Annotated in this window: 54 protein-coding genes, 1 tRNA gene and 2 pseudogenes (1 of these 57 running past the window's edge); 37 read left to right on the forward strand and 20 right to left on the reverse strand. The window is 68.6% G+C overall.

Features of this window, described 5'->3' with window-relative positions; all coding sequences use genetic code 11:
- A partial coding sequence (locus J7E45_RS13540; protein WP_215069948.1) for a cell wall-binding repeat-containing protein occupies window positions 1-352 on the forward strand: 352 nt, incomplete at its 5' end.
- Window positions 353-417: 65 nt separating this feature from the next.
- Here the strand turns inward: J7E45_RS13540 and pgm are convergent.
- Complete coding sequence (gene pgm, locus J7E45_RS13545; protein WP_167634650.1) at window positions 418-2061, reverse strand: phosphoglucomutase (alpha-D-glucose-1,6-bisphosphate-dependent); 1644 nt, start codon at window positions 2059-2061, stop codon at window positions 418-420.
- A 78-nt stretch (window positions 2062-2139) separates the two neighbouring features.
- Between pgm and pheA the strand changes: the two genes are divergently transcribed.
- Window positions 2140-3090, forward strand: coding sequence for a prephenate dehydratase (pheA, locus tag J7E45_RS13550; protein WP_091030187.1), 951 nt, complete (start codon window positions 2140-2142; stop codon window positions 3088-3090).
- Between the two features lie 45 nt (window positions 3091-3135).
- Here pheA and J7E45_RS13555 read toward each other — a convergent pair whose 3' ends face one another.
- Together J7E45_RS13555 and J7E45_RS13560 are read right to left on the reverse strand one after the other, a co-directional pair.
- Window positions 3136-3345, reverse strand: a complete 210-nt coding sequence (locus J7E45_RS13555; RefSeq protein ID WP_091030260.1) for a methyltransferase — start codon at window positions 3343-3345, stop codon at window positions 3136-3138.
- A 119-nt stretch (window positions 3346-3464) separates the two neighbouring features.
- Window positions 3465-4505 carry an LLM class flavin-dependent oxidoreductase gene (locus tag J7E45_RS13560; protein WP_215069950.1) on the reverse strand — a complete coding sequence of 347 codons (1041 nt, stop codon included), beginning with the start codon at window positions 4503-4505 and terminating at the stop codon, window positions 3465-3467.
- Between the two features lie 53 nt (window positions 4506-4558).
- Here J7E45_RS13560 and J7E45_RS13565 point away from each other — a divergent pair, with 53 nt between their 5' ends.
- Complete coding sequence (locus J7E45_RS13565) at window positions 4559-6292, forward strand: sodium:proton antiporter (protein WP_215069952.1); 1734 nt, start codon at window positions 4559-4561, stop codon at window positions 6290-6292.
- Window positions 6293-6357: 65 nt separating this feature from the next.
- Here J7E45_RS13565 and J7E45_RS13570 read toward each other — a convergent pair whose 3' ends face one another.
- The 5 genes from J7E45_RS13570 to J7E45_RS13590 all read right to left on the reverse strand — a co-directional run bounded on the left by J7E45_RS13570 (window position 6358) and on the right by J7E45_RS13590 (window position 10174).
- Complete coding sequence (locus J7E45_RS13570) at window positions 6358-7785, reverse strand: dicarboxylate/amino acid:cation symporter (protein ID WP_215069954.1); 1428 nt, start codon at window positions 7783-7785, stop codon at window positions 6358-6360.
- A 112-nt stretch (window positions 7786-7897) separates the two neighbouring features.
- Window positions 7898-8134: a helix-turn-helix transcriptional regulator gene (locus J7E45_RS13575; protein WP_029262449.1), complete on the reverse strand. Its 237-nt coding sequence runs from the start codon at window positions 8132-8134 to the stop codon at window positions 7898-7900.
- The gene (locus J7E45_RS13580) at window positions 8131-8904 is read right to left on the reverse strand and encodes a hypothetical protein (RefSeq protein ID WP_215069956.1); all 774 of its coding nucleotides are present in this window, start codon (window positions 8902-8904) and stop codon (window positions 8131-8133) included. The genes J7E45_RS13575 and J7E45_RS13580 overlap by 4 nt, the downstream gene beginning before the upstream one ends.
- Window positions 8904-9551, reverse strand: a complete 648-nt coding sequence (locus J7E45_RS13585) for a hypothetical protein (protein WP_215069958.1) — start codon at window positions 9549-9551, stop codon at window positions 8904-8906. The genes J7E45_RS13580 and J7E45_RS13585 overlap by 1 nt, the downstream gene beginning before the upstream one ends.
- On the reverse strand, window positions 9551-10174 hold the full coding sequence (locus J7E45_RS13590) for a hypothetical protein (RefSeq protein WP_215069961.1): 624 nt from the start codon (window positions 10172-10174) through the stop codon (window positions 9551-9553). Before J7E45_RS13590 ends, J7E45_RS13585 begins: the two co-directional genes overlap by 1 nt.
- A gap of 190 nt (window positions 10175-10364) precedes the next feature.
- On the opposite strand from J7E45_RS13590, the gene J7E45_RS13595 reads away from it, so the two are divergent.
- The 4 genes from J7E45_RS13595 (at window position 10365) to J7E45_RS13610 (ending at window position 14974) form a co-directional block, all read left to right on the forward strand.
- Window positions 10365-12896 (forward strand): ATP-dependent Clp protease ATP-binding subunit, encoded by a 2532-nt coding sequence (locus tag J7E45_RS13595; RefSeq protein ID WP_029262445.1) that lies wholly within the window; start codon window positions 10365-10367, stop codon window positions 12894-12896.
- A 112-nt stretch (window positions 12897-13008) separates the two neighbouring features.
- Window positions 13009-13509: an amino-acid N-acetyltransferase gene (locus J7E45_RS13600; RefSeq protein ID WP_091030167.1), complete on the forward strand. Its 501-nt coding sequence runs from the start codon at window positions 13009-13011 to the stop codon at window positions 13507-13509.
- 66 nt (window positions 13510-13575) lie between these two features.
- Window positions 13576-14220: a hypothetical protein gene (locus J7E45_RS13605; RefSeq protein ID WP_167634656.1), complete on the forward strand. Its 645-nt coding sequence runs from the start codon at window positions 13576-13578 to the stop codon at window positions 14218-14220.
- Between the two features lie 343 nt (window positions 14221-14563).
- Complete coding sequence (locus J7E45_RS13610; protein ID WP_215069963.1) at window positions 14564-14974, forward strand: dehydrogenase; 411 nt, start codon at window positions 14564-14566, stop codon at window positions 14972-14974.
- Window positions 14975-15014: 40 nt separating this feature from the next.
- Here the strand turns inward: J7E45_RS13610 and radA are convergent, their stop codons facing one another.
- A complete protein-coding gene (radA, locus tag J7E45_RS13615) occupies window positions 15015-16382 on the reverse strand; it encodes a DNA repair protein RadA (protein ID WP_215069965.1) in 1368 nt (455 codons plus the stop codon).
- Between the two features lie 100 nt (window positions 16383-16482).
- On the opposite strand from radA, the gene J7E45_RS13620 reads away from it, so the two are divergent.
- The 12 genes from J7E45_RS13620 (at window position 16483) to moaA (ending at window position 33803) form a co-directional block, all read left to right on the forward strand.
- Entirely contained in the window at window positions 16483-17235 is a 753-nt protein-coding gene (locus J7E45_RS13620; RefSeq protein ID WP_251054257.1) for an ArsR family transcriptional regulator, read from the forward strand.
- Window positions 17187-18602 (forward strand): cytochrome ubiquinol oxidase subunit I, encoded by a 1416-nt coding sequence (locus J7E45_RS13625; RefSeq protein WP_091030153.1) that lies wholly within the window; start codon window positions 17187-17189, stop codon window positions 18600-18602. The genes J7E45_RS13620 and J7E45_RS13625 overlap by 49 nt, the downstream gene beginning before the upstream one ends.
- Window positions 18603-18616: 14 nt before the next feature.
- The gene (gene cydB / locus J7E45_RS13630; RefSeq protein WP_215069967.1) at window positions 18617-19645 is read left to right on the forward strand and encodes a cytochrome d ubiquinol oxidase subunit II; all 1029 of its coding nucleotides are present in this window, start codon (window positions 18617-18619) and stop codon (window positions 19643-19645) included.
- Complete coding sequence (gene cydD, locus J7E45_RS13635) at window positions 19642-21327, forward strand: thiol reductant ABC exporter subunit CydD (RefSeq protein ID WP_215069969.1); 1686 nt, start codon at window positions 19642-19644, stop codon at window positions 21325-21327. Before cydB ends, cydD begins: the two co-directional genes overlap by 4 nt.
- On the forward strand, window positions 21324-22991 hold the full coding sequence (gene cydC, locus J7E45_RS13640; RefSeq protein ID WP_215069972.1) for a thiol reductant ABC exporter subunit CydC: 1668 nt from the start codon (window positions 21324-21326) through the stop codon (window positions 22989-22991). The genes cydD and cydC overlap by 4 nt, the downstream gene beginning before the upstream one ends.
- A 146-nt stretch (window positions 22992-23137) precedes the next feature.
- Entirely contained in the window at window positions 23138-24448 is a 1311-nt protein-coding gene (locus tag J7E45_RS13645; protein ID WP_215069974.1) for an MFS transporter, read from the forward strand.
- A 24-nt stretch (window positions 24449-24472) separates the two neighbouring features.
- Window positions 24473-28219, forward strand: coding sequence for a nitrate reductase subunit alpha (locus J7E45_RS13650; RefSeq protein ID WP_215069976.1), 3747 nt, complete (start codon window positions 24473-24475; stop codon window positions 28217-28219).
- Window positions 28219-29901, forward strand: coding sequence for a nitrate reductase subunit beta (narH, locus tag J7E45_RS13655; protein WP_215069978.1), 1683 nt, complete (start codon window positions 28219-28221; stop codon window positions 29899-29901). Before J7E45_RS13650 ends, narH begins: the two co-directional genes overlap by 1 nt.
- Window positions 29898-30602, forward strand: coding sequence for a nitrate reductase molybdenum cofactor assembly chaperone (narJ, locus tag J7E45_RS13660; protein ID WP_091030136.1), 705 nt, complete (start codon window positions 29898-29900; stop codon window positions 30600-30602). The genes narH and narJ overlap by 4 nt, the downstream gene beginning before the upstream one ends.
- Window positions 30599-31357 carry a respiratory nitrate reductase subunit gamma gene (gene narI / locus J7E45_RS13665; protein WP_215069980.1) on the forward strand — a complete coding sequence of 253 codons (759 nt, stop codon included), beginning with the start codon at window positions 30599-30601 and terminating at the stop codon, window positions 31355-31357. Before narJ ends, narI begins: the two co-directional genes overlap by 4 nt.
- Window positions 31358-31378: 21 nt before the next feature.
- A complete protein-coding gene (locus J7E45_RS13670; protein WP_308162132.1) occupies window positions 31379-32686 on the forward strand; it encodes a nitrate/nitrite transporter in 1308 nt (435 codons plus the stop codon).
- Window positions 32687-32735: 49 nt separating this feature from the next.
- Window positions 32736-33803: a GTP 3',8-cyclase MoaA gene (gene moaA / locus J7E45_RS13675; RefSeq protein WP_215069981.1), complete on the forward strand. Its 1068-nt coding sequence runs from the start codon at window positions 32736-32738 to the stop codon at window positions 33801-33803.
- A gap of 43 nt (window positions 33804-33846) precedes the next feature.
- Here moaA and J7E45_RS13680 read toward each other — a convergent pair whose 3' ends face one another.
- Genes J7E45_RS13680 through J7E45_RS13695 form a run of 4 tightly spaced genes read right to left on the reverse strand, consistent with a single transcriptional unit; the run spans window position 33847 to window position 36605 of the window.
- Window positions 33847-34581, reverse strand: coding sequence for a sulfate/molybdate ABC transporter ATP-binding protein (locus J7E45_RS13680; protein WP_215069982.1), 735 nt, complete (start codon window positions 34579-34581; stop codon window positions 33847-33849).
- Window positions 34578-35387 carry an ABC transporter permease gene (locus J7E45_RS13685; RefSeq protein WP_374225471.1) on the reverse strand — a complete coding sequence of 270 codons (810 nt, stop codon included), beginning with the start codon at window positions 35385-35387 and terminating at the stop codon, window positions 34578-34580. Before J7E45_RS13685 ends, J7E45_RS13680 begins: the two co-directional genes overlap by 4 nt.
- Before the next feature lie 49 nt (window positions 35388-35436).
- The gene (gene modA / locus J7E45_RS13690) at window positions 35437-36216 is read right to left on the reverse strand and encodes a molybdate ABC transporter substrate-binding protein (protein ID WP_215070651.1); all 780 of its coding nucleotides are present in this window, start codon (window positions 36214-36216) and stop codon (window positions 35437-35439) included.
- The gene (locus J7E45_RS13695; RefSeq protein WP_215069984.1) at window positions 36216-36605 is read right to left on the reverse strand and encodes a molybdopterin-binding protein; all 390 of its coding nucleotides are present in this window, start codon (window positions 36603-36605) and stop codon (window positions 36216-36218) included. The genes modA and J7E45_RS13695 overlap by 1 nt, the downstream gene beginning before the upstream one ends.
- 155 nt (window positions 36606-36760) lie before the next feature.
- Here J7E45_RS13695 and J7E45_RS13700 point away from each other — a divergent pair, with 155 nt between their 5' ends.
- From J7E45_RS13700 to J7E45_RS13725, 6 genes and pseudogenes are all read left to right on the forward strand, one after another.
- Window positions 36761-37870, forward strand: coding sequence for a HesA/MoeB/ThiF family protein (locus tag J7E45_RS13700; RefSeq protein WP_215069985.1), 1110 nt, complete (start codon window positions 36761-36763; stop codon window positions 37868-37870).
- Entirely contained in the window at window positions 37867-39093 is a 1227-nt protein-coding gene (glp, locus tag J7E45_RS13705) for a gephyrin-like molybdotransferase Glp (RefSeq protein ID WP_215069987.1), read from the forward strand. Before J7E45_RS13700 ends, glp begins: the two co-directional genes overlap by 4 nt.
- A pseudogene (moaC, locus tag J7E45_RS13710) lies at window positions 39090-39561 on the forward strand (cyclic pyranopterin monophosphate synthase MoaC). The gene glp and the pseudogene moaC overlap by 4 nt, the downstream one beginning before the upstream one ends.
- Window positions 39562-39599: 38 nt before the next feature.
- A pseudogene (locus J7E45_RS13715) lies at window positions 39600-40166 on the forward strand (molybdenum cofactor guanylyltransferase); the annotation flags it as partial.
- A complete protein-coding gene (locus J7E45_RS13720; protein ID WP_215069990.1) occupies window positions 40163-40444 on the forward strand; it encodes a DUF6457 domain-containing protein in 282 nt (93 codons plus the stop codon). The pseudogene J7E45_RS13715 and the gene J7E45_RS13720, both read left to right, overlap by 4 nt.
- On the forward strand, window positions 40444-40677 hold the full coding sequence (locus tag J7E45_RS13725; protein ID WP_091030099.1) for a MoaD/ThiS family protein: 234 nt from the start codon (window positions 40444-40446) through the stop codon (window positions 40675-40677). Before J7E45_RS13720 ends, J7E45_RS13725 begins: the two co-directional genes overlap by 1 nt.
- Before the next feature lie 3 nt (window positions 40678-40680).
- Here J7E45_RS13725 and J7E45_RS13730 read toward each other — a convergent pair whose 3' ends face one another.
- The 3 genes from J7E45_RS13730 to J7E45_RS13740 are packed head-to-tail and all read right to left on the reverse strand — an operon-like array spanning window position 40681 to window position 42403.
- Window positions 40681-41115 (reverse strand): molybdenum cofactor biosynthesis protein MoaE, encoded by a 435-nt coding sequence (locus J7E45_RS13730; protein WP_215069992.1) that lies wholly within the window; start codon window positions 41113-41115, stop codon window positions 40681-40683.
- On the reverse strand, window positions 41112-41588 hold the full coding sequence (locus J7E45_RS13735; RefSeq protein WP_215069994.1) for a MogA/MoaB family molybdenum cofactor biosynthesis protein: 477 nt from the start codon (window positions 41586-41588) through the stop codon (window positions 41112-41114). The genes J7E45_RS13730 and J7E45_RS13735 overlap by 4 nt, the downstream gene beginning before the upstream one ends.
- A gap of 38 nt (window positions 41589-41626) precedes the next feature.
- Window positions 41627-42403, reverse strand: a complete 777-nt coding sequence (locus tag J7E45_RS13740) for a hypothetical protein (protein ID WP_308162160.1) — start codon at window positions 42401-42403, stop codon at window positions 41627-41629.
- A gap of 142 nt (window positions 42404-42545) precedes the next feature.
- Between J7E45_RS13740 and J7E45_RS13745 the strand changes: the two genes are divergently transcribed.
- Both J7E45_RS13745 and J7E45_RS13750 read left to right on the forward strand, forming a co-directional pair.
- On the forward strand, window positions 42546-43592 hold the full coding sequence (locus tag J7E45_RS13745; protein WP_215069998.1) for a hypothetical protein: 1047 nt from the start codon (window positions 42546-42548) through the stop codon (window positions 43590-43592).
- A gap of 51 nt (window positions 43593-43643) precedes the next feature.
- Window positions 43644-43734: transfer RNA gene (locus tag J7E45_RS13750), tRNA-Ser, on the forward strand.
- Window positions 43735-43853: 119 nt separating this feature from the next.
- Here the strand turns inward: J7E45_RS13750 and J7E45_RS13755 are convergent.
- From J7E45_RS13755 to J7E45_RS13770, 4 genes are all read right to left on the reverse strand, one after another.
- Window positions 43854-44090 (reverse strand): hypothetical protein, encoded by a 237-nt coding sequence (locus tag J7E45_RS13755; protein ID WP_215070000.1) that lies wholly within the window; start codon window positions 44088-44090, stop codon window positions 43854-43856.
- Window positions 44091-44164: 74 nt separating this feature from the next.
- On the reverse strand, window positions 44165-45004 hold the full coding sequence (locus tag J7E45_RS13760; RefSeq protein ID WP_215070002.1) for a sulfite exporter TauE/SafE family protein: 840 nt from the start codon (window positions 45002-45004) through the stop codon (window positions 44165-44167).
- Window positions 45001-45738, reverse strand: coding sequence for a GntR family transcriptional regulator (locus J7E45_RS13765; protein ID WP_215070005.1), 738 nt, complete (start codon window positions 45736-45738; stop codon window positions 45001-45003). The genes J7E45_RS13760 and J7E45_RS13765 overlap by 4 nt, the downstream gene beginning before the upstream one ends.
- Window positions 45739-45846: 108 nt before the next feature.
- Window positions 45847-46887 carry a LacI family DNA-binding transcriptional regulator gene (locus tag J7E45_RS13770; protein ID WP_308162134.1) on the reverse strand — a complete coding sequence of 347 codons (1041 nt, stop codon included), beginning with the start codon at window positions 46885-46887 and terminating at the stop codon, window positions 45847-45849.
- Window positions 46888-47062: 175 nt separating this feature from the next.
- Here J7E45_RS13770 and J7E45_RS13775 point away from each other — a divergent pair, with 175 nt between their 5' ends.
- The 10 genes from J7E45_RS13775 to J7E45_RS13820 all read left to right on the forward strand — a co-directional run.
- Window positions 47063-48010: a nucleoside hydrolase gene (locus J7E45_RS13775; protein WP_215070007.1), complete on the forward strand. Its 948-nt coding sequence runs from the start codon at window positions 47063-47065 to the stop codon at window positions 48008-48010.
- Window positions 48011-48051: 41 nt separating this feature from the next.
- Complete coding sequence (locus J7E45_RS13780) at window positions 48052-48687, forward strand: ECF transporter S component (protein WP_215070009.1); 636 nt, start codon at window positions 48052-48054, stop codon at window positions 48685-48687.
- Between the two features lie 4 nt (window positions 48688-48691).
- Window positions 48692-49441, forward strand: a complete 750-nt coding sequence (locus J7E45_RS13785) for an energy-coupling factor transporter transmembrane component T (RefSeq protein WP_215070011.1) — start codon at window positions 48692-48694, stop codon at window positions 49439-49441.
- On the forward strand, window positions 49429-50295 hold the full coding sequence (locus J7E45_RS13790) for an energy-coupling factor ABC transporter ATP-binding protein (protein WP_215070013.1): 867 nt from the start codon (window positions 49429-49431) through the stop codon (window positions 50293-50295). The genes J7E45_RS13785 and J7E45_RS13790 overlap by 13 nt, the downstream gene beginning before the upstream one ends.
- Window positions 50292-51116: an ABC transporter ATP-binding protein gene (locus tag J7E45_RS13795; protein ID WP_215070015.1), complete on the forward strand. Its 825-nt coding sequence runs from the start codon at window positions 50292-50294 to the stop codon at window positions 51114-51116. The genes J7E45_RS13790 and J7E45_RS13795 overlap by 4 nt, the downstream gene beginning before the upstream one ends.
- Window positions 51109-52065, forward strand: a complete 957-nt coding sequence (locus J7E45_RS13800) for a ribokinase (protein WP_215070017.1) — start codon at window positions 51109-51111, stop codon at window positions 52063-52065. Before J7E45_RS13795 ends, J7E45_RS13800 begins: the two co-directional genes overlap by 8 nt.
- A 413-nt stretch (window positions 52066-52478) precedes the next feature.
- On the forward strand, window positions 52479-53195 hold the full coding sequence (locus J7E45_RS13805; protein ID WP_215070019.1) for an RraA family protein: 717 nt from the start codon (window positions 52479-52481) through the stop codon (window positions 53193-53195).
- 25 nt (window positions 53196-53220) lie between these two features.
- Window positions 53221-54303, forward strand: coding sequence for a glycoside hydrolase family 88 protein (locus J7E45_RS13810; protein ID WP_215070021.1), 1083 nt, complete (start codon window positions 53221-53223; stop codon window positions 54301-54303).
- On the forward strand, window positions 54300-55268 hold the full coding sequence (locus J7E45_RS13815; protein WP_215070024.1) for an ABC transporter permease subunit: 969 nt from the start codon (window positions 54300-54302) through the stop codon (window positions 55266-55268). The genes J7E45_RS13810 and J7E45_RS13815 overlap by 4 nt, the downstream gene beginning before the upstream one ends.
- On the forward strand, window positions 55268-55835 hold the 5' portion of the coding sequence (locus tag J7E45_RS13820) for a carbohydrate ABC transporter permease (RefSeq protein ID WP_215070025.1). Its footprint extends 332 nt past the window's final position; 568 of the gene's 900 nt are visible here — the first part of the coding sequence; its start codon is at window positions 55268-55270; its stop codon lies beyond the right edge, outside the window. Before J7E45_RS13815 ends, J7E45_RS13820 begins: the two co-directional genes overlap by 1 nt.

A 55835-nucleotide genomic window follows, 5' to 3' on the forward strand; every position in this document is an offset into this window, starting at 1 on the left:
GACCGAGGCGGTCAAGAAGCAGGCCGGTGCCTACACGACGGGCGGTGTTTCCCGTCAGTCGGGGCCGGGCCGGTATGAGACGGCGGTAGCGGTCTCGGTGGCATCGTTCCCGACAGCTGGCGTGCCGGTGGTGTATCTCGCGAACGGGCGGGACTTCCCGGATGCGCTGGCCGGTGCGGCCGCAGCGGGACACTTCGGTGGTCCGGTGCTGCTGACGGAGCCGGGCGCGTTGCCGCCGGTGGTCGCGGCGGAGCTGGCGCGTCTAAAGCCGCAGAAGATCGTGATCCTCGGTGGCACCGGTGTGGTGACCGAGGCGGTCAAGAAGCAAGCCGAGACCTACGTCAAGCGCTGACGACAGAGGGTCGAGGGAGCGACCCGTTCGCTCCCTCGACCCTCTGCGGCGCAGAAGCGCTCGGGTCAGCCCTCGAGCGCAGCCGAAACCACGGCACGCGCCTCGGCCTGCACCTCGGCGAGATGCTCCGGGCCGCGCAGGCTCTCGGCGTACAGCTTGTAGACGTCTTCGGTGCCCGACGGCCGGGCGGCGAACCAGGCGTGCTCGGTCTGCACCTTGAGGCCGCCAATGGCCGCGCCATTGCCCGGTGCGTGCGAGAGCTTCGCCGAGATGTCTTCGCCGGCCAGAGTCGTCGCCGTCACGGCCTCGGGAGCGAGCTTCGCGAGCGTCGCCTTCTGCTCGGGCGTCGCCGGTGCGTCGACGCGCTGGTAGGCGGATGCGCCGAAGGCGGCCTCCAGCTCGCGGTAGCGCTCCGACGGCGTCTTGCCGGTGACGGCGATGATCTCGGCGGCCAGCAGGCACAGCAGGATGCCGTCCTTGTCGGTCGACCAGACCGAGCCGTCTCGGCGGAGGAAGGATGCTCCGGCAGACTCCTCGCCGCCGAACGCGACCGAGCCGTCGAGCAGGCCGGGCACGAACCACTTGAACCCGACGGGGACCTCCAGCAGGCGCCGGCCGAGCGACTCGGCGACGCGGTCGATGATCATCGACGACACGAGCGTCTTGCCGATCGCGGCATCCCGCGGCCAGTCCTGCCGGTGCGAGAAGAGGTAGTCGATCGCGACGGCCAGGTAGTGGTTCGGGTTCATCAACCCGGCATCCGGGGTGACGATGCCGTGCCGGTCGGCATCGGCGTCATTCCCGGTGAGGACGTCGTAGGAGCCCTTCTTCGCGACCAGCGAGGCCATCGCCGAGGGCGACGACGGGTCCATCCGGATCTTCTCGTCCCAGTCCAGGGTCATGAAGCGCCAGGTCGGGTCGACCTCGGGATTCACGACGGTGAGGTCGAGATCGTGCATCTCGGCGATCAGCGACCAGTACTCGACGGATGCTCCGCCCAGGGGGTCGGCGCCGATGCTGACCCCGGCGTTGCGGATCGCATCGATGTCGATGATCGAGGGCAGGTCACGCACGTAGGCGTCGCGGAAGTCGTAGCCGTTGAGCGCATCCCAGTCGACGTCGGCGAACCGCACCGACTTGACGCCCTCGAGCCCCGCGGCGATCAGCGCGTTCGCCCGGTCGGCGATCCAGCCGGTGGCGTCCGTGTCGGCGGGTCCGCCGTGCGGCGGATTGTACTTGAAGCCGCCGTCACGCGGAGGGTTGTGCGACGGGGTCACGACGATGCCGTCGGCGCGGCCCGGGTCGTCCGCCGCGCGTCCGCGGTTGTAGGTGAGGATCGCGTGGCTGAGCGCCGGCGTCGGCACCCACGAGTCGCGGGAGTCGACGCGCACATCCACACCGTTGGCGAGCAGCACCTCGATCGCACTGCGCTCGGCGGGCAGCGAGAGTGCATGCGTGTCGCGACCGAGGAACAGCGGACCGGCGATGCCCTGGGCCGCCCGGTAGTCCACGATCGCCTGAGTCGTGGCGAGGATGTGGTTCTCGTTGAAGCTGTTCGACAGCGACGAACCGCGGTGGCCGCTGGTGCCGAACACGACCCTCTCGGCGGCGACTTCTGGGTTCGGCGTGCGGTCGTAGTATGCGGCGATCAGCTCGTCGACATCGATCAGGTCACTTTCCTCCGCGGGGAGGCCGGCACGGCTGGTCATCTCTTCAGTCTGCCCCCTGATCGCCCGGTTCGCATCCGCGAAGTCATCCGCATATCGCTCTCCCGGCAGAGGGATAAGGTGAAACCCGTGACTGAACGCCGTACCTACAGCTATCTGGGCCCTGCCGGAACCTTCACGGAGGCGGCGCTGGAGCAGGTGGCCGAGGCTCGCGGTCAGCAGTGGCGCTCCGTGCACAACGTGGGTGAAGCTCTGGCCGACGTGCTCGAGGGCCGCAGCGACGCCGCGATGATCGCGATCGAGAACTCGATCGAGGGCGGCGTCTCCACCACGCAAGACGCCCTCGCCACGCTCCCCGGCCTGCGCATCGTCGGCGAATACCTGGTGCGGGTCAACTTCGTGCTGGTCGCGCCGCGGGGAACGACGCTCGACCAGGTCGAGGTGATCGCGGCGCATCCGGTCGCCTATGCCCAGTGCCACGGCTGGCTCGGCGCACACCTCCCCTCGCACTCGCACGTGCCCGCATCGAGCAACGTCGCATCCGCGATCGGCGTCCTCGACGGCACGCTGCCCGCGCAGGCGGCCATCGCGGCGCCCGGCATCGTCAACCACTACGACGTCGACGTGCTCGCAGAGGGCATCGGCGACAACGCCCAGGCCGTGACCCGCTTCGTCCTCGTCACCCGCACGACCCGTTCACCCGAGCCGACCGGGGCGGACAAGACCTCACTGATCGTCGAGCTCCCGCACGACCACCCCGGCTCGCTCCTCGAGATGCTCGAGCAGTTCTCGACCCGCGGCATCAACCTGTCGCTCATCGAGTCGCGGCCGATCGGCGACGAACTCGGCCGCTACCGGTTCGTCATCGACGCCGACGGGCACATCGAGCACGAGCGCATGGCCGATGCGCTGCTCGGCATCCGGCGGTTCAGCCCTCGCGTGGTGTTCCTCGGTTCGTACCCGCGCGCCGACCGGCAGATCGTGCACTACCCCGAGCGCTACTCCGACGACATCTTCATCGAGGCGCGCGACTGGCTGCGCGGAATCCTCTCCGGCGAGCCCGACGTCTGACGCCACCCGCCCGACCGCCCAGCACGGTCAGGCGGATGCCGTGGTTCAGTGCTCCTGGAAACGCGGCCAGTCGCTGCCCGGAGCCATATGGGAATGCAGGGCACCCTTGGCCGACGCGAGGTTCGGGTACGTCCCGGTCACCTCGTCGGAGCCGACCATCGTCACCGTGTAACCGTCGTCATCGTGGCGGATGCTGCCGACGACGCCGTTGCGGCCATAGGCGACCCAGAGGGCGAGAGTCTTGGTGGTGCTCATCATCGAACTCCTTCTGCTGCTGCCGACAGTGCGATCGCCGAAGGGGCGGCGCCCCTGTCGACGGCACTGTTCGTGACGCTACGCCTGAACCGGCGGGAAAACCAGGGCTTGACAGGTGATCAGCGTGCGGCGGCGATGAGCTCGAGTGTCTGTGCGCGACCGGTCGGTGCGTCGTTCGGCTCGGCGTCGTAGGCGCCGGCGACCGGAGACAGCATGACCTCGTCGACGCCGTATCGTTCGGCGAAGGCGCCGATCTCCGCGGCCACACTCTCGCCCGTACCCACGAACCAGCGCGAGCGGGCGGCCTGCACGACCTCGTCGGTCGCGGCGTCGGTCTCGGCGGCGGCCGCCTGCTCGACGGTCTCGAGCGCGGCGAGCGGCTGATTCAGGCGCAGTCGCGCCATCATGCGCAGCTGCGGGAGGGCGCGTGCCTCCGCCTCCTCCTGCGTGGGAGCGGCGACCGCGTTGACCGTGAGGAACGTGCGCGGCTCCGGGTGCTCCTCGCTCGGACGGTAGCCGGTGCGGTACAGGTCGAGCGCGCGCTCGAGGCCCTGACCCGAGAAGTGGTTCGCGAAGACGTAGGGCAGGCCGTGCGAGGCGGCCAGCTGCGCCGAATAGTCGCTCGAACCGAGCAGCCACACCTCGGGGGTGCCGGTCGCGGCGGGTGTCGCGCGCACGGTGTACTCGCCGCCCGAGGTGAAACGCAGCGCGGCACCGTCGGCCGAGAGGAGGGCGGCGATGTCCTGCACGTGGCGGGGGAACTGCTCGACGTCGCTCGTGGTGCCCGAGCCGCGCAGCAGCTGGGTGATGACGGGGTCACTGCCGGGGGCGCGGCCGAGACCCAGGTCGATGCGTCCGGGCGCGATCGCCTCGAGCGCCGCGAACTGCTCGGCGACGATGAGCGGGGCATGGTTGGGCAGCATCACGCCGCCCGAGCCCAGGCGCATGCGGGAGGTGCGGGTGGCGGCCGCCGCGATCAGCACCGGGGGCGTGGTGGATGCCACCGACGGCATGTTGTGGTGCTCGGCGAACCAGTACCGGCGGTAGCCGAGCCGATCGGCGATCTCGGCGAGGGACAGGGAGGCGGCGATGGCCTCGGCACTGGTCTGGCCGGTGCGCACCGGGACGAGGTCGAGGACGGAGAGGGCTGTATCGGACATCCTTCAGCACAACGCGCGTCTGCACGGCTCCATTCCCCCGCTACCGTGGGGGCATGGAAGCGGGTATCTTCTACGTCCTCGTCGGCTCGGTCGCGGTGGCGGCGTTCGCGCGCTCACGAGGGTGGCCGGCGCCGCTACTGGTGACGGTCGTGGCGCTCGCCGTCTCCTTCCTCCCCTTCGTCCCCGACATCGACATCGACGGACACCTGCTCCTCAGCCTGGTGCTGCCGCCGCTGTTGTACTCGGCGGCGCTCGACGTGTCCTTCGTCGGGTTCAAGCGCAGCCTCCCGCAGATCCGGCGACTCGGTATCTGGCTCGTGCTGATCACCGCCCTCGCCGTAGGATTCGTGGCCTGGTGGATCTTCCCCGCGCTCACCCTCCCCGGCGCGCTGCTGCTCGGTGCGATCGTCGCCCCGCCCGATGCGGTGTCCGCCGCGGCGATCGGTCGCCGACTCGGTCTGCCCCGCCGGATCATGACCGTCCTCTCCGGTGAGAGTCTCATCAACGACGCCACCTCGCTCACGCTGTACCGGGTGTTCGCGTCGCTGACCATCGCCGGCGCGACGGTGACGATCGGAGCAGGCATCGGACAGTTCCTGCTCGCGGTCGTGATCGGGGTCGGCATCGGCCTCGTGTTCGGCATCGTCCTGCACCAGCTGCGGATGCGCATCAGCGATGCGGTCGTGATCGGCACGTTCGGGCTCCTCGCTCCGTTCGGCGCCTACGCGATCGCCGAGCATCTGCTGGGCTCCGGTGTTCTCGCCGTCGTCGCGATGGGTCTCTACGTCGGCTACAACTCCCCGCGCACCGACTACACCACGCGTCAGCAGGAGAAGCCGCTCTGGCTCTCGGCCGACCTGCTGCTGGAGAGCTTCGTGTTCGCCTACATCGGACTGCAGTTCCCGCGGGTGCTCCGCGATCTCGGCAGCGAGTCGGTCGGGCACATCCTCCTGCTCTCGGGGGCCGTGCTGCTGGTCGTCCTGATCGTGCGGCCGCTCTACATCTATCCGACGAGCGCCTGGGCGAACTTCCAGGACCGCAGGAAGCTCGAACGGTGGGATCGCGGCGTGCAGAGCGGCGAGTTCGCGAAGCGGCACCGCAAGTCCCGACGCTGGGGGGACTACACCGCCGACGAGCTGCGCAGCCAGATCGTGCGCGACCGGATGGCGGGGCTCAAGCTCACCTGGAAGGACAGCGCCGTCATCTCCTGGGCGGGCATGCGCGGCGTGGTCACCCTCGCGATCGCGGTGGCCGCCGCCGACCTCGCGACGCTCGACAGCGAGGCCTCGCACGCGATCGTCGTGGTCGCCTTCATCGTCACCGTCGGCACGCTGCTGCTGCAGGGGCTCACACTGCCGCTGCTCATCCGGAGCCTCGGGATCGCCAGCGACGCCGATGAGAAGGAAGACGAAGCGGCGCTCGCCGACGTCAGGGCGAAGAGCCGCGAGGCCGGCAAGGAGTTCCTCGCCGAGAAGCGGGTCGAGTGGGAGGCGAAGTACGGCGAGGTCGATCTGAGTGTGTTCGACGCGTTCACGAAGCGCATGACGCGGGTCGAGAAAGACACCGACGAGGCGCAGAAGGTGGAGGATGCCGCGAGCCGCCCGTCCTACGAAGACCTCGTCGCCCTGTCCCGGGGATGGCTGCAGGTGCGGCGCGAGATCCTCCTCGCCGAGCGTGATGCCGGCAACCTCGACGAAGAGGTGATGCGCGAACTGATCGCCGCGATGGATGCCGAGGAGCTCGCGCTCGACACCCGTGGCGCGACCCGTCAGCAGAGCCGGGCATGACCTGAAACGGCAGAGCGCCCCGTCCCGAGAAGGGGCGGGGCGCTCTGTGCGAGGTGGGAGTGGGGTCAGCGGGTGCCGACCGGCTCCTTGTCCGTGGCGGCATCCGCCTCAGGAGCATCCTCGTCGTCGCCGGAGTCGTCGGCGAACGGCAGGCCCTCGCGCGGCGCGTTGTAGAGCTCCTCGTTCAGGATGCCCTCGCGCTTGGCGACGATGGTCGGGATCAGTGCCTGGCCCGCGACGTTGACCGCGGTGCGGCCCATGTCGAGGATCGGGTCGATCGCGAGCAGCAGTCCGACGCCCTCGAGCGGCAGGCCCAGGGTCGACAGCGTCAGCGTGAGCATGACGACCGCGCCGGTGGTGCCGGCGGTGGCGGCGGAGCCGACGACCGAGACGATCACGATCAGCAGGTACTGCACGAAGTTCAGCTCGATGCCGAAGAACTGGGCCACGAAGATCGCCGCGATGGCCGGGTAGATCGCGGCGCAGCCGTCCATCTTGGTGGTGGCGCCGAGCGGCACGGCGAACGATGCGTAGGAGCGCGGCACACCGAGGTTGCGCTCGGTGACGCGCTCGGTGAGGGGCAGCGTGCCGATCGAGGAGCGGCTGACGAAGGCCAGCTGCACGGCGGGCCACACACCCGAGAAGTACTGCTTGATCGACAGGCCGTGCGTGCGCACCAGGATCGGGTACACGACGAACAGCACGAGCGCGAGGCCGATGTAGACGGCGGCCGCGAACCAGCCGAGCGAGGCGAGCTTCTCCCAGCCGTACTTGATCACGGCCGAGCCGATGAGGCCGAACGTGCCGAGCGGGGCGATGCGGATGATCCACCACAGCACGCGCTGGATGACCTTCAGCAGCGACTCGGTGAAGACGAGGAACGGCTCGGCCTTCTTGCCGGCCTTGAGGGCCGCGATGCCGATGACGGCCGCGACCACGATGACCTGGAGGATGTTGAAGCCGACGCTCGATGAGAAGGTGCCGTCGACCTCACCCGGCGAGGTGTTGACCGTCAGTCCGAGGAAGTTCTGCGGGATCAGGCCCAGCAGGAAGTTCCACCAGGTGCCCACCGTGTACGGCTCGCCGGTCTCGAGGCCCTCGCCGGCGCGGTTGCCCGGCTGGATCACGAGGCCGAGGAGGATGCCGATGATGACCGCGATGAACGCGGTGATCGCGAACCACAGGATCGTCTGGCCGGCCAGGCGTGCGGCGTTCTGCACGCGACGCAGGTTCGAGATGCTGGCGACGATGGCCGTGAAGATCAGCGGGACGACGGCGGCGCGCAGCAGCGTGACGTACGAGTTGCCGATGGTGTCGAGGGTCGCCGACAGGCCGTTCGGGTTCTCTGCCGTGGCTCCGAGCTGGCGGCCGATCAGACCGGCGGCGACGCCGAGGACGAGGGCTGCGAGGATCTGGAAGCCGAACGAGGTCAGCAGCTTCCGGACCGGCCCGCGGGTGTTAGGCGCCTTCTGGGCGCGTGCGGTGGTGCTCATGAGGTGGGGACTCCAGAATCACGGCGCGCCGAGTGCGCGCCCTGAGGCCCAACGCTACGTCTGCCTGAGAATTCCCTGGGCGGATGTGACGAACGATGACGCGGGTGTTGCGTCAGCGCGGGGCCAGCACGAGCAGCTCACCCACCTCGCAGTCGAGCGCCTCGCAGATCGCGCGCAGCGTGGAGTAGCGGATGGCGCGGGCGCGGTCGTTCTTCAGCACCGACAGGTTCACGATGCTCACCCCCACCGTGGCGCTGAGCTCCGTGAGCGTCATCCCCCGGTCGGCGAGCAGCTCGTCGAGCCGGCAGTGGATGCCGGTGAGCTCGTCGTCGCTCTCGGCCGGGGTCACACCAGTCCCTCCGTGTCCTTCTGCAGACGCTCGGTCTCCTCCTGCAGGCGAGCCCTGTCCTGCTCGAGCCGCGATCCCTGGCGGAAGACGGCGGCGAGGGCGACGAGGGCGAGCGCGGCTCCGAAGGGGAGAGGGGTGACGGTGAGCTGATAGGCCGAGGGGTACCACTCGCTGTCGGGCGGGAACACCTCGCGCAGGCCGGTGGTCGCGGCGATGCCGCTCAGCAGGTCGGCCGCGACGCCGAACACGAGGACCGCGATGGCGCCACCCACGAGAGCCCGCGTGACCGTGCGCGAGAACACGCGTCCGCGCAGCGTGTGGAAGCAGATGACCGCGAGGATCACGGCGGGCATGGTCGTCAGGGCGAGGGTGCTCAGCTGTGCCGCTGCCGCGAGGAGGCGAAGCCCGAGCGAGGCGTTCCCGACCGTGAACTCCGCAAGGCTCTCTCCCCGGCAGCTGAGCATCGTCGTGCCACTGTCGCCGAACTCGGAGCACGGCAGGTTCGCCGGCCAGTCCATGTAGACGTACGTCTGCCCGTTGAGTTCGGCCCAGTCGACCGTGAACGCCTTGATGATGAGAATCGCGGCGCTGACGATCCCGAGCAGGATCCACCACGCGGAGAGGGTGAGGGCGGCATCGAGGGCGACGGTGCGGCTCCCGCGGCGGCGACTGTTCCAGACGACGACCGCCACGATCAGGGCGATCACCGCGAGCCCGATCCCGATGAAGAGCAGGGATTGTCCGAGCTCGTCAGATCCGAAGGTGAGCATCAGACGAGTCCCTCCGTCTCCTTCTCGAGCGCCGCCCCCTCATGCTGCAGACGGATGCCGCGACGGAAGGCGACGGCGACCAGGCCGACCGTCACCCCGGTGGCGAAGAACGGCGCGATCGTCCAGAACTCGAGCGGATGCACCGGCTCGCCCTCGCCGAGACCGAGGGCGGCCGTCACGCCGTTGCGCCCCATGGTCTCCAGCATCACGATCAGGATCGGCGCTCCCACGAGCGTCCAGCCGATGATGTTGAACGCCCAGACGTTCGCGCGGACGAAGAACCGGCCGCGCAGGAAGTTCCAGGCGACCAGGGTCACGCTCGCGATGACCAGGAGCGCCGCGAGCGCCCACAGCGCGATGGCGGCGACGATCGCGACGATCGACACCGTATCCACGCCGCTCGCAATGATCATCGCCTCGTCGGCGAACCCTTCGATCGAGATGGCGCCCGAGTCGGTCGTTGCCGAGATCGGCTGCTGGTCGATCGGGATCGTCCAGGCGATTCCGGTCTCACGGAACGTGCTCGCGACGCGCAGGATCGTGGCGAACGCGACCGTGACTAGCGCCGCGGCGGCGTAGAGGATCACGGTGATGGCATCCGCCGTCTCCGACCGGGTGGCTTTCGAGGTCGTGTTCGTCGTGGACATCAGACGAGTCCTTCCGTTTCGCGCTGCAGCCTTCGGCCGATCTCGAACAGGCCGGCGACGAGGGCGAGGGCGAACGCCCAGCCCACCGGCGCGAGGTCGAACTGCACGAGGAGCGTCCACAGCACGTCCTCGACCTGCGGATCGGTGGTGGCGAGGTCCTGCACGATCATGGCCCGGCCGACGCCGCCGGCGAACTGTCCGAACAGCGATCCGGCGATCATCAGGATGGAAGCGACCGCGAACATCCAGCCGAGCGATGCGCGGAAGGGCCGTGAGCGGATGAGGGAGACGCCGAGCCACCAGACGCCGGCGCACAGCGCCACGGTCGCGAGGGCGGGGAGCAGCGTCTCGAGGAGCAGCATCCAGCGGGCGCCGGAGGGCATCGCCGGAACGGTGACGAGCGCGGTGTCGACCGTCGCCGCGCTCACGCCGGAGACTCCGTCCAGCGCGGTCAGGTCGACGTCGTGCACGGGCATCGACACGGTCGGCGCGGTGCCGAAGATCTCGGATGCGGCCGAGGTGACGGCGACGATCGCGCCGATCCCGACGCTGACGGCGCCGGTGGCGATGAGTCCGAGAGCGATCCCGTCGACGAGTGAGGGGCGTCCTTCTCTGGTGCGCATCGCTGCCTCCTTGAGTTCGGTTGTTATCGACTGTCGTTAACATAACGACTGTCGATAACTCGGTCAACCCCCGGTATGCCCACGGCGAACACGGGCATACCTGCCCTGCGCGGTGGTTACTCTCGATGTACAGGCGCAGAGAACGCCATAGGTGTCAGCGCTTCGCCCCGTGCGAATAAGGAGTCACAGCATGTTCGAGAGATTCACGGACCGAGCCCGTCGAGTGGTCGTCCTCGCCCAAGAAGAGGCGAAGATGCTCAACCACAACTACATCGGCACCGAGCACATCCTGCTCGGTCTCATCCACGAGGGCGAAGGCGTCGCCGCCAAGGCCCTCGAGAGCCTCGGCATCTCCCTCGACGCCGTGCGCGAACAGGTGCAGGACATCATCGGCCAGGGTCAGCAGCAGCCGACCGGGCACATCCCGTTCACGCCGCGCGCCAAGAAGGTGCTCGAGCTCAGCCTCCGCGAGGCCCTGCAGCTCGGCCACAACTACATCGGCACCGAGCACATCCTCCTCGGCCTCATCCGCGAGGGCGAGGGCGTCGCCGCTCAGGTGCTCGTCAAGCTCGGCGCCGACCTCAACAAGGTCCGCCAGCAGGTCATCCAGCTGCTCTCCGGAGCCCCTGGCCGCGAGCCGGCATCCGTCGGTGCGCAGACCAACGACTCGCCTGCCGGTACCCAGGGTGGTTCCGCTGTGCTCGACCAGTTCGGCCGCAACCTCACCCAGGCCGCGCGCGACAACAAGCTCGACCCGGTGATCGGGCGCGAGAAGGAGGCGGAGCGGGTCATGCAGATTCTCTCCCGCCGCTCCAAGAACAACCCCGTCCTGATCGGCGAGCCCGGCGTCGGCAAGACCGCCGTCGTCGAGGGTCTTGCCCAGGCGATCGTCAAGGGCGATGTTCCCGAGACGCTGAAGGACAAGCAGCTGTACTCGCTCGACCTCGGCTCTCTCATCGCCGGTTCCCGCTACCGCGGTGACTTCGAGGAGCGCCTGAAGAAGGTCACCAAGGAGATCCGCACGCGCGGCGACATCATCGTCTTCATCGACGAGATCCACACCCTCGTGGGTGCGGGTGCCGCCGAAGGTGCGATCGACGCGGCCAGCATCCTGAAGCCGCTGCTCGCCCGTGGCGAGCTGCAGACGATCGGTGCGACCACGCTCGACGAGTACCGCAAGCACTTCGAGAAGGATGCTGCGCTCGAGCGCCGCTTCCAGCCGGTGCAGGTCAACGAGCCGACGCTGCCGCACACCATCAACATCCTCAAGGGGCTGCGCGACCGGTACGAGGCGCACCACAAGGTGCAGATCACCGACGGTGCCATCGTGGCCGCGGCGAACCTCGCCGACCGCTACGTCTCCGACCGGTTCCTGCCCGACAAGGCCATCGACCTGATCGACGAGGCCGGCGCACGCCTGCGTCTGTCGATCCTGTCGAGCCCGCCCGAGCTGCGTGAGTTCGACGAGAAGATCGCCACGGTGCGCGAGCAGAAGGAAGTCGCCTCCGAGGAGCAGGACTTCGAGAAGGCCGCATCCCTCCGCGACGAGGAGAAGAGCCTCCTCGCCGAGCGTCTGCGTCTCGAGAAGCAGTGGCGTGCGGGCGACGTCGCGACCTCTGCGGTCGTCGACGAGGGTCTGATCGCCGAGGTGCTCGCACAGGCCACCGGCATCCCCGTCTTCAAGCTCACGGAAGAGGAGTCCAGCCGACTCGTCTTCATGGAGAAGGCCCTGCACCAGCGCGTCGTCGGTCAGGAAGAGGCGATCGCCGCCCTCTCCAAGACCATCCGTCGCCAGCGTGCCGGTCTCAAGGACCCGAAGCGTCCCTCGGGCTCGTTCATCTTCGCCGGCCCCACGGGTGTCGGAAAGACCGAGCTCGCCAAGGCTCTCGCCGAGTTCCTGTTCGACGACGAGGCGGCTCTCATCTCGCTCGACATGAGCGAGTTCGGTGAGAAGCACACGGTCTCGCGTCTGTTCGGTGCCCCTCCCGGATTCGTCGGATTCGAAGAGGGTGGCCAGCTCACCGAGAAGGTGCGCCGCAAGCCGTTCAGCGTGGTGCTGTTCGACGAGATCGAGAAGGCTCACCCCGACATCTTCAACTCGCTGCTGCAGATCCTCGAAGAGGGTCGGCTCACCGACGGCCAGGGTCGGATCGTGGACTTCAAGAACACGGTCATCATCATGACCACCAACCTCGGTGCACGTGACATCGCGGGTGGTCCCGTCGGCTTCCAGATCGAGGGCAACGACTCGACCAGCTACGACCGGATGAAGGGCAAGGTGAACGAAGAGCTCAAGCGGCACTTCAAGCCCGAGTTCCTCAACCGTGTCGACGACATCATCGTGTTCCCGCAGCTGTCCAAGACCGAGCTGGTGCAGATCGTCGATCTGTTCGCCAAGCGCCTCGGCGAGCGTCTGCTGGACCGTGACATGACGATCGAGCTGTCGCAGGCCGCCAAGGAGCGTCTCATCGAGATCGGCTTCGACCCGGCGCTCGGCGCCCGACCGCTGCGTCGCGCGATGCAGCACGAGGTCGAGGACCGCCTGTCGGAGAAGATCCTGCACGGCGAGCTCAACTCGGGCGACCACGTGAAGGTCGACGCGAAGGACGGGGAGTTCCTGTTCGAGCACGGCCCGCGCGGCGAGAAGGTCGCGGTCGGTGCCAACACCGGCGGCGGCGCGATCGCCGGCACCCCCGACCTGGCGGTCGCCAGCGGGGAGTGACCTCCGGCTGAATCACGAAGGCTGAATCACGAAAGGGGCGGATGCTGCGGCATCCGCCCCTTTCCTGTGTCCGGCACAGGTGGCGACGGGTCGTGGGTTCTAGGCTTGTCCCGTGAGCGAGTACATCGTCCGACCGGCGCGCAGTGCCGACATCGTCGGCATCCGCAACCTGCTGCAGCCCCTCGTGGAGCAGCGCATCCTGCTCGGCAAAGACCTGGCGGTGCTCTACGGCGCGGTGCAGGAGTTCGTCGTCGCCGAGGCTGACGGTGTGCTGATCGGATGCGGCGCGCTGCACGTGTTCTGGGAAGACCTCGGCGAGGTGCGCACCCTGCTCGTGCAGGATGACTGGCTGCACCACGGTATCGGCCGGGCCATCGTCGATCGTCTCGAGGAGAATGCGCGCACGCTCGGGCTTTCGCGCCTGTTCTGCCTCACGTTCGAGGTCGAATTCTTCAGCCGCCGCGGCTTCACTCCGATCGGCGAGCAGGTCGTCGACCCCGACGTGTACTCCCAGCTGCTGCGCAGCGGTGACGCGGGTGTCGAGGAGTTCCTCGATCTCGCGCACGTCAAGCCGAACACGCTCGGCAACACGCGCATGCTCAAGGTGCTCTGAGGACGCACGGCAGACCGCCGCCGCGGCCTCCCAGGCTGCACGGGCACGATCGCTTAACCTGGAACCATGCCCCGTCCTTCCGCTGCCGTCTATCGTCGTCGGCGCCTGGTCGTGGTGATCGGGCTCATCCTGCTCGTCGCCGCCATCGGCATTGGGATCTGGCTCCTGATCGCGAAGCCGTGGGCCGCGGCGGATGCCTCTCCGAAGCCGACGTCCTCGTCGTCGCAGACCCCCTCCACGACTCCGACGACCGACGCCGAGTCGCCGTCGCCGAGCCCCTCGGCCGAGCAGACGCCGGCGATCGTCGCGTGTGAGGCGAAAGACGTCGAGGTCTCGGCGGTCACGGATGCGGAGACCTATGCCGCGGGGGTCCTGCCGAAGCTCTCCATCTCGTTGACCAACAAGGGCACGAAGGACTGCACGCTCGACGTCGGATCGACGACGCAGGTCTTCACGATCTCCAGCGGCGCCGACGTCTGGTGGCGGTCGACGGACTGCCAGGAGAACCCGAGCAGCATGATCGCGACGCTCACCGCCGGAACGACGGTCACCAGCAAGGACCCGGTGACGTGGGACCGCACCCGCTCGAGCGTCGAGACCTGCGACCAGGAGAACCGTCAGCGCGCCCCTGGCGGGGGAGCCTCGTACCACGTCGAGGTCTCCATCGGTGGGTTCACGAGCCTCACGACCACCCAGATCCTCCTGTACTGATCCGCATTCGCAGTTCGAAGGGAACGCGCCGCAACGCCTTCGAAATGCGTCGCGTCGAGCGACTTCCCGTGCGGAAAGACGCGACCTCGGGAGCCTTGGCCGTCTGAGGCAGACAGGCGCGGATCTTTGGGATACCATTGAGGTGACTCTCCGCATCATGCGGCAACATGCCATCCCCAGTGGCGTCGAACTACAGCGTCCCCAGCGCTTCGACATCGCCGCACCGAGAGTCCGAGGGCCCTCTCGAGTACCCCAGTCCCCAATGGAGGACTCGAGAGGGCCCCTTTACGTCTCCGCGGTCGATTCCGCGCGCTGCGCCTCGCCGCCTGCATAAGCTGGATGCATGGCAGCGAAGAAGGCGAAACCCGGGAAGAAGAAGCCCGCCCCCGAGGACTTCCGGTCGGAGGCTCTGGCTCTGGCACTCGAGAAGCAGGATGTCGCCGCGGTCGCGCTCGCCTTGCGCAACGGCACCACGGTCGTGCCGCTGATCACGCCCGGAGCCCGCGACAATCCGCTCGACAGGGGCGAGGTGTGGACCTACCGCGACCCGAACACCGGCGATCTCGCGCTGCTGTTGTTCAGCGACGCGAAGAACAAGCCCGCCAACCTCCCGCCCGGCGTGGGCATCTACACGTCTGACTGGCTCCGGAAGTTCCTGGCGGCGCACCCGATCACGACCGTCTTCCTCGACATCGCGGGCCCGCATCCGATGCAGGCCGACCCGATCGAGCTGCTCAAAGCGCTCGACGCCTGAGGCGGCCGTCGCCGATCTCAGGGAGCCGAGGCACTCCCGATCAGAACGGCGGGACGTCGTGATCGGAACGGCGTGACGTGTTGCGTGCGCGCACATCCCCGAGCGCGGCGCGGAGTGTCTTCGACCGGTCGTCGACGACCTGCTCGTAGCCGAGTCGGGCGGCCTCGGACCGACGTTGCGCCGCCTGGGTGACCGGACGGATCTCGCCGGCGAGGCTGAGCTCGCCCACGGCGGCGACCGTGCGCGGTACCGAGAACTGCTGGATGGAGCCGGCCACCGCGATGGCGATCGCGAGGTCGGCTGCCGGTTCGGTGAAGCGCACCCCGCCCACGGTCGACACGTAGACGTCGAGCGTGCTCGTCTTGATGTTCGCGCGCCGCTCGAGGATCGCCAGAACCATCGCCACGCGCGACGAGTCGACTCCGTGGACGATGCGGCGGGGATTCGGGGCGTTGCTGGGAACCGTGAGCGCCTGCACCTCGACGGGAAGCGCGCGGCGCCCCTCGAGCGAGATCGCGACGCACGTGCCGGGCTCGGTGGCCCCCTGCGAGAGGAAGAGGCCTGACGGGTCGGGGACTTCGGCGATCCCGTCGCCGGTCATCTCGAAGCAGCCGACCTCGTCGGTGGGGCCGAAGCGGTTCTTGAGCGCGCGGATGAAGCGCAGCGAGGTCTGCCGGTCGCCCTCGAAGTGGCACACCACGTCGACCAGGTGCTCGAGCACGCGGGGGCCCGCGACCTGGCCGTCTTTCGTCACGTGACCCACGATGATGATCGGCAGATCGCGGTCTTTCGCGATGCGGATCAGGGTCGCCGCGACCTCGCGCACCTGGCTCGGCTGCCCGGCGGCACCGTCGATCAGCGACGACGAGACGGTCTGCACCGAGTCGACGATCACGAGCTGCGGCTTGACCTCGTCGATGTGGCCGAGGATGGTCGCCAGGTCGGTCTCGCTCGCCAGATACAGCTCGTCGTGCAGGGCACCGGTGCGCTCCGCACGCAGCCGCACCTGGCCCGGCGACTCCTCGGCGCTCGCGTAGAGGACACGGCGACCGCCGCGAGCCGCCTGGGCCGCGACCTCGAGCAGCAGGGTCGATTTGCCGACGCCCGGCTCGCCGCTGAGCAGGATCGCGGCACCCGGCACGATGCCCCCGCCGAGCACCCGATCGAACTCTCCGACACCGCTCGAGCGCCGCGGGGCATCCTGCGTCGTGATCTGCGTGATGGGTCGTGCAGCGCGTTCCGCCGTCGGGGCGGTGGGACCGATGCGTCGGAGGATGCCGGTCTGCGCCGCCTGCTCCTGGACCGTGCCCCACTGCTGGCATTCGCCGCAGCGGCCGACCCACTTGGCGGTGGTCCACCCGCATTCCGTGCATACGTAGGCTGGAGGAGCGGGTTTTCGGGTGGCCATGCTGCCAGGCTATCGCCGGGATCGGACATCCCTATCGAGCAGGTGTTTATTCACGGCCGGACACCGGTGCAACCGGCCGGTATCACGGGATACTGGGATCATGGCCAACGGCGGGTCCGTCTGCGGGCCGATATCGAGCTACTCCCGGGTGCAGATCCTGCACCTGCTCTTCGAAGCGGGAAGCGCGAAGGCGCGCGCCGAACTCAGCATCGCTGAGCTGTGCGAGGCCACGGGTCTGCATCCCAACACGGTCCGCGAGCACCTGCAGCGGCTGATCGAAGGCGGCCACGTCATCCCGACCGTCGAGCACCGCACGACGCGGGGGCGACCGCGCACCCTCTACCGGGCCGCCACAGGCGCGCCGGGGGCATCCAGCCCGGTGGCGCGCGACAAGGCGAAGGCGGCTGCACGTCGGGGCGACCTGATGCGCAGCATGATCCCCGACGCCGAGTCCGACCTCGGGCGCGACGCCACGTATCAGCTCGACGCGCTCGTGGAGCACCTGGAGGAGAGCGGCTTCGAGCCCCTGATCGACGACGGCAGCCTCACGATCGACCTCAGCCCGTGTCCGCATGCGGCCAGCCGGTCCGAGGACCGCCCGATGCTGTGCCGCGTGCATCTCGAGCTCATGCAGAGCGTGCTGAACGAGGCCGGCGGACCACTCGAAGCCGAGTGCGTCCGCGACGCCGTCCTCGCATCGGACTTGCACCGTCCAGCTGCGCGACGCCACGGCGCGGATGGCCGAGGGAACGACGCTGCGGCGTCACAGCGCGGGGCAACGGCCTCACAGAACAGGAGTAGCGCATGGAATGGCTTGATCCGCTCGCTCTCGCCCGATGGCAATTCGGGCTGACGACCGTCTACCACTACCTCTTCGTTCCGCTGACGATCGGCATGGCCCTGGTGGCCGCCATCTTCCAGACCGCGTGGGTGCGCACCGGCAAGGTCCAGTACCTGCACCTGACCCGCTTCTTCGGCAAGATCTTCCTGATCAACTTCGCCATGGGCGTCGTCACCGGCATCGTGCAGGAGTTCCAGTTCGGCATGAACTGGTCGGACTACTCCCGCTTCGTCGGCGACGTGTTCGGCGCCCCGCTCGCCTTCGAGGGCCTGCTCGCGTTCTTCTTCGAGGCGACGTTCATCGGACTGTGGATCTTCGGCTGGGACAAGCTCCCGCAGAAGCTGCACCTCGCCACGATCTGGTGCGTCTCGATCGGCAGCATCCTCTCGGCGTACTTCATCATCGCGGCCAACGCGTTCATGCAGAACCCGGTCGGCTACACCTTCAACGAGGCGACCAACCGCGCCGAGCTGACCGACTTCTGGGCGCTGCTGACCAACCCCGTCGCGCTCGCCGCGTTCCCGCACACGATCTTCGGCGCGTTCATGTTCGCCGCCGGTGTCGTCATCTCGGTCTCGGCCTGGCACCTCTCGCGCGGCCAGCACTTCGACACCATGCGCATCTCGCTCAAGTTCGGGCTGTGGGCGATGATCGTCTCCACCGCGGGCGTCGTGCTCACGGGAGACCAGCTCGGACTCGCGATGTATGCCGCGCAGCCGATGAAGATGGCCGCGGCGGAGGCGACGTTCAACACCGTCTGCGGACCGGACGCCTCCTTCAGCCTCTTCACGCTCGGCACACCGGACGGCAGCTCCGAACTGTTCTCGATCCGAGTGCCGTATCTGCTGTCGCTGCTGTCGACGCACACCCTCGACGCCTGCGTGCACGGCATCAACGACCTGAATGCCGAGTACGCCCAGACGTACGCCGCCACGGGACTCGAGGACTTCGCCCCGGTCCTGTGGATCACGTACTGGGCGTTCCGCTGGATGATCGGTCTCGGCATCGCCGCCGCGCTCGTCGCCGTCGTCGGCCTCTGGCTCACCCGCAAGGGCGCCAAGAAGCCCCCGGCGCAGTGGATGTGGAAGCTCGCGATCTGGTCGTTCCCGCTCGCGCTCGCCGCCAACATCATGGGCTGGGTCTTCACCGAGATGGGCAGACAGCCCTGGATCGTGTTCGGGTTGATGACCACCCAGGACGGTGTCTCGCCGGGAGTCAGCGGCCTCGAGGTGCTGATCTCGCTGATCTCGTTCACGGCGATCTACGCGGCGCTCGCCGTCGTCGAGATCCGCCTCATCATCCGGGCCGCGCAGAAGGGACCGGACACCGACGAGCAACCGCACGAGGAGACGGCCCAGCTGCCGTCGGTCGTCTACTGAGAGGGAGGAGCATCATGGATCTCGCAACACTCTGGTTCTTCATCGTCGCCTTCTTCTTCGTGGGCTACTTCGTGCTCGACGGGTTCGACTTCGGTGTGGGCATGTCCTTGCCGTTCCTCGGCAAGGACGATGTCTCGCGCCGCCAGGTCATCAATACGATCGGCCCGGTCTGGGATCTCAACGAGACCTGGGTCATCGTCGCCGGCGCCGTGCTGTTCGCGTCGTTCCCCGAGTGGTACGCGACGTTGTTCAGCGGCTTCTACCTGCCGCTGCTGCTGATCCTGCTCGCGCTGATCCTGCGCGGCGTCTCGTTCGAGTACCGGCACCAGCGCGACAGCGCGAAGTGGAAAGCGGGCTTCGACCGGATGATCGTGATCGGCTCGGTCGTCCCGGCGCTGCTGTGGGGCGTCGCCTTCGGCAACATCGTGCAGGGCGTCGCGATCGACGAGAACCACATCTACGTCGGAGGCTTCTTCGCGCTGCTGAACCCGTACGCCCTGCTGGTCGGCGTCACCACGCTGCTGCTGTTCTTCCTGCACGGCGTGCTGTTCGTCGCACTCAAGACCGACGGTCAGGTGCATGAAGACGCGCGGCGCCTGGCGAAGAGGGCGGCCATCCCCACGATCCTCGTCGCGGCAGCCACGGTGATCTGGACGGTCATGATCGCGATGGGGCGCGAGGCTCCGCTGCTCTGGCTCGTCATCGGCGCCGGTGCGCTCGCGGCGGTCAGTCTGATCGCGGCCGTCGGGTTCTCGCTCGCTCGGCGCGACGGCTGGGCGTTCTTCTCCGGCATGCTCACGGTGCTGTTCGCCGTGGTGATGCTGTTCTTCGCCCTGTTCCCGTTCGTGATGCCGTCGACGATCGACCCGGCCTACAGCCTCACGATCGCGAATGCGTCGAGCACTCCGTATACGCTGCAGATCATGAGCTGGACCGCCCTGATCGCGATGCCGCTCGTGCTCGCGTACCAGGCGTGGACGTACTGGGTGTTCCGCAAGCGCGTCACCCGCAAGTCCATCGAGGGGGCTCCGGCGCACGCGTGAAACCCGTCGATCCGAGACTGCTGCGATACGCGGGTGCCGCGAGGGGGTTCCTCGCGGCATCCGCGTTGATCGGCGTCGTCCAGACGGCGGTCGTGATCGTCTTCGCCTGGCTGCTGACGGATGCCGTCACCGGGGCGATCGCGGGGCGTGACGTCTCGGCATCCCTGCTCTGGCTGCTGCTCACAGCACTGCTGCGGGGGCTGCTGATCGCCGCCTCGGATGCCGCGGGGACGCGGGCTGCCGCGAAGACGGGGATGCAACTGCGCTCGGCCCTGATCTCGGCGGTTGGTCGACTGGGGCCGGGATGGCTCGCACAGCGGAACCAGACCGAGCTCGCCGTGACCGCGGGGCACGGACTGGAAGCCCTCGACGGGTACTTCGCCCGCTACATCCCGCAGCTCGTGCTGACCGTGATCGCGACGCCGGTGCTGGTCGCGGTGATGTGGTGGCAGGACTGGCCGAGCGGGCTGACCGCGATCATCACCCTGCCGCTGATCCCGCTGTTCCTCATCCTGATCGGGATGGCGACCCGCACGGTGCAGACGCGGCAGTGGCAGACGCTGCAGCGCCTCGCCGCCCGCTTCGCCGACACGGTGCAGGGGCTGTCGACGCTGCGGCTGTTCGGGCGTGATCGGCGCGCTGCCGACCGCATCGAGGTCACCGCCGACGAGTACCGCCGCGAGACCATGAAGGTGCTGCGGTTCTCGTTCCTGTCCGGCTTCGCGATGGAACTGCTGGCCTCGCTCGCGGTCGCGCTCATCGCGGTGTCGGTCGGGTTCCGGCTGCTGTCGGGCGACCTGACGCTCGAGGTCGGGCTGTTCGTGCTGCTGCTCGCGCCCGAGGCGTTCCTGCCGATCCGACAGGTGGGGGTACAGTTCCACGCGGCCGCCGAGGGGGTCGCGGCGACCGAAGACGTGTTCGAGGTGCTCGACGCGGCGCGGGCTCGAGTGCAGATGCAGGACCGTTTCACGGATGCAGGAGGAATCGCCGAAGAATCGCCCGACATCCGTGAATCGATCCTGCAAGTGGGACCGGCGGGACCGGCGGGACCGGCGGATGTGGCGGATGCGGGAGCCCTCTTGGTCCGAGGGCTGCGCGTGCGCGATCTGCCGCCGGTGTCGTTCACTGCCGAGCCGGGGACGATCACGCTGCTCGAGGGGCCGAGCGGCGTGGGGAAGTCGTCGCTGCTCGCGGCTCTCCGGGGAGCAGCCGACTTCGACGGGACGGCCGCCTTCGCGGGGAGCGACGTTCGCGAGCTCTCCCCGGCGGCGTGGCTCGCCTGGGCTGGGCAAACTCCGGGGCTGATGCGGGGGACGGTCGCGGCGAACGTCGCGCTCGGCGACGCGGAACCGGATGCCGACCGCGTCCGTGTGGCGCTCGACGCCGCCTGCGCCGAGGGCATCGACCCCGCCCTCGAGCTCGGCGTGCAGGGCAGTGGTCTGTCGGGAGGCCAGGCGCAGCGGATCGCTGTCGCCCGAGCGCTGTACCGTCAATCGTCCGACCCGCGCCGGGTGCTCGCACTCGATGAGCCTTCGAGTGCTCTCGACCCCGACACCGAGGACCGGCTCTGGCGGTCGCTGCGCGCGCGGGCGGATGCCGGGGCGACGATCCTCCTCGTGTCGCACCGTCGGACCGCGCGGGACATCGCCGACCACGTCGTGACGCTGGGGGTGAGCGCATGAGCGGGTCGACACGTCGCGAGCGGATCCGCGGCGTCCTGAAGCTCGCGCAGCCGCCGATCCGACGCTTCCTCCCCGGACTGGTCTGGGGAGTGCTGTCGGCTGCCGCCGCAGTGAGCCTGCTGGCGGTCAGCGGCTGGTTGATCGTGAGCGCATCCATCGTCGACTCGCTCGTCCCACTGTCGATCGCCGTCGTCGGCGTGCGGTTCTTCGCGGTGTCCCGCGCCGTCACCCGCTATCTCGAGCGGCTGAGCGGCCACGATGCTGCGCTGCGCCAACTCGCCTCGACGCGGGCCGACATGGTGCGGAGACTGACACCGCTCTCTCCGGCCGGTCTCGGCGCGACGGATCGCGGACAGATGCTCACGGCGCTCGTGGACGATGTCGAGAACCTGCAGAACCTGCCGCTGCGTGTGGTGCAGCCGCTCGGGGTCGCCGCGGTCGTGGCGGTCGGGGCCGTGGGCTTCATCGCATTCGTCTCGCCGCCGGCCGCCCTCACGCTGGCGGTGTGCCTGGTGGCCGCCGCGGCTGCGGCGATCGGACTCGGGTGGGTGTTCGGCTCGCGTGCCGAGGCGCTCGTGTCGGTGCGACGGGCCGAGCTCTCGGCCGCGCTCGTCGACTACCTCGGCAGCCTCGACGTGCTCCTGGCCTACGGTGCCGAGGCGCAGGCGCGCGAGCGGATCGCGGCAGCCGACGCCGCATTGCGACGCGTCGTCGACCGTGCCTCGTTCGCGCAGGCCATCGCCGCCGGCGTCGTCTCCGCGGTCGCCGGGGCGGCATCCGTCTGGGCGCTCGCCGCTGCCGCGCCCGGGCTGACCGACGGTTCGATCGACGGACCTTGGTTGGCCGTGGCGGTTCTCGTGCCGATGGTGGTGTTCGAGATCTTCGGTGCGGTGCCGGTGGCCGCGGCGTCGTGGCGGAGCGTCCGCTCGAGCGCGGAGCGCATCGTCGACACGCTGCCGGAGCGGATGCCCGATGAGCTCCGGCCCGACGCGGGCGACGACGTCGAGCTCGACGGCACACCGACGATCCGGATGCGCGGCGTTCGCGCGAACTGGCCCGGCGGTGCTCCTGCGCTCACGGGGGTCGACCTCGATCTGCGGCCGGGGGAGCGGGTGCTGGTGGCAGGGCCGAGCGGGGCGGGGAAGAGCTCGCTGGCGGCCGTACTCGTCGGCTTCCTCCGCGTGCAGGGCGAGTACCTGATCGACGGGCAGGACGCGGCGGAGATGTCCGGGCCGGCGCTGCGTCGGACCATCGGCCTCTGCGAGCAGAGCCCCCAGCTGTTCGATGAGGACATCCGCCAGAACCTGCTCTTCGCGCGCGACACGGCGACCGACGACGAGCTGTGCGCCGTGCTCGACCGGGTCGGCCTCGGGGAGTGGGTGCGGGAGCGCGGTGGCCTCGACGCGAGGGTCGGCGACCGGGGCGCGCTCGTGTCGGGCGGCCAGGCGCAGCGCCTCGCGCTCGCCCGCGCCCTGCTGCGCGGTTTCCCCGTGCTGGTGCTGGACGAGCCGACCGCGGGGGTCGACCCTGATGCTTCCGACGCGCTGCTGCGCGACCTGCTCGAGGCGGCGGGGGAGCAGTCGGTGCTGCTGATCTCGCACGTGGCACCGCCCGCAGGAACCGTCGACCGCGTGGTGCGCCTCGACGGCGGACGCACGGTCTGAGTCGAGACGCCGACGTGGCGACCGATGCCGGTCGTCTCGGCGTGACGAGACCCCGAATTAAAACGGTTCGGTCCGCGACCTGATCCGACGCCACCCGCGATACTGGATGTAACACGTTACATGCGTGTTCTGAAGGGATCGTGCACGTGAAATCCGGGGAAGCACTCGCCAAGGACCTGTCCAACTGGAATCCGGAAGACGACGCCACGTGGGACAGATCCCTCGCCTGGCGCACCCTCTGGATCACGACCTACTCGCTGTTGCTCGGCTTCGCGACCTGGTACCTGGTCAGCGCTATCGCCCCGCGGCTGAACGCCATCGGCTTCGACCTCGACCAGGGGCAGCTCTACTGGCTGGCGGCGATCCCCGGTCTGGCCGGCGGTCTCCTCCGCTTCGCTTTCATGTTCCTCCCGCCCATCGTGGGCACCAGGGCGCTCGTGGGGTGGAGCTCGCTCCTTCTCGCCCTCCCCATGCTCGGGTGGACGCTCGCGGTGCGCGACACGTCGACTCCCTATGCCGTGCTCCTGGCATTGGCCTTCGCAGCGGGGATCGGCGGCGGCGTCTTCTCGGGCTACATGCCGTCGACCAGCTACTTCTTCCCGAAGCGGATGCAGGGCACGGCGCTCGGGCTTCAGGCCGGCATCGGCAACTTCGGCATCGGCGTCGTCCAGGTGCTGGTGCCGTGGGTGATCGGTTTCGGGCTCCTCGGCACCTGGTTCCTCGACCCGCAGTCCACTGTCGACGGTGGCGCGAACATGTGGCTGCACAACGGCGGTCTCGTGCTGATCCCGTGGGCGGTGCTGGCGAGCATCCTCGCCTTCGTCTTCCTCCGGCGCGTCCCCGTGCAGGCGAACTTCCGGGAGCAGCTCGACATCTTCCGCCTCAAGCACACGTGGATCATGACCGCGATCTACATGATGACCTTCGGCGCCTACGCCGGCCTCGCCGCACAGATGGGGCTCATCATCGTCAACGTCTACGGCGGGTTCGAGAACGCGCCCGATCCGCTCACCTACATGTGGATCGGCCCGGCTGTCGGTGCTCTCGTCCGTGCGGCCGCCGGCCCGCTCTGCGACCGATTCGGCGGGGCGCCGTTCACGTTCATCTCGGGCATCGGCATGACGATCGGCACCATCATCACGCTCTTCTTCCTCGCGCCGTCGGACGTGAACGAGTTCTGGGGATTCCTCGCCGGGATGATCACGATCTTCTTCTTCGCCGGTCTGGGCAACGCGGGAACGTTCAAGCAGATGCCGATGCTGTTCCCGAAACGTCAGGCGGGTGGGGTCGTCGGCTTCACCTCCGCGGTCGCGGCCTTCGGACCGTTCATCGTCGGGATGTCGTTGTCGGCCGTCGCCCCGTTCGCGTTCTTCGTGATCTGCGGGGTCTGGTGCCTGTTCTGCACGGCGCTGACCTGGTACTACTACGCGCGTCCGGGCGCGCCCGCCAAGAGCTGACCGACACGATCAGAGAGCTGTGCCATGACACCGACCACGCATGACATCCATCCCGCCACCGACGGTCCCCTCGCCGATGCGCTCCTCGGCATGGGGCGGTTCCTCCGTCGCGGCGAGGTCTCGCAAGACCTCCGGGCGCTCTTCCTCGAGGGCGGCCGCTCCGGCGATGTGTTCTACCGCGACCGGTGGGCGCACGACAAGGTGGTGCGGTCGACGCACGGCGTCAACTGCACCGGCTCCTGCTCGTGGAAGGTGTACGTCAAAGACGGCATCATCACGTGGGAGGCGCAGCAGACCGACTACCCCTCGGTCGGCCCCGATTCGCCGGAGTACGAGCCGCGGGGGTGCCCGCGCGGCGCGGCCTTCAGCTGGTACACCTACTCGCCGACCCGCGTGCGCTATCCCTACATCCGCGACACGCTCGCCGGGCTCTATCGGGCGGCGAAAGCGCAGCACGGAGACCCCGTGACGGCGTGGGCGTCGATCGTCGAAGACCCCGAAGCCGCGCGCTCGTACAAGAGCGCGCGCGGCAAGGGCGGGCTCGTGCGCACCACCTGGGACGAGGCGCTCGAGATCGCGGCGGCGGCCCACGTGTACACGGTCAAGACCTACGGCCCCGACCGCGTCGCCGGGTTCTCACCGATTCCGGCGATGTCGATGGTGTCGCACGGCGCCGGTGCCCGGTTCCTCAACCTGCTCGGCGGGTCCATCCTCTCGTTCTACGACTGGTACGCGGATCTGCCCGTCGCGAGCCCCCAGGTCTTCGGTGACCAGACCGACGTGCCGGAGTCCGCCGACTGGTGGAACGCGGGCTACCTGATCATGTGGGGCTCGAACGTGCCCGTCACGCGAACGCCGGATGCGCACTTCATGGCCGAAGCCCGCTACCGGGGTCAGAAGGTCGTCACGGTCTCGCCCGACTACACCGACAACACGAAGTTCGCCGACGAGTGGGTCGCTCCTCACCCGGGAACGGATGCCGCGCTCGCGCTGGCGATGGGGCATGTCATCCTCACCGAGCACTTCGTGCACAAGCGCACGGAGCGTTTCGAGGACTACATGCGCCGGTTCACGGATGCCCCGTATCTGGTGACGCTCGAGCGACACGGCGAGCAGCTCGTCGCAGGCAAGTTCCTCACCGCGAGCGACCTGGGTGGCACGGAGGCCGCCGCCGTTCGCGCGGACTTCAAGACCGTGCTCCTCGACGAGCACGGCGACGCCGTCGTGCCGAACGGGTCGCTCGGACACCGGTTCACGCCCGAGGACGAGGGGAAGTGGAACCTCGACCTCGAGGGCGTCGAACCTCCCCTCTCCATCGCCGACCTCGCGTCGTGGGATGGAGCGGCCGCCGAGGTCGCCCTTCCTCGTTTCGACCTCCCGCCCGAGGCCGGTGCCGAACACGCCGGCGGCTCCGGAGTCGTCGTCCGCGGAGTACCGACCCGCGAAGTCGCCGGCACGCTCGTGACGACCGTGTTCGACCTCATGCTCGCGCAGTACGGTGTCGGTCGCGACGGCATCCCCGGAGAGTGGCCGACCGGCTACGACGACCCGACGTCTCCGGGCACACCGGCGTGGCAGGAGGAGATCACCGCGGTGCCCGCCGAGCAGGCGCTGCGCATCGGTCGGGAGTTCGCCGACAACGCCGAAAGCTCCGGGGGTCGATCCATGATCCTGATGGGGGCCGGGACGAACCACTGGTTCCACTCCGACACGATCTACCGCACATTCCTGGCGCTGACCACCATGACGGGGTGCCAGGGCGTCAACGGCGGAGGGTGGGCGCACTACGTCGGCCAGGAGAAGGTGCGGCCCATCACCGGGTACTCGCAGTATGCGACCGCCGGCGACTGGAACCGCCCGCCCCGTCAGATGATCGGCACGGCCTTCTGGTACCTCGCGACCGACCAGTGGCGCTACGACGGACTGCCCGCCGATCAACTCTCCTCTCCGCTCGCCCGTGGCGCCTTCGCCGGCCGCACGACGGCCGACTGCCTGGTCGAGTCGGTGAAGCGCGGATGGATGCCGAGCTACCCGACCTTCTCCCGGAATCCGCTCGACCTGTGCGACGAAGCCGAAGCCGCGGGCAAGGAGCCCGCGCAGCACATCGTCGACTCGCTGAACGACGGATCGCTGCACTATGCCGTCGAAGACCCGGACGCACCGGAGAACTTCCCCCGCGTCGTGTCGGTGTGGCGGGCCAACATCCTCGGGTCGTCGGGCAAGGGCAACGAGTACTTCCTCAAGCACCTGCTCGGAACGGACTCGGCCATCCGCGCTTCCGAGACCGAGGAAGGCTCTCGGCCCCGCGACATCGTGTGGCGGGAGGACGCACCGGTCGGCAAGCTCGATCTGCTCATGACGGCCGACTTCCGCATGACCTCGACGACGCTGTTCTCCGACCTCGTCTTCCCCGCGGCGACCTGGTATGAGAAGTACGACCTGTCGTCGACCGACATGCACCCGTTCCTGCACTCGTTCAACCCGGCCATCAACCCGCCGTGGCAGACGAAGACCGACTACGACCTGTTCGGCGAGCTCGCCGAGCGGTTCAGCGAGCTCTGTGAGGGGCATCTGGGTGTGCGCCGCGACATCGTCGCCTCTCCGCTGCAGCACGACACCCCCGATGTGATGGCGTACGCACACGGTGTGGTCCCGCAGGACGCGCCTCTCGTGCCGGGCGTGACGATGACGAAGCTGATCCCCGTCGAACGCGACTACCCCGCGCTCGCCGCGCGCTGGAAGTCGCTCGGACCGCTCACGGCGAAGCTGGGCATGACGACGAAGGCGATCACCTATCGGCCCGACAACGAGATCGCGTCGCTGGCACAGTCCAACGGGGTGTTCCCGTCCGGGCCGGCGGCCGGCCGCGTGCGGCTCGACACGGACAAGCGCGTCTGCGAGATGATCCTGGCGTTCTCCGGAACCAGCAACGGCCGGCTGGCGGTGCAGGGGTTCCGCGAGCTCGAGAAGCGCACCGGTCAGCAGATGGCCTTCCTCGCCGAAGAAGAAGAGGGCAAGCGCATCACCTTCGCCGACGTGCAGGTGCAGCCACGGAGCGTGATCACCTCGCCGGAGTGGTCCGGATCGGAGCACGGCGGGCGGCGCTACACGGCCTTCGCGATCAACGTCGAGCATCTGAAGCCGTGGCACACCCTGACGGGGCGCCAGCACTTCTATCTCGATCACGACTGGATGGAGGAGCTCGGCGAGAACCTGCCGACGTTCCGTCCTCCGCTGGACATGCACCGGCTGTTCGACGATCCGAAGGTCGGCGCGACCGGGCGCAGCACCCAACGAGGTGCAACGGGCCAGGCCGAGGTCGCGGTGCGGTATCTGACTCCGCACTCCAAGTGGTCCATCCACTCGGAGTACCAGGACAACCTCTTCATGCTGTCGCTGTCGCGGGGAGGTCCCACCATCTGGATGAGCCCGCAGGATGCCGACAAGATCGGCGTGCGCGACAACGACTGGATCGAGTCGTACAACCGCAACGGCGTCGTCGTCGCGCGGGCGAACGTCTCGCACCGGATGCCGGAGGGCACGGTGTACATGTACCACGCGAAGGACCGCACGGTGGATGTGCCGATCGCCGAGACGAGCGGCCAGCGCGGAGGGATCCACAACTCCCTCACGCGAATTCTGCTCAAGCCCAGCCATCTGATCGGGGGCTACGCGCAGTTGGCCTGGGCGTTCAACTACCTCGGCCCGACGGGGAACCAGCGAGACGAGATCACGACGATCCGCCGTCGTGACCAGGAGGTCGAGTACTGATGAAGGTCATGGCGCAGATGTCGATGGTGATGAACCTCGACAAGTGCATCGGATGTCACACCTGCTCGGTCACGTGCAAGCAGGCCTGGACCAATCGCACCGGTGTGGAATACGTCTGGTTCAACAACGTCGAGACCCGTCCGGGCGTCGGCTATCCGCGCAGTTATGAGGACCAGGAGCGCTGGGGCGGCGGCTGGACGCGCACGAAGCGGGGGCGCCTCAAGCTGCGCAGCGGCGGTCGTCTGGCGAAGCTGGCTCGCATCTTCTCCAACCCGAAGCTCCCCGAGATCCACGACTACTACGAGCCGTGGACCTACGACTACGACATGCTCATCAACGCGCCGAAGGGTGCGCAGGTGCCGGTCGCTCGGCCGAAGAGCCTCCTCACCGGCGAGAACATGAAGATCTCGTGGTCGGCGAACTGGGACGACGACCTCGGTGGCTCGATGGAGACCATGCAGGACGACCCGATCCTCCAGAAGATGAGCGAGCAGGTCGAGGCGGAGTTCTCCAAGGCGTTCATGTTCTACCTGCCGCGTATCTGCGAGCACTGCCTCAACCCATCGTGCGTCGCCTCCTGCCCCTCGGGCGCGATGTACAAGCGTGCGGAAGACGGGATCGTCCTCGTCGACCAGGACCAGTGCCGCGGATGGCGCATGTGCGTGTCCGGTTGCCCGTACAAGAAGGTCTACTTCAACCACAAGACGGGCAAGGCCGAGAAATGCACGATGTGCTACCCGCGCATCGAGGTCGGTTTGCCCACCGTGTGCTCCGAGACCTGCGTGGGACGGCTTCGATACCTCGGCTTGGTGCTCTACGACGCCGACCGCGTGGCGGAGGCGGCGAGCGTGGAAGACGACAAGGCGCTCCTCGCGGCGCAGCGCAGCATCCTGCTGGATCCGAACGATCCGGCCGTGATCGAGCAGGCGCGGCGAGACGGCATTCAGGAGGACTGGATCGAGGCCGCCCAGCGCAGTCCGATCTGGCGGCTGATCCAGGAGTACGAGGTGGCGCTGCCGCTGCACCCCGAGTACCGGACGATGCCGATGGTCTGGTACATCCCGCCGCTCTCTCCCGTCGTGGACGTGATCTCGGGTTCCGGCAACGACGGTGAAGACGCGCGCACGCTGTTCGCGGCCATCGACAAGCTCCGGATCCCGCTCGGCTACCTCGCCGAGCTCTTCAGCGCGGGGGAGAGGGGGCCGGTCGAGCATGCGCTCCGGCGGCTCGCGGCGATGCGCTCCTACATGCGCGGGGTCAGCATCGACGATGTGCGCGATGAGCGCATCGCCAAGGCGGTCGGGATGACGGGCGAAGAGGTCGAGGCCATGTACCGCCTGCTGGCGATCGCGAAGTACGAGGATCGATACGTCATCCCCTCGGCCCATGCGGAGCAGGCGCACTCGCTCGAGGAGATGGCCTGCTCGCTCGACTTCGACGGCGGGCCCGGCATGGGCGGGGCGGGGCCGTTCGGACTCTCCAGCGGCCAATCCGTTCCCGTCGCCGTGGAGAACTTCCACATGCTGGCCGACCGGCAGAGTGCGGACCGACCGTCGACGCCCGGCCGCGTCAACCTCCTCAACTGGGACGGCAACGGCGGCACGGATGGGCTGTTCCCGCCGGAATCGACGGGGCCCGTGCGCACGACGGGCCCGAGAGATCCCCAGGGGGACGATTCATGAGCACGATCCTGCCGCGGGTGACTCCGCGACGTGAGCTGCCGACGGAGCTCGATCCGCTGGTGCTCTCCGCCGACCGGCGCGCGGCCGCGCACATGATCGCCTCGCTGCTGCTCGACTACCCCGACGACGCCTGGTACGCCCGGCTTCCGCTCCTCCAGGAGCGTGCGGCCGATCTACCCGGGCCGATCGCGGAAGCGCTGACGGGATTCATCGCGGCCGCGACGACCGCGGGGACGACCGAGTGGCAGCGACGGTATGTCGTCACGTTCGACCTCAAACGCAAGTGCAGCCTCTACCTGAGCTACTACGCCACGGGGGACACCCGCAAGCGGGGGACGGCACTCGTGACCTTCCTCGAGGCCTACCGTGCGGCGGGGTGGGAGTTCGACGCGCAGGAGCTGCCGGACTATCTGCCGGCCGTGCTGGAGTTCTCGGCCCTGAGCGATTCGCCGATCGCAGAGGCGCTGATCGCCTCGCACCGGGAGGGGATCGAAGTGCTGCGGGCCGCCCTCGAGGCGATGGACAGCGAGTGGGCAGCGGTGGTGCGTGCGATCACGCTCTCGCTTCCTCCCGTCGACGCCCGCACCCGGGAGCGATTCCTCGCGCTCGTGAGCGAGGGGCCTCCCACCGAGACCGTCGGGCTGAGCTTCCTCGGCAACCTCGCACCGTTCGCGCCCGTGTCGCAGCGAGGAGAGTCATGAACGCGGCCGGCTTCATCCTGTGGGTGGCGATCCCGTACGCGGCGATCGCCGTCTTCATCGTCGGACACATCTGGCGCTACCGGTACGACAAGTTCGGCTGGACGACGCGTTCGAGCCAGACCTACGAGAACCGGCTTCTCCGCTGGGGGTCTCCGATGTTCCACCTGGGCATCCTCATGGTCATCGCCGGGCACGTCGTCGGTCTTCTCGTCCCGCGCGAATGGCTCTACGCGATCGGCATCTCCGAGGAGATCTACCACTTCGGCGCGACGTCGCTCGGAACGATCGCCGCGATCCTGACGCTCGCCGGGCTGGCGATCCTCATCTACCGGCGGCGGACGGTCGGGCCCGTGTTCCTCGCCACCACGGCGATGGACAAGGTGATGTACGTGTTCCTCGGGGCGACGTTGGCCTTCGGCACCCTCGCGACGGTGGTGTTCCAGGTGTTCGGCTCCGGCTTCCACTATCGCGAGACGATCTCGCCGTGGATCCGGTCGATCCTCTTCTTCCAGCCGCAGCCCGAACTCATGACCGATGTGCCGCTGCTCTTCCAGATCCATGTCGTCACGGCTTTCGCGCTCTTCGCACTGTGGCCGTTCACGCGTCTCGTGCACGTGTTCTCGGCACCGGTCGGGTACCTGTTCCGCCCCTACATCGTGTACCGGTCCCGTGACGACCAGCGCGGTGCGCGGCAGGTGCGCCGCGGCTGGGACCCCGTGCAGGCGCCGGATCCCGACAAGCTCCGCAAGCTCTAGGCCTCGGAAGGGATCACCGCTGTGTCTGTCGCCCCGCGTCCGGGTGCTGTGAGCGTCCTGACGCTCTCCACCATCGCGTTCACGCTGATGTTCGCCGTCTGGCTGATGTTCGGCATCCTCGGCATCCCGATCCGAGACGAGTTCGGGCTGTCCGATGTGCAGCTCTCGTGGCTCACCGCGGTCGCGGTGCTCAACGGGTCGATCTGGCGGCTGCCCGCGGGCATCATCACCGACCGGTTCGGTGGGCGTCGTGTCTTCGCCGTCATGCTGCTGATGGCCGCGGTGCCGACGTTCCTCGTCTCCTTCGCACACGACTACGGGGTGCTCCTCGTGCTCGCGTTCTTCGTCGGCATCGCGGGGAATTCGTTCAGTGCCGGCGTCTCGTGGAACAACGCCTGGTGGCCCGATGCGCGAAAGGGCTTCGCCCTCGGCGTGTTCGGTGCCGGCAACGTCGGGGCGTCGGCGACGAAGCTCATCGGCCCGGGGCTCATCGCGGCGACGGCCGGCTCCACCTACCTCGGCTGGATCGTCGGCGGATGGCGTCTCGTGCCCGTGCTGTACGCCGCGCTCCTGGTGATCATGGCGGTGCTGGTGTGGTTCCTCGCGCCCCGTCCCGATCTGCTCCCAGGGCAAGGGCGGTCGCTGCGCTCGCAACTGCGACCGCTGAAGCATCTGCGCGTCTGGCGCTTCAGCCTCTACTACGTGGTCGTCTTCGGCGCGTACGTCGCCCTCTCGGCCTGGCTTCCGCTGTACTACGTCGACAACTACGGGCTGGATCTGGCGGTGGCGGCACTCCTGACGGCGAGCTTCATCTTCCCGGCATCCTTGCTTCGTCCGCTGGGCGGCTGGTTCTCCGATCGCTTCGGGGCGCGGCGGGTCATGTACGCGACATTCACCGTGATGCTGGCGGTGCTCTTCTTCCTGTCGCTGCCCTCGGGGCACCTGGTCGTGCAGACCGTCGACGGGTCGGCGACGGCACTGCCGTTCACGATGCCGCTCGCGGCCTTCGCGTCGTTGGTCTTCGTGCTCGGATGCGCGATGGGGGTGGGCAAGGCCGCCGTGTACAAGCACATTCCCGACTACTTCCCCGCCGATGTGGGCTCGGTCGGCGGGCTCGTGGGCATGCTCGGTGGTCTCGGCGGTTTCATCCTCCCGCCGGTCTTCGCCTACACCCTGGCGCTCACGGGGCTTCCGACCAGCACCTTCGCGATCCTCTTCGTCCTGACCGCGGCGTGCGCCGTATGGATGCATCTGACGGTATGGCGGATGCTGCACCGGCACTCCCCGCAGCTCGCGGGCCGGCTCGAATCCGGGGAACTCGCCGGATGAGTCGGCGTACTCTCGGAAGACGATCAGTCCGTCCAGGAAGGGAGGGGTGATGAGCGCGATCCCGGTGCAGATCGGCCGTCGCGTTCCCGTCGCGCCCGAGATGCGCGCCGACGGCACCCTGGTCGACACGCATGGCCGCGTCCACCGCGACCTCCGGATCTCGCTCACCGATCGCTGTTCGTTGCGCTGCACCTACTGCATGCCGGAGCAGGGGAACGAATGGCTCGCACGGGAGTCGATCCTCTCGGTCGACGAGATCGTGCAGGTCGCCCGCGTCGCCGCCGCGGCCGGCATCACCACGTTCCGCCTCACGGGTGGGGAGCCGTTGCTGCGGCGCGACATCGTCGAGGTGGTGCGACGCCTCAGCGCGATCGAGTCGATCGACGGGCCGGTGCAGGTGGCGATCACGACGAACGGCATCCGTCTCGACGACGCGCTGGACGACCTGATCGCGGCGGGGCTGCACCGCCTCAACATCTCGATCGACACCGTGCGGCCGGAGCGGTTCGCCGCACTGACCCGACGAGATCGGTTCGAGGATGTGCGCCGCGGCATCGAAGCGGCAGCCGCATCGGACCTGCGCCCTCTCAAGTTGAACGCGGTCGCCATGCGCGGTGTGAACGACGACGAGCTCTGCGACCTGGTCGACTTCGCGATCGCGCACGGTGCCGAGATGCGCTTCATCGAGCAGATGCCGCTCGACGCGGGGCATGAGTGGGATCGCGGCACGATGGTGACGCGAGACGAGATCCTCGCCGCGCTCTCGCAGCGGTGGCACCTGTCCGAGATGCCGGGCCGAGGGGGTGCGCCGGCCGAGCGGTGGCTGCTGGACGGCGAGCACACGGTCGGCGTGATCGCCTCGGTGACGGCCCCGTTCTGCGGGGACTGCGACCGCCTGCGGCTCACGGCCGACGGACAGTTGCGCAACTGTCTGTTCTCCGCCGATGAGTTCGACCTCCTCCCGGTCCTGCGTGGGGATCGACTCTCGGACGGAGACTCCGATGCGGCGATCGACGCCGTGCTCCGCGGATGCGTGTGGGCGAAGCTTCCCGGGCACGCCATCAACGATCCCTCATTCCTCCAGCCCGCACGCGGGATGAACGCGATCGGCGGCTGATCGCTCGCCGCTCAGCTTCCGGCAGGCGCGGCGCGTGCGGAAGTCAGCGTGCTGAATCGGCGACGGCGGCGGCGAAAGGGGTCGCCGGGGAGGTGAGCACTTCAGCGACGGCGGCATCCTGAACGATGCGCCCGGCCTGCACGATCACCAGCCGCTCCGCGAGAGCCTGGGCGTCGAGGATGCCGTGCGAGACGAGGATCGTCGTGGTGGATCCGCGCTGTTCGCGCACGACCTCGCGCAACTGGGCCGCGGCCTCCACGTCGAGGGAGGTGAACGGCTCATCGAGCAGCAGCAGTCGCGGCGAGGCGGCGAGGGCTCGCGCGAGGGCGATGCGCTGGCGCTGTCCACCGGAGAGTTCGTCGGGCCGCCGATCGCCGAATCCGGAAAGGCCGATGCGATCCAACCACTCGGCCGCGAGCCGGGTGGACTTGTCCCTGGTGCGACCGCCGACCCGGACGGCGAACGCGATGTTCTGCGCCGCGGTCATGTGCGGGAACAGCAGGGCGTCCTGCCCGAGCAGGCCGATCGCACGGCGTGACGGCGGCGCGTGCTGCCGCGGTCCGGAGAGGCGGATCCCATCGAGGTCGACGTGCCCCTCGTCGAGTCGCACGAGCCCGGCGACCGCCTCCAGGAGGGAGGTCTTGCCGGCGCCGCTCGGGCCCATGACCGCGACGAACTCGCCCGCGGCGACGCGGAGTGCGGCATCGAGACCCGCATGCCGCACCACGACGTGAGCGTCGAGGGCGCCGTGGTCGAGCGAGCCGACGTCGTCGGTCATCGGAGGGCCCCCGGCCGCCACGCCCGCACGAGCAGCAACACCACGACGGCGGTCCCCAGCAGCAGGATCGACAGGGCCACCGCCGTCTCGCGGCCCGCACCGGCGCCGTTGAAGGCGGTGTAGATCGCGAGCGGCATGGTCTGCGTCACTCCGGGGGCGTTGCCGGCGAACAGGGCCGTGGCCCCGAATTCGCCGATCGCGCGGGCGAAGCACAGGATCACTCCGACCACGATGCCGGGCGCGGCGAGCGGCAGCGTCACCCGCCACAGCACCGTGCTCGGCGAGGCCCCGAGCGTGGCAGCCGTGCGCTCGTACCGGCTCCCCGTACTGCGGATCGTCCCCTCGACCGCGAGCACCAGGAACGGCAGCGCCACGAACGCCTGCGCGAGCACCACGGCCGCCGGCGTGAACGGGATGCCCGTGCCGAACCACGCGGCGATGAGACCTCCGAGTGGACTGGAGCGGCCGAGGAGGAACAGCAGAGCGACCCCGCCCACCATCGGCGGGAGCACGAGCGGCACCGCGACGAGAGCCCGCAGCAGGGCGGAGGTCCGCGGTCCCGAGCGGGCGATGAGCAGGGCGAGCGGCAGGCCGAGCACGATGCACAGCGCGGTGGCGGCGAGTCCGGTGGTGAGTGAGAGGCGGAGGGCATCCAGCGCCACCGCCGAGGTGATGTCGGTCCAGAAGGTCGACCACGACGCACGCGTGAGCAGGGAGATCAGAGGCAGCGCGAGCAGAAGGATGCCGAGCACGGCGGGCGCGACCAGGAGGAAGGGCGGTGCCGCTCCTGTGTCGACACGTCGCATCCTCGACATGCTCCGCCTCGTCATGCTCCGCCTCGCCGGCCGATCCCGATCACGGCGCGCCGAATCCGTGGTCTGCGAGGATCTGGCGGCCGACCGGCCCCCGCACGAACTCGGCGAAGGCCCTGCCGGCATCCGTCGCTCCGTCGAGCGCGACGATCGGGTAGCGGTTCACGACCTCGTCGCTGCCGTCCGGCGCGAAGCTCTCGACGTCTTCGCCCACCACGTCGGTCGCATAGACCAGACCGGCGTCCGCTTCCCCGGCGACGATCTTCTGCAAGACGGCGGAGACGTTCTGCTCGAGGCTCGCCGCCGTGACCGAGACGCCGGCGGTGTCGAGCAGCGTCTGCGACGCCGCCCCGCAGGGCACCTCAGGCGCACACAGCACGGTGGTCGCGTCTGCGAGGTCGGCGAGAGAGGTGATGCCGGCGGGGTTTCCTGCGGGCACCGCGACCACGAGGGTGTTCGTCGCGAACGGCTCCGGGTCGTCGGCGAGTCCGGTGTCGATGAGCGTCTGCATCGTGCGTTCGTCGGCGGTGGCGAGGACATCGGCGTGCGCGCCCTCGGCGAGCTGCGTCACGAGCACGCTCGACCCGTCGTAGACGATCGGTGCGACCTCGACCGCCGGATGCTCCGCGGTGAACGCCGCCGCGATCTCGTCGAAGACCGGGCTCAGCGAGGCCGCGGCGAAGACGGTGACCTCACCAGTGACGTCTCCATCGGCGGCAGCGCTGGAGGCAGAGGGCGACGGGTCAGAGGAAGAGGCGGCAGAGCATCCGCCCAGCAGCAGGATGACGGCCAGCGCTGCCGACCCGGTGAGGAGTCGCTTGATCACCGCGGCGTCTCCACGATCACGGTGGTCGCCTTGATCACCGCGACGGCGAGAGACCCCGGCTGCAGATCGAGCTCGCGAACGGCCTCCGCCGAGAGCAGCGACACGAATCGATGCGGACCTGCCTGGATGTCGACCTGTGCCATGACACCGTCGGTCTGCACGCGGGTGACGAGTCCCGTGAAGCGGTTGCGCGCGCTGGAGAGCACATCGCCCGGAGTGGGCGGGGCCGCGGCGAGGGCGACCGCGTGCTGGGCGAGGGCCTCACCGGGGATGCGGGCGGGACTGTCGGCGGTGACCGGCAATGCGTCCTGGTCGATCCACCGCCGCACCGTGTCGTCACTCACGCCGAGCAGCCGTGCGGCTTCGGCGATGCGATAGGTGGTCACAGGCCGAGCCTAGATGCGCGAGTTCCGCAGATCCAGGCCCTCTGTCGTGCATATTCCGCATCCGCGGAGATTTGTCGCGCTATCGGTCCTTCGGCGGTCTATTTCTCCGGCGCTCGAAGGGCCTGGCACCACGCGTCCCGGAGTAGCCTGAGCGCATGCCGCTGCCTCCGCTCGTCGAGCCCGTCGCAGCACTGAGCGCCGCCGAGGCCGCGCGGACCGCCCGGCATCTCGTGCTCGCCGACCTGGGGGAACTCGGCCAGCGACGGTTGCGCGCAGCTCACGTCGCCGTCGTGGGCGCGGGCGGGCTCGGATCTCCTGTCGTGCTCGCGCTCGCCGCGGCTGGTGTCGGCACCCTCACGGTCATCGATGATGACGTGGTCGAGCTCTCGAACCTGCAGCGTCAGGTGCTGCACCGCTTGGCCGATGTCGATGCGCCCAAGGTCGACAGCGCGGTGCGCGTCGCGGCCGACCTCGCACCCGAGACGACTGTGCTGCCCGTACGCGAACGACTGACCGCGACCAACGCCGAGGCGCTGCTGTCCGGGGCCGACCTCGTGATCGACGGCTCCGACACGTTCGAGACCCGCACGCTCGTCGCTGCCGCGTGCGAGCGGCTCGGGGTGCCGCTCGTGTGGGGCGTGGTGCAGGAGTTCGCTGCGCAGGTGACGGTGTTCTGGTCGGCACCACCCGCCGGAGTGCGGCCCGTCGTGTTGAGCGATCTGTATCCGCCCGAGGGGGTCGGCGAGCTGCCGAGCTGCGCGGCGGTGGGAGTGCTCGGGGCGCTCTGCCTCCAGGTCGGATCGGTGCTCGCGATGGAGGCCATCAAGCTCATTGCCGGCATCGGTGAGCCGCTGTTCGGTCGCGTGCTGCTGATCGATGCATTGCGGGGTCGGATGAGCGAGGTTCCGTTGCGCGGGCGCGCGGAGACGGCCGGTGCGGCGACGACCAGCGAGGCGACCTCGGTTCCCGCGCGCCCGGCGGTACCTCACGTCGCCGCGGACGCACTCGACGACGAGGTCGCCGCCGGAGCGTTCGTGCTCGATGTGCGCGAGGCGGATGAGATCGCCACCGGCGCGATCCCCGGATCCCGGCACGCTCCGCTGGCGGAAGTGCTCGGTCGTCCCGAGGTATTCGCCGCAGAGGGCCGGGTCGTGGTGGTGTGCCAACGCGGGGTGCGGGCGGTGCGCGCGGCGGCCGCGCTGCGGAGCGCCGGGGCCGATGCCGTGGTGCTGACCGGCGGCATGGACGCCTGGAGCGCGCGATGAGCGGCATGCGCACCGTCGAAGAGCAGCTCGCCGTCGTGCTTGCCGCCGTGCGGCCCCGTCCGGCGGTCACGAGGACTCTGGACGAGGCGATCGGCTTCACGCTGGCGGAGCCGGCTCGCGCGCAGAACCCGGTCCCCGTGTTCGACAACTCCGCGATGGACGGCTTCGCGGTGCGCTTCGTCGACGTCGCCACGGCATCCGAGGAGCATCCGGTCGTGCTGCGGGTCGTGGCAGATGTGCCGGCGGGCAGTGCGGAGGATCCGCCGCTCGCTCCGGACACGGCCGCCCGCATCATGACCGGCGCCCCGGTGCCGGCTGCGGCCGATACGGTCATTCCTTTCGAAGACACCGTGAGTGGCCTCGCCGACTCGCTGGGGGACATCCGGGTGGTTCGCGCACCGGCGGCGGAGGGCGCGCATGTGCGTCGAGCGGGGGCGGATGCCGCGGCCGGTGCCGTCGTTCTCGACCAGGGCACGCTGCTCGGCGCCCGGCAGCTGGCCGCACTGGCATCCGTCGGCATCGCTCGGGTCGCCGTCGCCCCGCGGCCGCGGGTGGCGATCGTCTCGACCGGCGCCGAACTCGTGCCGCCGGGGGAGGCGCTGTCCCGGGGGCAGATTCCGGAATCGAACGGGCTGCTGCTCGCCGGGCTCGTCGCCGAGGCCGGGGCCGAGGTCGTGTTCCGGGAGGTCGTCGGTGACGATGGTGCCGGCCCGGCCGACGCTGTGGCGCGTGCGACCGCGCTCGGGCTCGATGCCGTGATCTTCTCCGGGGGCGTGAGTGCCGGCGCATACGAGCCGGTGCGGCAGGGTCTGAGCGACGCGATGGAGTTCGTCAAGGTCGCGATGCAGCCGGGCAAGCCCCAGGGCTTCGGGGCGACGGACGCCGGCATGCTGCTGTTCGGACTGCCCGGCAATCCGGTGAGCGTGGCCGTCTCTTTCGAGGTGCTGGTGCGTCCCGCGCTGCTGCGTATGCAGGGCCGGCATGATATCCACCGCCCTCGACGGCGTCTCGCCGCCGGGACCGAGTGGCGCACCCCTCCGGGTCGACGCCAGTATCTGCCCGCCGTGATCGACGCCGACGGCCGAGTGCACCCGGCGACCCGCGGCGGCTCCGGCTCTCACCTCGCGGTCGGCCTCGGGGTCGCCACCGCCTATGCCATCGTCGCCGCCGAGACCGACCAGGTCTCGGTCGGCGACCTCATCGACGTGCTGGAGCTGTCATGACCTTCACCCACCTGGATTCGGCCGGCCACGCGCGCATGGTCGACGTGACCGAGAAGCAGCCGACCGTGCGGGCAGCGACCGCCGCAGGCTTCGTGCGCTGCGCGCCGGAGACGGTCGCCCTGCTCCGCGACGGCACAGTGCCCAAGGGCGACGTGCTCGCAGTGGCCCGCATCGCCGGCATCCAGGCGGCGAAGCGCACGCCGGAGCTGTTGCCGCTCGCGCACGTCATCGGCGTGCACGGCGCGGTCATCGACCTCGACATCGAAGACGCGGGGATCCGGATCAGCGCGACCGTGCGCACGGCCGACCGCACCGGGGTCGAGATGGAGGCGCTCACCGCCGTCGGTCGCGGCGCTCGCCGTGGTCGACATGATCAAGGGTGTGGACCGCGCGGTGACGATCGAGAACGTGCGCATCGTCGCCAAGGAGGGTGGGCGCAGCGGTTCCTGGCGGAGGCCGGGGGAGTGACCACCTCGTCGCACGCCGAGGTCGGCGCCGTGCTGCTCGTCGGCGGTGAGGGCCGTCGGATGGGCGGCATCGCGAAGCCGCTCCTCGTGCTGGAGGGGCGATCGCTGTGGGCGCGCACGGTGGATGCGCTGGTCGATGCGGGCGTGGGCCCGATCGTGGCCGTCGGTCCGGTGCTCGAGGAGTCGGCCGACGTCGTCTGGGCGCGGGAGGAGCCGCCGCTGGGTGGCCCCGTCGCGGGGATCGCGGCCGGACTCGCGCAGATCGCGGCCGACGGGGTGCTGATCCTCGCCGGTGATCTCGCGCGACCGGATGCGGTCGTGCACGGCTTGCTCTCGCGCCGCTCCGATGATGCCGCAGCCCCGGAATCCGTGGATGGTGTCGTCTTCTCTGCAGACGGGCAGCCGCAGTGGCTGGCCGGCCTCTATCGCACGGAATCGGTCCGCCGCGCGCTCGATGTGATCGCGACCGACCGGAATGCCTCCGTCCGCGCACTCCTCGGTGGCCTCGCCATCGAGTGGGTCGTCGACCAGGAGGGGATCACCGCCGACATCGACTCGCCCGCCGATCTGGCTCGCGCGCGAAAGGAACTCGAGGAGACGCCATGACCGAGAACAGTCGCACCCTTCCTCCGGAGGCGCTCGACGCCTGGGCGGCCGAGCTGCGCGAACGATTCGACCTGGGGGCGGACGATGTGCCGGTCGCGCTGATCCTCGACCTCGCCAGAGACGTCGCGAACGGGGTCGCGCGCCCGGCGGCACCGTTCAGCGCGTTCGTGGCCGGTCTCGTGGCCGGTCGCGCGGGCGGCTCGCCCGACGACGTGCGTGCCGCGGTCGCCGCGATCGTCGAGCTCGCGAATGCGCATGCGGCTCAGGAGCCGAGCTGATGGCCACGGTGCGTTACTTCGCGGCCGCGGAGGATGCGGCGGGCCGGGCGACGGAGCCCTCGGATGCCGTGACTCTCGGCGCGCTCCGGGCCGAGCTCGTGGAGACCCATCCGGCGCTCGGAGCGATCCTCGACCGCTGTGCGCTGCTCGTCGACGGCGCCAGGGTGGACGACGACTTCGCGCTGGCGGGGGTGGGGACCGTCGACGTGCTGCCTCCGTTCGCCGGAGGCTGAGGTTCAGCCGCCGATGCCCTTCCACGCCGTGGTGCCGTCGGCCTCGACCTGACGCTTCCAGACCGGGAGTTCGCGCTTGATGGCCTCGATCATCTCGCGGCACACCACGAAGGCTTCGTCGCGATGCGCGGCGGCGACCGCGACGACGACAGCGGCCGAGCCGACCGGAAGTCGACCGATGCGGTGGCTGACGGCGATGATCGCCTCTCCGCTCGCTCCCGCGGCGACGGCCTTCTCGGCGAGGTCCCGGAGGATCCGCTCGGCATCCGGGTGCGAGGAGTACTCGAGGGCGACGACCTCTCCGGCGGCATCCGGGTCGTGGTCGCGGACGCGTCCGAGGAACGTCGTGACCGCGCCCGCGCGGGCGTCGTCCACCGCGGCGAGGTGCGCATCGAGAGACAGTTCGGTGTCGCTGATCGCGGCCAGAGCGACGGTCATCGGTGGTCCTCTCCGTCGAGCTGGGCGATCACGTGCGCGGCGACCGACAGGATGATCGGCATGCCGTCGGCGACGCCACCGGGGGAGCCGGGCAGGTTCACGATCAGCGCGCCCTGCGCGGTGCCGGCGAGGCCGCGGCTGAGCAGCGCGGCGGGGAACTTCGCGGCACCCTGCCGCCGCAGCTCTTCCGAGATTCCCGGGAGCTGTCGCTCGAGCACGCGCGCCGTTCCCTCGGGGGTCTCGTCGCGCGGGGAGATGCCGGTGCCGCCGGTAGTGACGATGAGCCGCACGCCGCGGGCGAGGAGCTCGCGCAGCGCCTGCTCGACGGCATCCGCCCCATCGGGGATGATCCCGGGATCGGCGCAGTCGAACTCGGCGTCGCGGAGCGCGGTGACGGCGAGGGGCCCGGCCGTGTCGGGGCGGGTGCCTGCTGCTCCGCGGTCGGACACGGTGAGCACGGCGGCGGAGGTCATAGGCCGAGGGTAACGTCGGGCGTTCCGGACACGAGCGGTCAGACGCTCATGTCGACGGGCGGTTCCATCACGATGCCCTGCGCCTCGAAGGCGCGGCGGCGCTCCTCGATGCGGCGGTGCAGCTCGACCTGCGCGTCGTCGACGAACTGCGGGTCGAGGTCGACGGTCGGCGGATGCGGGTCGCCGTGGTTCGCGGCGATGTACGCGTCGAGCTCGGGGCCGCTCGTCCACGAGGTGATGAGGGCGTAGCGAGGTGCGGTGCCGCGGTGCCAGACCGCGTGCCAGAAGCGCTGGGTGTCGACGATGATGCGCGAGCCCGCGCGCAGCGGCAGGCGGATCTCGGTCGCCGGGTCGAAGCGGTCGGATCGCAGGATCAGCATCGACTCGGTGTCGTCGGAGAGGTTGAAGAATCCGCGGACCACCCAGCCGGTGCCCTCTTCGTTGAGGCGGTTGTTGTCGTCTTGATGCAGGTTGTAGATCGCGTCGGCGTACTCGTTGGGCTGCAGCTCGATCACGCGGCAGCGGCCGATGCCGGCGCCCGGCTCCTGTGCCCGGTGCTGGAGCGTGGGGGCGATCGCGACCTGCGAGTCGACCCAGACGCCGTCTTTGTCGGCCCGCGGCGGGGTGTGGTTCCAGAAGCCGTTGCAGTCGACGTCGCCCGCGTAGCTGGTGAGCGGGGCGAAGCGGGTGATGCCCGAGGAGCGCCATCCGACGTACTCGAGATCGAGCCATTCGGTCGGATCGGCGGCCGACGTGTGGTCGTCGAGGACGACGTAGCCCGTCTCGGCCAGTGCCTTGGACGTGATGAAGCCCATGATGAGTACCCTTCCCGTCATCGCTGCCCCCACAGGCGGCGGGTTCTTAGGCAATCCTAACCCGGTTCGCGTGCTCTCGCAGGGGGATCCTGCCGTGCAAAAGCGCGAGGGCGCAGGTCCTGCGCGCCGATATTCTGAGGGGATGACTCAGCCGCAGGGTGCCCTCCTCGTGGGCAGTGTGAACTTCGACGACGCCGAGACCACGATGCGCACGGCGGCGGAACTGCTCGGCGACCGGCTCCGTCGCATCCCGGATGGCGAGGTCGGCAAGCGGTTCCACTGGATCATGTTCCAGCCCGACGTGATCGGCCGGGCCGACGGCATCGAGCGCGTCGGCGACGAGCCCATCCCGTTCCCCGCCGGGATCGACGCGCGTGGCCTGCGCATCGCCGAGGGAGTGGATGCTGCGAGCATCATGCTGCCGCCGCTCGGCTACGCCACCGCCGCGATCGAGTCGTACGCCGTGTTCGCGCGTCTCCGCGCTGAGGGGGCTGTGCCCGCCGGCATCCGATTCCAGGTGTCGCTGCCGACGCCGCTCGCCGTGATCTCCTCGTTCTTCCAGGGCGACGACCGGGGCGCGATCGAACCCGTGTACACCGCCGCGATCCTCCGTGAGCTCGACGAGATCCTCGCCGCGATCCCGCACGAAGACCTCGCCGTGCAGTGGGACGTCGCGAGTGAGATTGGCATCATCGAGCGCGCGGCCGGCTACGGCGCGGTCATGGAGGCGTGGTGGCCCGGCGACCCGTTCGACGGTCTCGTCTCGCGCCTTGCCGCGCTGGTCGACGCCGTGCCCGCAGACGTCGAGGTGGGCGTGCACCTCTGCTACGGCGACGCAGGGGAGAAGCACTTCTTCGAGCCGACGGATACTGCGAACCTGGTGCGCTACGCGAACGCCGTGGCTGCCACATCCGCCCGTTCGCTGACGTGGCTGCACCTGCCCGTGCCGATCGCCAACGACGACGAGGCGTACTTCGCGCCGCTCGCCGACCTCGCCCCCGTGTCCGAGCTGTATCTCGGGCTCGTGCACCGCGAGGACGGCGCGGAAGGGGCCGCGCGCCGCATCGCCGCAGCCGCCCCGTTCGCGTCTGAATTCGGCGTCGCGACCGAGTGCGGCATCGGCCGCGCACCCGCCGGCTCGACCGAGGGCATCCTGCGCACCCACGCCGAAGTCGCCGCCGCCTGGTGACCCGCATCACTCGATTCGCGTGCTCGCCCCGCGTCGCGTAAGCTATTCCGCGGTGACGTGTCCGAGCGGCCGAAGGTGCAACTCTCGAAAAGTTGTGTAGGGTAACCCCCTACCGTGGGTTCAAATCCCACCGTCACCGCCACCACGAAGGCCCCGACTCCCTGGGAAACGCTGGGAGGCGGGGCCTTCGTCATGTCTGTAGTGGCGGTTGCGGTAACGCGAGATAGGTCGCGTTCGTCATCCGGTGGGTGTTGCACGTGCTCATCTGTGAGCAAGGAGTCCGACGGCGGCGCCGGCGATCACCAGGGCGAGCACGAGCGTGCTGACCCAGGCGAAGATCCTGTCGTTGCGGGCGAAATGCCCCGCCATCAGAAGGAGGCGTGCGACGGGGAGCAGGACGAGAGTCGCGCATCCGGCGAAGAGCAGGGCCGTGCTGGACAGCCCAGCGCCGATTGCGCCGAGGAGTACCCCGGCGCTCAGCAGTACTGCTGCAATCACGGTTCCTGCGCTCATGAGTATGGCGATGCGGCGCGAGAGTGCGCTGTCTGGACCCTGAGTCGATGAGTGCTCGCTCACGCGACACCTCCCCATCCGAGTCCGAAGGCGTTCGCAGTCATCGGAATCGCGAGGGCGAAGAGCACCACCATGAAGACGATGCGGAGTGAGGGGCCGGCGAGGCGGATGAGCACCTGCGCGCCGAGCACGGACCCGGCGAGGGAACCGAGCACGACCGGCGCCGCGAGCCGCAGGTCGAGTGTTCCGGCGAGGAGGTAGGCGGCTGCGGCGCCGCACGCGGTGACGCCGATCATGAGGTTCGCGGTGGCGCTGGAGACTTTGATCGGTAGCCGCATCGCGGCATCCATCGCGGGGATCTTCAGCACGCCGCTGCCGATGCCCAACAGAGCGGACAGCGTGCCGGCACCGAACATGAACGTCATCCCGAGCGGGAGGCGGACCACGCGGTACGGGACTAACTGACCCTCACGGTCAGCGTAGACGCCGTCGAGCCGCGGATACCGAGGGGCCCCGGCCGCCGCGGCCGGCTCTCGGCGGCCGGCGATCATCTGGACCGCGGAGACGAGGAGCACGGCGGCGAAGATGCCGTAGAGCATGCTGCTGGGCACGAGGCCGATCATCAGTACGCCGACCAAGGCTCCAAGGGCGGTGAACACCTCCAGCACCAGCGCCAGGCGCAAGTTCGGAAGGCCGGCGGCGAGGAAGCCCGGCGCACTGGCGCACGAACAGGCGATCACCGAGATGAGGCTCACCGCGACGGCTGTGGGGAACGGCACGTGCGCGATGAGGGTCAACAGCGGCACCACGAAGATGCCGCCGGCCATACCCAGTGCGCTGCCGAGCGCGCCGGCCGCCAGCGATCCTGCGAACAGGACGACGAAGAGCTCGACCGTCACTCGGCGTCGCCCGATGCACCTGCTCGAGGAAGACGCATGGTGAAGGTCATCGCGTCGGCGCGGTAGTGGAGGATCTCGTAGTCGACGGGCTTCTGCCCGGTCGTGAAGCTGGTGCGCTCGATGCGGAAGATCGCGCTGCCTTCGTCGACGTCGAGCGCGGCCGCGGTCGGGCTGTCGGCCGTGCCGGCCTTGAGGGCATAGGCAGCCTCGACCAGGGGAGTGTCGTGCCGTTTCTCGAGCAGGTCGAAGATCGGCTCGTTCTCCAGGTCGCCCTGTGCGACCAAGCGCCCCAGATGGAGCGGGAGGTACGTCTCGTCGAGCGATACGGGCTGCCCCGCAGCGAGACGCACGCGCTCGATGCGGACGACCTTCGCCCCGAGTGGCAGCTCGAGCGCCTCACGGACGTGCGCCGGCGCGGTGATCTCCTCCACGACGAGCACCCGGGCCGTCGTGTTCAAGCCGTGCGCGTCCATGTCCTCGACGAAGCTGGTCAGCGCGGTGAGCGGCTGACTCAGGGCCGGGGTCGCGACGAAACTGCCGATTCCGCGCTTGGTGACGATGAAGCCTTTCGAGGCAAGGTTCTGGAGCGCTCGGCGAACGGTGATGCGACTCACCCCGTACTCGTCGATCAGTGAGTCCTCGGTCGGGAGCTTGTTCCCTGGATGCAGATCGACGCCGAAACGGGCGACCAGCGCCGATTCGATCTGCGCGTAGAGAGTGCCGTCGGATGCCATCCGATCACTCTATATTATGTTGTCATAATAACCATGCAACGCTCGGGTCGATGAAGGGTTCCCGCGTGACGCAGAACGAGTTCAGCCGCCCGTGTCTGGCGTCGGAACTCACACGGGAAGAGGCGCCGCGAGCTCTGGAGTGCACCCGCAGCTCGATCCGATGATGAGCCGGCCAGGCAGCAGCGTGTGTGTCGGCGATGTGCTCGGGGTCGCGATCTGGTCGAGCAGACCCTGGACGGCGCTCCGCGCGATCAGCGACGTGGGCTGCCGGTACGACGTGATGGAGGGGACCGAGTACGCGGCGGAGAGTGTGCCGTCGAACGACACGATCGCCAGCTGCTCGGGAACGCGAATGTCGAGGTCGGCGCACGCGCGAAGGGCCCCGGCGGCCTGGATGTCGGAGGAGACGAACAACGCGGAGGGGCGGGTCTCCGCCATGCCGCCCAGGAGCCGCCGCGTGGCGTCGTAGCCTCCACGTTCGGTGAAGTCGCCGCGCGTGAGCAGAGCATCCTCCTGATCGCGGTGGACGAGCGGGAGTGTGTCCCGCCATGCCTGGACGCGCTCTTCGGCGGACTCGGTCATCGCCCTGCCGCCGATGCAGGCGATGCGTTCGTGGCCATGCGATCTGAGGTGCTCGACGGCTTCGACGACGCCGGCGCGATTGTCCACGGCGACCGAAGACACGGACAGATCCCTCGCGACCCGGTCGAGGACGATGGCGGGCGTCGGCTGATGGGCCACTCGGGCGAGGGTCTCGCGGGAGTGCGAGGAGATGACCATGATCCCGTCGACGCGACGGTCGAGGAAGGTGTCGATGTAGCGTGACTCCCGCTCGGGGTCGTCGGCGCTCACTCCGACGGCGAGGGTGTGACCCACGTCGAACAGCTCCTTCTCGATGGCCGTCGTCAGCTCGCCGAAGAAGCGGTTGACCGCGGAGGGAAGCAGCAGGCCGATCGTTCGCGTCGATGCCCCCCGCAGCGCTTGGGCGATCGAGTTCGGGCGGTACCCGAGTTCCTCGATGGCGCTTTCGATGCGTGTCCGCGCCGCCTTCGAGACGGCCCGGGGGCCGCCGTTGAGCACATAGCTCACCAATGCGGGGGACACCCCTGCTCGTTTCGCTACGTCTGCCCTGGTGACCGTCAACGTCAACCCCTCCCGATCGCGTCCGTCCGTGAGGCAACCCTAGCGTCTTTCAACACGTGTTGCGTGGAATTGGAAAGTTGCTATATGGTGTCGTTCAACTCGTGTTGAACAAGGGAGTTCCAATGATGTGGACGTTGTCCATAGCCAACCGCCCGACGGGCACCGACCGCGGGTGTCGCGCATGAGCCGGCCGATCATCCTCGACTGTGATCCCGGTCATGACGATGCCGTCGCGCTCTTCATGGCGCTCGCCTCACCGGCGATCGACCTTCGGCTCATCACCACGTGCGCGGGCAACCAGCGTCCGGACAAGACGTTCCTCAACGCCCGACGCCTCCTCGCCCTCGCCGGCCGCGAGGACGTGCCCGTCGCGCAGGGAGCACCCCAGCCGATCCGACGCCCGCTGATCATCGCCGACTACGTCCACGGCGAGTCCGGTCTCGACGGCGCCGACCTGCCGGAGCCCACGGTCGCCGCCTCCTCCGAACGGGCGATCGATGCGATGGCGCGTCTGCTTCGTGAATCCGCCGAGCCGATCACCATCGTCGCGACCGGTCCGCTGACCAACGTCGCGATCCTGCTGCTGGCACACCCGGAACTGCGCGCGAAGATCGAGAGCATCTCCCTCATGGGCGGCGCGTGCTTCGGCGGCAACTACACGCCGAACGCCGAGTTCAACATCTACGTCGACCCGGAAGCGGCCGACATCGTCTTCTCCTCCGGAATCGAGGTCGCCATGTTCGGTCTCGACGTCACGCACAAGGCGCAGATCTTCGCGGAGGAGATCGACGCCATCGCAGCGCTCGGAACCCGCACCGGCGAGGTCTTCGCGGGACTGCTGGAGTTCTACGGACGCTCGAACACGCCGCCGTTCCTCGCCCCGGAAGGCCACGTCGAAGGCCTCCACATGCACGATCCGTGCGCGATGGCCTATCTGATCGACCCCTCGCTGTTCACGATGGTCCGCACGCGGGTCGATGTCGTGACCTCCGACGGCCCGGCCCTCGGAGCGACAGTGGTCGACTACAACGGCACGAGGTCCGAGGAGCCCAACGCCCTGGTCGGCTTCGACGTCGATCGCACCCGTTTCGTGGAACTGCTCCACTCGTCGCTCGCCGCATTCCACTGACCTCCGAACACCCCGAACCCTCTTTTCTGAAAGGCATCGCCATGTCCAAGTTCGCAGATGCGGTGAAGCGTGACTTCTCGCTCATCGCCTTGCTCCTCATCCCGGTCTGCGTCGCGATCAACATCGTCGGCTTCCAGCTGTGCCAGCTGCTGCGCCTGCCGATCTTCCTCGACTCGATCGGCACGATCCTCGCCGGCGCCATCGCCGGCCCGTGGATCGGTGCCATCACGGGACTGCTGACCAACGCCATCAACGGCATCTTCAACCCGGTGTACTTCCCGTACGCGCTGACCTCGATCGCCGTTGGCGTCGCAGCCGGTCTGCTCGCGCGCAAGGGGATGTTCACGAAGATCTGGAAGGTCATCGTCTCGGGAATCGTCATCACCTTCGTGGCGACGATCTCCTCGGGGTTCATCACCGCGATCGTCTTCGGCGGTGCCACCGGCGGCACCGGATCGATCATCACGGCGACGCTGCTCGCCGCGGGGAACAACATCTTCACCAGTGTGTTCTCGGTGCAGTTCTTCCAGGAGATCGCCGACAAGCTGGTCTCCGTGTTCGTCGTCTACATCGTGATCAAGGGAATGCCCTCGCGCTACCTCACGAAGGTCAAGTACGGCAGCCACTACATTCGCGCACCCAAGAAGCGCGTGCGCACCAGCGCGCCCGCAGCCTGACGCCATGGAGACCGCCATCACGAGCCTCTATCCGGGAACCAAGTTCCTGGCGGCGCTCTTCATCGGCATCACGGCGTTCATCGTGCCCACCTACTGGTACGGCTTCGCCGCGTTCCTGGTGTGCATCCTCCTCGCCTACCTGGCGGGTCAGGGAACGCCGTTCGTCAAGACGATCCGCAACACCCTCCTGATCCTCGTGCTGTTTATGTTCGCCATCCGGGTCCTGTTCAGCGGAGGCAGCCACGTCTACTGGGCGTGGGGGAACATGAGCGTGACGCAGGAGAGCCTCGACGGCGCGCTCACCATCGTGGCAGGCGTCCTCGCGCTGGGCTCCGCCCTTCTCCTCTTCTTCCGGCTCACACCGGTGAAGGACATCACCGCGGCGCTGGAGAACGCCGGGATGCCCCCGTCGGCGACCTATGTCGTCCTCTCGGCCATCCAGATGATCCCCGAGATGCGCAAGCAGTCGAGCACGATCATGGATGCGCAGAAGACGCGCGGCGTCGAGACCGAGGGCAAGCTGATGACCCGCGTGAAGGCGTTCGTCCCCACCCTCGGCCCCCTCGTGCTGTCGTCCATCGCCAGCACCGAGGAGCGCGTGATCACGCTGGAATCCCGGGCGTTCACGGCCAAGGTACCCAAGACCCGTCTGCACACCGTGACCCGACGACGGGCCGACAACGTGATCCAGGTCGTCCTGATCTCCGCCTTCGTCCTCATTCTCGCCGGAAGGATCGTCCTGTGGCTGCTCTAGAAGTTCACGACGTCTCGTTCACCTATGCGACCGCCGAGCATCCGGCCGTCTCCGACATCTCCTTCGACGTCGAAGCCGGACAGCTGTGTGCGCTGATCGGACCGAACGGCGCCGGGAAGACGACGGTCTGCAACATCATCCGCGGCTTCATCCCGCGGTTCCACACCGGAGAAATGACGGGCCGGGTCGTCGTCCAGGGCGAGGATGCCGCGGACAGCGATCTGGGGCTGCTCGGTCTCACGATTGGCTTCGTCTTCCAGAACCCGTTCGTGCAGATCAGCGGCGCCAAGGACACGGTCTTCGACGAGGTGGCCTTCGGACTGGAGAACCTCGGCGTCGAGGTCGGCGAGATCCGGCGGCGGGTCGAGGAGACGCTCACTCTGATCAACATCCAGCATCTCCGCGACAAGAACCCGGTGGAGCTCTCCGGCGGGCAGAAGCAGCGCGTCGCGTTCGCGTCGACTCTCGCGATGGATCCGCCGATCTTCGTGATCGACGAGCCCACGTCGCAGCTCGACCCGCAGGGGACCGAGGAGATCTTCCGCATCATCAGCATGCTGAAGGAGCGCGGGAAGACCATCATCCTCGTCGAGCACAAGATGGAGTTGGTCGCCGAATACGCTGACACCGTCGTCGTCCTCGATCGCGGGCGCGTGGTCATGACGGGGACGACCTCCGAGGTGCTCTCCTCGCCGGAGCTGGCCGCGCACAACGTGGCGTACCCGCAGTACGCGAGCGCCGGACTCGCGCTGCGGGGAGCTGGCCTGCCGATCCCGCAGATCCCGGTCACGAAGGAGCAGGCGCTTGCCGTCTTCGGGCGCGCACGTGCCGCACAGGAAGGAGTCGTCGCATGACGGAGCTGATCCGATTCGACGACGTTTCGTTCGCGTATCCGAACGGTCACGTCGCGATCGAGAACGTGTCGCTCTCGATCGCCGCGGGAGAAGCCGTGGCGATCGTCGGCCAGAACGGTGCCGGCAAGACGTCGACCGCGAAGGTCATGAACGGCCTGTACAAACCCTCGAAGGGTGATGTCACGGTGGCCGGCGAGAACACGAAGTCGCGCACGACGGCGCAGATCTCGCGCAAGGTCGGCTACGTGTTCCAGAACCCCGACGACCAGATCTTCCACAACGACGTCTACAGCGAGATCGAGTTCGGACCGAAGACCCTCGGCTTCACGGGATCGGAACTCGAGGATCGCGTGTATGCCGCGGCGGAGCTCTCGGGGGTCAGCGCCCAGCTCGACGAGAACCCCTACAACCTGCCGTTCTCGACGAGGAAGTTCGTCGCGATCGCCTCGACCCTCGCGATGGGCTGCGAGGCGTTCATCCTCGACGAGCCGACCGCAGGACAGGACCTGGCCGGCATGGAGACGATCGGGCGGATCGTGGAGTCGCTGAAGGCAGAGGGTCGTGCCATCGTGACGATCACCCACGACATGCAGTTCGTCGTCGACAATTTCGAGCGTGTCGTCGTCATGGCGAACAAGCACATCGTGGCGGATGCCGGCAAGCGCGAGATCTTCTGGAACCTCCCGGTCCTCGAAGAGGCCATGCTCAAGCAGCCCTACCTCAGCGAGTTGGCCAACGAGCTCCAGCTCGACGGTCGGGTGCTCGAGCTCGACGAGTTCGTGCAGTCCTTCCGCCGACCGCAGGCGGTGGAGCGTGTCTGAGCGCCGCGTCGTCGTCGTCGCGAGCCTCAACGTCGACTTCACCGTCTCGTCCCCACGCCTTCCGGGAACGGGAGAGACCATCCTCGGCTCGGCGTTCTCCACGTCGCAAGGCGGGAAGGGCGGCAATCAGGCCGTCGCCCTCGCCCGGCTGGGCGTGGACACGACGGTCATCGGATGCGTGGGCGACGACGACAGCGGACGCGGATACCGTGCGGCTCTGGACGAGGAGGGTCTCTTCACCGCGCATGTGCGCACGGTCGTCGGCACTCCGACGGGGACGGCGTTGATCACGGTCGACGATGCCGGCGACAACACCATCGTCGTCGTCCCCGGTGCGAACTCCGAGGTCTCCGTGCACGACGTCGACGCCGCTGCGGGCAGGATCGTCGGGGCGGCGGTGACGCTGGCTCAGCTGGAGACCCCGACCGCCGCGACCGTGCACGCTTTCGCCCTCGCGCGCGACGCCGGATCGATCACCGTTCTCAATCCGGCACCGGCAGGACCGGACATCGCTTCGATCCTGAATCTGACCGACGTCCTCGTCCCCAACGAGGTGGAGTTCGAGCAGATCCTCGGCACGGCGCCGGCAACCGACGAGGAGATTCTCGCCGTGTGTGCGTCGGTCTTCGCCCAGGGCGTTCGGTGGGTCGTCGTGACGCTGGGCGACAGAGGGTCCGCGCTCGTCGGACGTGACTCCGTCATCCCCATCGCCGCATTGCCTGTGCGTGCGATCGACACGACCGCCGCGGGGGATTCCTTCGTCGCAGGACTGGTCAGTGTGATCGCGTCGCAGCGGAGCCTGGACCAGGAGACGATGATCGCCGCCTGCCGACACGGCGCACGGGTCGCGGCCTGGTCGGTGCAGCGCTCCGGCGCCCAGCCCTCGCTGCCGCGTCTCGAGCAGTTGGGTGCGGTCAGCGGTGCGCCGGCGTCGGCCGGCGCCGTCTGACGTACCGTCGGTGCTTTCCTGATCCCGACATCGACTGGCATAGCCGCGGAGCCGGTGCTGGCCGAGGGCTTCGCGACGGCGCGCGCGGGGCTTCATCCGCGACGGCGATCTCCATGATCTCCCACGCCACGTCCATGCGCCCCTGGTCTCCGTCCGCATCGCACCGATCCGTGCGAGGTCGTCAAGCGAATCGTGCGGCTGGGGTCGCGAGATCGGCTCGAACCCGCGCAGATCGACCAGTTCATCGGCTTGATCCATACGATGTCGTCCGCTGTCGCACCCAGATCAGAAATCAGCGAATCGTGCAAACAATCAGCTCGAAGGGAATGGCCGCTCCACCCCGATCCGCGTAGCTTTCCAAGGGTGAGGTCAGGACGGACCTCACCCTTAGCGGAGAGAACGGATCAGCCACTGTGACATCTCAGACGACCGACGGCGCGCCCGCGACCGATGAGGACGACCCCTCCTCCGTGTGGCCGATCACCGACGACGATCTGTGCCGGCGGTTCGAAGCCGTCCCGACGGCGGCGATCAATGATGTTCTGCGGACGCGGGGACTCCTGCGCCGGGTGCTCCCGCCGTCGATCGTCGAGCTGCAGTCCGGCAGGCGTATGGCGGGCATCGTCTTCACTATCAGCGGTGCGGTGAGCACGGCGCTCCGTGGCGAGATGGAAGAGCGCGCTCAGATGCTGGAGGCCATCGGCCCGAACTCGGTGTGCGTCTGGGAGACAGGCGGCGATGAGGAATCGGCGCAGTGGGGCGAGATCATGACGATGGCGGCCATGAAGCGCGGCTGCCGCGGAGCTGTGATCGACGGCGGCATCCGAGATGCGGACAGAATCCTGGACCTGGATTTCCCCGTCTTCAGCCGCTACCGAACCTCGAACGGGATGCTCGGTCGATTCCGGCTCACGCACTGGCAGCGGCCGGTCGCCATCGGTGGCGTCGAGATCGTGCCCGGCGACGTGATCGTGGGTGACATCGACGGAGTAATCGTCGTCCCCCAGGGCCTGGCCTTCGAGGTGCTGGTCGAAGCGGAGCAGATCGTGGAGAACGAGGTCGAGTTCAAGGAGATGATTCTCAGCGGGGTATCTCCCCGCGATGTCGTCGCCCGCGGCGGCTACTTCTGATCACCCCCGACGAACGGAGAAGGCAATGGCGCCGAACGAATCCGCAGCTGCTGCGACCCTGACGGACATCGAGAGCAGTATCGACCTCGCGGTCCATCTCTACGATCATTACGAGTCGCTGGGCGAGGTCAAGCACTACTACGGGGTGCTGGCGATCTACGCGCTGGTACGCGCCGCGAAGACGACCGGAGACCCGGTCCTCGTCGCGCGATGCGAGCGGATACTGCGGCGCTTCCCCGCCGAGGTCGAGCATCCTCGATACAACTTTCAGATCTACGCGATCGGCGGTCTCGGTCAGGCGTATGCACTGGCGATGGGCATGATGCCCGACCGTGCGGACCTGGTGCGCGAGCATGCGGAGGAGCTGATGGCGGCTCCACGCGACGCCGAGGGCATTCTGACGATGCCGGGCGAACCGGGAGACAAGGTCTGGATCGACACGGCCATGGCCGCCTCGCCCTACCTCATGTACGCAGGCCTCGCTCTCGACGAGCCGGCGTATCTGGATGAAGCCGTGCGGCAGACCGTCCTCATGTACGACCTGCTCCTCGATCCCGACAACGGGCTGCTTCACCAGTGCATGAACTTCGTTGGCCCGGGGCTGCTCTCCGAAGATCACTGGAGCCGCGGCAACGGCTGGGGGTACTTCGCCCTCGCGGAGCTGGTCGCGGAGCTGCCCGCCGCGCATCCTGGGCGTCCCGGGATCGAACGCCGCTTCCGCGACCTGTCCGAGGCGCTGCTTCCGCACCAGGCCGCATCCGGACTCTGGCGGCAGGAGATCCCGCTCGCGACGAGCTGGGAGGAGTCCTCGGGCTCGGGCCTGATCGTGTACGGCTTCGCGGTCGGCATCCGCACGGGACTCCTCACCGGCCGCCGTTGGCAGGATGCCGTCGACCGGGGTGTCGCCGGCCTGATCCGCACGTCCATCAATGCGGACGGCTCGATCGAGAACAGTTGCCCGGGGACGCTCTGCCCGGGCGACGGCGTCGAGAAAGGCACGGTGCGCGCCTACGTGGAGTTACGTGCGCCGTACCGGGACGAGCCGCACGGGTGCGCGCCGCTCATGCTCGCGTTGACCGAGGCCGCGATGCACGAGGAGTCTGCATGATCATCGACGACCGGGTCGTCGAGTCGACCCCGGAGCGCATGTCGCCTCCGCCCGCGCCTCGGTCGCGGCGACCGCATCGCGCCAGGAACCAGAAGCTCCTGCTCGCCCTGCTTCTCCCGGGTGTGGCGTACTTCCTCGTCTTCCACTACGGCGCTCTCGGTGGATTGGTCATCGCCTTCCAGGACTACGTGCCGTTCCTCGGCATCGGTGGGTCGGAGTGGATCGGGCTTGCCAACTTCTTCGAGATCTTCCGGGATCCCGCCATCTGGACGGCGGTGCGGAACACCATCGAGATATCCGCCCTTCAGCTCATCTTCTTCTTCCCGGCGCCCATCGCCCTGGCGATACTCCTGCACAGCGTGACGTTCGACGCCGTACGCAAGTTCATCCAGAGCGTCGTGTATCTGCCGCACTTCATCTCGTGGGTGATCGTGGTCGCCCTCTTCCAGCAGTTCCTCGGCGACACCGGCCTGCTCAACAATGCGCTGACGGGTATGGGGTTCAGCACGGTCGACATCATCGGCAACCCGGACGCCTTCAAGCCGCTCATGGTCGTGCAGGTGATCTGGAAGGACTGCGGATGGGGCACGATCATCTTCCTCGCGGCTCTGTACCAGGTGAATGAGCAGCTGTACGAGGCATCCGCTCTGGACGGCGCCGGATGGTGGTCGCGGCTGTGGCACGTGACGCTGCCCGGCATCCGCCCGACGATCGTGCTGCTGTTCATCCTCAAGCTGGGCGACATCTTGAACGTCGGCTTCGAGCAGATCTTCCTGCAGCGCAACTCCGTCGGACCCGCCGCGGCCGAGGTGATCGACACCTTCGTCTACTACACCGGTGTCGTCGGCGGGGACTGGGGGTATGCGACCGCGGTCGGTCTGCTCAAGGGATTCTTCGCCGCGGCGCTGGTCTACGCGGCGAACAAGTTCGCTCATCGACTCGGAGAAGCGGGGTTGTACAACTGATGTCCGGTCTCCTCACTCGCACGCAGCGACCCGTCTGGGCGTCGCGCCCCGGCCCGGTGCTCCTGACGTTCAAGACGCTGTCACTGATCGTCATCGTGCTCCTCGTGCTGTTCCCCCTGCTCGTGGTCGTCTCGACCAGTCTGTCCACGCCGGAGGAGGTGCGCGAGAGCGGGGGCTGGGTGATCTGGCCGACGCAGGTCTCCTTCGCCGCGTACGGCGAGATTCTCGCCGGCGGCGTCGTGACCCGCGCCACGATCATCAGCGTTGGGGTCACCGTCGTCGGTACAGCGGTGTCCCTCGCGGCGACGATCGGCATAGCCTATGCCCTGTCGCGACCACGGTTGTTCCTGGGTCGGCCGATCACGCTGCTCGTGGTGCTGACGCTCTTCTTCTCGCCCGGGATGATCCCGACCTACCTCGTCGTGCAGTCTCTCGGTCTCGTCGGAAGCCTCGCGGCTCTCGTGGTGCCGGTGCTGGTCAACGCTTTCAACCTCATCGTGCTCCGCGGCTTCTTCCAGGGAATTCCGGACGAGCTGTTCGAGGCCGCGAAGATCGATGGGGCGAGCG

The sequence above is a fragment of the Microbacterium sp. ISL-59 genome (assembly GCF_018613945.1).
Classification (GTDB): Bacteria; Actinomycetota; Actinomycetes; order Actinomycetales; family Microbacteriaceae; genus Microbacterium; species Microbacterium oxydans_B.

What these genes read in the sequence shown, in the direction of transcription:
- pgm (WP_167634650.1), bottom strand. Translation starts at nt 2,061, where the DNA reads ATGACCAGCCGTGCCGGCCTCCCCGCGGAGGAAAGTGACCTGATCGAT.
- radA (WP_215069965.1), bottom strand. Translation starts at nt 16,382, where the DNA reads ATGGCCACCCGAAAACCCGCTCCTCCAGCCTACGTATGCACGGAATGC.
- J7E45_RS13680 (WP_215069982.1), bottom strand. Translation starts at nt 34,581, where the DNA reads ATGACCGACGACGTCGGCTCGCTCGACCACGGCGCCCTCGACGCTCAC.
- J7E45_RS13625 (WP_091030153.1), top strand. Translation starts at nt 17,187, where the DNA reads ATGGAATGGCTTGATCCGCTCGCTCTCGCCCGATGGCAATTCGGGCTG.
- J7E45_RS13595 (WP_029262445.1), top strand. Translation starts at nt 10,365, where the DNA reads ATGTTCGAGAGATTCACGGACCGAGCCCGTCGAGTGGTCGTCCTCGCC.
- cydB (WP_215069967.1), top strand. Translation starts at nt 18,617, where the DNA reads ATGGATCTCGCAACACTCTGGTTCTTCATCGTCGCCTTCTTCTTCGTG.
- J7E45_RS13570 (WP_215069954.1), bottom strand. Translation starts at nt 7,785, where the DNA reads ATGAGCACCACCGCACGCGCCCAGAAGGCGCCTAACACCCGCGGGCCG.
- J7E45_RS13810 (WP_215070021.1), top strand. Translation starts at nt 53,221, where the DNA reads ATGGCGCCGAACGAATCCGCAGCTGCTGCGACCCTGACGGACATCGAG.
- J7E45_RS13720 (WP_215069990.1), top strand. Translation starts at nt 40,163, where the DNA reads ATGACCGAGAACAGTCGCACCCTTCCTCCGGAGGCGCTCGACGCCTGG.
- narI (WP_215069980.1), top strand. Translation starts at nt 30,599, where the DNA reads ATGAACGCGGCCGGCTTCATCCTGTGGGTGGCGATCCCGTACGCGGCG.
- J7E45_RS13650 (WP_215069976.1), top strand. Translation starts at nt 24,473, where the DNA reads ATGACACCGACCACGCATGACATCCATCCCGCCACCGACGGTCCCCTC.
- glp (WP_215069987.1), top strand. Translation starts at nt 37,867, where the DNA reads ATGAGCGGCATGCGCACCGTCGAAGAGCAGCTCGCCGTCGTGCTTGCC.
- J7E45_RS13815 (WP_215070024.1), top strand. Translation starts at nt 54,300, where the DNA reads ATGATCATCGACGACCGGGTCGTCGAGTCGACCCCGGAGCGCATGTCG.
- J7E45_RS13685 (WP_374225471.1), bottom strand. Translation starts at nt 35,387, where the DNA reads ATGCGACGTGTCGACACAGGAGCGGCACCGCCCTTCCTCCTGGTCGCG.
- cydC (WP_215069972.1), top strand. Translation starts at nt 21,324, where the DNA reads ATGAGCGGGTCGACACGTCGCGAGCGGATCCGCGGCGTCCTGAAGCTC.
- J7E45_RS13730 (WP_215069992.1), bottom strand. Translation starts at nt 41,115, where the DNA reads ATGACCGTCGCTCTGGCCGCGATCAGCGACACCGAACTGTCTCTCGAT.
- J7E45_RS13765 (WP_215070005.1), bottom strand. Translation starts at nt 45,738, where the DNA reads ATGGCATCCGACGGCACTCTCTACGCGCAGATCGAATCGGCGCTGGTC.
- J7E45_RS13580 (WP_215069956.1), bottom strand. Translation starts at nt 8,904, where the DNA reads ATGCTCACCTTCGGATCTGACGAGCTCGGACAATCCCTGCTCTTCATC.
- J7E45_RS13565 (WP_215069952.1), top strand. Translation starts at nt 4,559, where the DNA reads ATGGAAGCGGGTATCTTCTACGTCCTCGTCGGCTCGGTCGCGGTGGCG.
- J7E45_RS13795 (WP_215070015.1), top strand. Translation starts at nt 50,292, where the DNA reads ATGACGGAGCTGATCCGATTCGACGACGTTTCGTTCGCGTATCCGAAC.
- J7E45_RS13620 (WP_251054257.1), top strand. Translation starts at nt 16,483, where the DNA reads ATGGCCAACGGCGGGTCCGTCTGCGGGCCGATATCGAGCTACTCCCGG.
- moaA (WP_215069981.1), top strand. Translation starts at nt 32,736, where the DNA reads ATGAGCGCGATCCCGGTGCAGATCGGCCGTCGCGTTCCCGTCGCGCCC.
- J7E45_RS13590 (WP_215069961.1), bottom strand. Translation starts at nt 10,174, where the DNA reads ATGCGCACCAGAGAAGGACGCCCCTCACTCGTCGACGGGATCGCTCTC.
- narJ (WP_091030136.1), top strand. Translation starts at nt 29,898, where the DNA reads ATGAGCACGATCCTGCCGCGGGTGACTCCGCGACGTGAGCTGCCGACG.
- J7E45_RS13560 (WP_215069950.1), bottom strand. Translation starts at nt 4,505, where the DNA reads ATGTCCGATACAGCCCTCTCCGTCCTCGACCTCGTCCCGGTGCGCACC.
- J7E45_RS13785 (WP_215070011.1), top strand. Translation starts at nt 48,692, where the DNA reads ATGGAGACCGCCATCACGAGCCTCTATCCGGGAACCAAGTTCCTGGCG.
- J7E45_RS13605 (WP_167634656.1), top strand. Translation starts at nt 13,576, where the DNA reads ATGCCCCGTCCTTCCGCTGCCGTCTATCGTCGTCGGCGCCTGGTCGTG.
- J7E45_RS13740 (WP_308162160.1), bottom strand. Translation starts at nt 42,403, where the DNA reads ATGGGCTTCATCACGTCCAAGGCACTGGCCGAGACGGGCTACGTCGTC.
- narH (WP_215069978.1), top strand. Translation starts at nt 28,219, where the DNA reads ATGAAGGTCATGGCGCAGATGTCGATGGTGATGAACCTCGACAAGTGC.
- J7E45_RS13585 (WP_215069958.1), bottom strand. Translation starts at nt 9,551, where the DNA reads ATGTCCACGACGAACACGACCTCGAAAGCCACCCGGTCGGAGACGGCG.
- J7E45_RS13555 (WP_091030260.1), bottom strand. Translation starts at nt 3,345, where the DNA reads ATGAGCACCACCAAGACTCTCGCCCTCTGGGTCGCCTATGGCCGCAAC.
- J7E45_RS13780 (WP_215070009.1), top strand. Translation starts at nt 48,052, where the DNA reads ATGTCCAAGTTCGCAGATGCGGTGAAGCGTGACTTCTCGCTCATCGCC.
- J7E45_RS13610 (WP_215069963.1), top strand. Translation starts at nt 14,564, where the DNA reads ATGGCAGCGAAGAAGGCGAAACCCGGGAAGAAGAAGCCCGCCCCCGAG.
- J7E45_RS13735 (WP_215069994.1), bottom strand. Translation starts at nt 41,588, where the DNA reads ATGACCTCCGCCGCCGTGCTCACCGTGTCCGACCGCGGAGCAGCAGGC.
- J7E45_RS13775 (WP_215070007.1), top strand. Translation starts at nt 47,063, where the DNA reads ATGAGCCGGCCGATCATCCTCGACTGTGATCCCGGTCATGACGATGCC.
- J7E45_RS13700 (WP_215069985.1), top strand. Translation starts at nt 36,761, where the DNA reads ATGCCGCTGCCTCCGCTCGTCGAGCCCGTCGCAGCACTGAGCGCCGCC.
- J7E45_RS13725 (WP_091030099.1), top strand. Translation starts at nt 40,444, where the DNA reads ATGGCCACGGTGCGTTACTTCGCGGCCGCGGAGGATGCGGCGGGCCGG.
- J7E45_RS13745 (WP_215069998.1), top strand. Translation starts at nt 42,546, where the DNA reads ATGACTCAGCCGCAGGGTGCCCTCCTCGTGGGCAGTGTGAACTTCGAC.